At 42.1% G+C, this 40,881-nt stretch carries 17 protein-coding genes and 1 pseudogene; all 18 read left to right on the top strand.

Going from position 1 to position 40,881, the window contains the following annotated elements:
* A pseudogene (locus tag HSISS3_RS11335) lies at window positions 1-1,914 on the top strand (Rib/alpha-like domain-containing protein); the annotation flags it as partial.
* Window positions 1,915-2,369: 455 nt separating this feature from the next.
* Window positions 2,370-8,525 (top strand): YSIRK signal domain/LPXTG anchor domain surface protein, encoded by a 6,156-nt coding sequence (locus HSISS3_RS07955; protein ID WP_021152314.1) that lies wholly within the window; start codon window positions 2,370-2,372, stop codon window positions 8,523-8,525.
* 441 nt (window positions 8,526-8,966) lie between these two features.
* A complete protein-coding gene (locus tag HSISS3_RS07950) occupies window positions 8,967-12,596 on the top strand; it encodes a mucin-binding protein (protein WP_021152313.1) in 3,630 nt (1,209 codons plus the stop codon).
* 188 nt (window positions 12,597-12,784) lie between these two features.
* On the top strand, window positions 12,785-13,993 hold the full coding sequence (locus tag HSISS3_RS07945; protein WP_021152312.1) for an exonuclease SbcCD subunit D: 1,209 nt from the start codon (window positions 12,785-12,787) through the stop codon (window positions 13,991-13,993).
* Entirely contained in the window at window positions 13,990-17,169 is a 3,180-nt protein-coding gene (locus tag HSISS3_RS07940) for an AAA family ATPase (RefSeq protein ID WP_021152311.1), read from the top strand. Before HSISS3_RS07945 ends, HSISS3_RS07940 begins: the two co-directional genes overlap by 4 nt.
* Window positions 17,170-17,544: 375 nt before the next feature.
* The gene (locus HSISS3_RS07935) at window positions 17,545-19,638 is read left to right on the top strand and encodes a glycosyltransferase (protein WP_021152310.1); all 2,094 of its coding nucleotides are present in this window, start codon (window positions 17,545-17,547) and stop codon (window positions 19,636-19,638) included.
* Between the two features lie 134 nt (window positions 19,639-19,772).
* A complete protein-coding gene (gene secY2, locus HSISS3_RS07930) occupies window positions 19,773-20,999 on the top strand; it encodes an accessory Sec system protein translocase subunit SecY2 (protein WP_021152309.1) in 1,227 nt (408 codons plus the stop codon).
* A 101-nt stretch (window positions 21,000-21,100) separates the two neighbouring features.
* Window positions 21,101-22,672: an accessory Sec system protein Asp1 gene (asp1, locus tag HSISS3_RS07925; RefSeq protein ID WP_021152308.1), complete on the top strand. Its 1,572-nt coding sequence runs from the start codon at window positions 21,101-21,103 to the stop codon at window positions 22,670-22,672.
* Window positions 22,659-24,197, top strand: coding sequence for an accessory Sec system protein Asp2 (gene asp2, locus HSISS3_RS07920; protein WP_021152307.1), 1,539 nt, complete (start codon window positions 22,659-22,661; stop codon window positions 24,195-24,197). The genes asp1 and asp2 overlap by 14 nt, the downstream gene beginning before the upstream one ends.
* A 2-nt stretch (window positions 24,198-24,199) precedes the next feature.
* Window positions 24,200-24,646, top strand: coding sequence for an accessory Sec system protein Asp3 (gene asp3 / locus HSISS3_RS07915; protein WP_008535091.1), 447 nt, complete (start codon window positions 24,200-24,202; stop codon window positions 24,644-24,646).
* On the top strand, window positions 24,639-27,014 hold the full coding sequence (gene secA2, locus HSISS3_RS07910) for an accessory Sec system translocase SecA2 (protein WP_021152306.1): 2,376 nt from the start codon (window positions 24,639-24,641) through the stop codon (window positions 27,012-27,014). Before asp3 ends, secA2 begins: the two co-directional genes overlap by 8 nt.
* A 12-nt stretch (window positions 27,015-27,026) precedes the next feature.
* Window positions 27,027-28,535, top strand: coding sequence for an accessory Sec system glycosyltransferase GtfA (gene gtfA / locus HSISS3_RS07905; protein ID WP_021152305.1), 1,509 nt, complete (start codon window positions 27,027-27,029; stop codon window positions 28,533-28,535).
* Window positions 28,532-29,884 (top strand): accessory Sec system glycosylation chaperone GtfB, encoded by a 1,353-nt coding sequence (gene gtfB / locus HSISS3_RS07900; protein ID WP_021147309.1) that lies wholly within the window; start codon window positions 28,532-28,534, stop codon window positions 29,882-29,884. The genes gtfA and gtfB overlap by 4 nt, the downstream gene beginning before the upstream one ends.
* Entirely contained in the window at window positions 29,877-30,056 is a 180-nt protein-coding gene (gene asp4, locus HSISS3_RS07895) for an accessory Sec system protein Asp4 (protein WP_002883547.1), read from the top strand. The genes gtfB and asp4 overlap by 8 nt, the downstream gene beginning before the upstream one ends.
* A 4-nt stretch (window positions 30,057-30,060) precedes the next feature.
* A complete protein-coding gene (locus HSISS3_RS07890; protein WP_021147308.1) occupies window positions 30,061-30,285 on the top strand; it encodes an accessory Sec system protein Asp5 in 225 nt (74 codons plus the stop codon).
* Window positions 30,286-30,318: 33 nt separating this feature from the next.
* Window positions 30,319-31,320, top strand: coding sequence for a sugar transferase (locus HSISS3_RS07885; RefSeq protein WP_021152304.1), 1,002 nt, complete (start codon window positions 30,319-30,321; stop codon window positions 31,318-31,320).
* Between the two features lie 492 nt (window positions 31,321-31,812).
* Window positions 31,813-37,149, top strand: a complete 5,337-nt coding sequence (locus HSISS3_RS11755; RefSeq protein WP_021152303.1) for an accessory Sec-dependent serine-rich glycoprotein adhesin — start codon at window positions 31,813-31,815, stop codon at window positions 37,147-37,149.
* A gap of 436 nt (window positions 37,150-37,585) precedes the next feature.
* Window positions 37,586-40,881 (top strand): accessory Sec-dependent serine-rich glycoprotein adhesin (locus HSISS3_RS07870; protein WP_042772091.1); only part of this gene is annotated, 3,296 nt, incomplete at its 3' end.

Here is a 40,881-nt window from a genome sequence, read left to right as displayed (position 1 = left end):
TCGTACAGATGCGGACAAGAACACACCAACACCTAAGGACCAAACGGTTAATGTTGGTGAAACACCAAAAGCACAAGATTCAATCGGCAATGTTGGTGATCTTCCAGAAGGAACTAAGTTCGAGTACAAGACACCGGTTGACACAACAACAGAAGGCGACAAAGATGCAACAGTCGTTGTGACATACCCAGACGGTTCTAAAGACGAAGTACCAGTTAAGGTAACTGTTAAAGATCCACGTACGGATGCCGATAAGAATACCCCAGTAGCCAAAGATCAAACGGTTAAACCGGGCGACCAACCAAATGCTAAGGATTCAATTGGCAACGTTGGTGACCTTCCAGAAGGCACTAAGTTCGAATACAAGACACCAGTCGACACAACAACAGAAGGTGACAAAGATGCAACAGTTGTTGTCACTTACCCAGACGGTTCTAAGGACGAAGTTCCAGTTAAGGTAATCGTCAAAGATCCACGCACAGACGCCGATAAGAACACACCAACACCTAAGGACCAAACGGTTAATGTTGGTGAAACACCAAAAGCACAAGATTCAATCGGCAATGTTGGTGATCTTCCAGAAGGAACTAAGTTCGAATTCAAGACTCCAGTGGATACAACAACACCGGGCGATAAAGGAACAACAGTTGTAGTGACTTACCCAGATGGTTCAATTGATGAAGTTCCAGTCACTATCAAAGTTGTAGACCCTCGTACAGATGCGGACAAGAACACACCAACACCTAAGGATCAAACGGTTAACGTTGGTGAAACACCAAAAGCACAAGATTCAATCGGCAACGTCGGTGATCTTCCAGAAGGAACTAAGTTCGAGTACAAGACACCGGTTGACACAACAACAGAAGGCGAAAAAGATGCGACAGTTATCGTCACTTACCCAGATGGCTCTAAAGACGAAGTTCCAGTTAAGGTAATCGTTAAAGACCCACGTACAGATGCCGATAAGAATACACCTGTGGCTAAAGATCAAACGGTAAAACCAGGCGATCAACCAAACGCTAAGGATTCAATCGGTAATGTCGGTGATCTACCAGAAGGCACTAAGTTCGAGTACAAGACACCTGTTGACACAACAACAGAAGGTGAAAAGACGCTGTAGTCATTGTCACTTACCCAGATGGTTCTAAAGATGAAGTTCCAGTTAAGGTAACTGTTAAAGATCCACGTACAGATGCCGATAAGAATACACCTGTGGCTAAAGATCAAACGGTAAAACCAGGTGATCAACCAAACGCTAAGGATTCCATTGGCAACGTAGGAGATCTTCCAGAAGGCACTAAGTTCGAGTACAAGACACCAGTTGACACAACAACAGAAGGTGACAAAGACGCTACAGTTATCGTCACTTACCCAGATGGTTCTAAAGATGAAGTTCCTGTCACAGTTAAGGTTGTAGATCCACGTACTGATGCGGACAAGAACACTCCAACAGCTAAGGAACAAACAGTAAACAAGGGCGAAACTCCAGATGCGAAGAACTCAATCGGCAACGTCAGTGACCTTCCAAATGGAACTAAGTTCGAATTCAAGACACCAGTTGATACTACAACTGAAGGTAACAAAGACGCTACTGTTATTGTCACATATCCAGATGGTTCTAAAGACGAAGTTCCAGTTAAGGTGATTGTTAAGGATCCACGTACAGATGCGGATAAGAACACACCAACGGTTGACAATCAAGAAACTAAAGCAACTCCAGCACCAACAGTGCATAAACCTGCTCCTGCATTAGATACAGTTCATGTCGCCTCAAAAGCAACACCAGCTGCAACTGATACTAAGCAAGCTTTGCCTGAGACAGGTGAAAACACTTCATTATTGGCTACTCTATTGGGTGGTTTGATGACAGTGGCTGGACTTGGTTTGGCAGGAAAACGCAAAAAAGAAGACTAAGATAGTTCATAGGTTAGATCCCTCAACATAGTTAGTTAGGCTATTTCGGTTTTCGAAAAAAGAGACTCATCCCATAAGGGGTGGGTCTCTTTTGTGTCTATTACAAGATAGTTTTTGTTTATATTAAAAAATTAGATAAAAACTCAAAAGGTGAAGAGGTTTATTCAAAAAATATTAGTAACTTAGATTATAGGGGGAATTCCCATAAATAGTGATATGCATGAAAATGCTTATATGAAAAGGTTTGATTATTTTCACGAGGATCTAGTTACTAATCATAATTCGTTTTTTATATTGATTAAAAATTAGAGAAAATACTTGCTTAAAGATTAAAAAAAGGATATGATAGACTTCGGAAGAAGGTTAATAAATGTATGGAGTGCGTGTTTTTCAATAACGTCTTCGTTTTTTGACGTGCCTTGGGGTACAAGGATTAACATATAGGAAGATTTTGAATGAAACAAGCAAATCATGTTTTTGAAAAAGTGACAAAATACGCCATTCGTAAATTGTCAGTAGGTGTAGGGCCAGTTGCTATCGGGACATTCTTGTTAGCAGGTGGTCTTTTCGTGTCTAAACCAGTTTCGGCAGACCAGGTTACTTCGGATGCATCGGTACACATAGCCTATGTCACAGAAAATGAATTAACAGCTGAAGAGCAGAAGCAAGTGGTACATGCTATTCCTAAGGAATATCAAAATGAGGACACTTTTTATCTGGTTTATAAACGTAAGGGAGACAGTCAAGCCACTCTTCCTCAGACAGGAAGTTCTGACTGGGCAGCGACAGGTTTGGGATTGGCAACAGCGACTATGGCTGTCTTGCTATTTTCAAAAAAACATCGTAAAAAAATTATTGGCTTGGTCTTGATTGGGGCCGCAGGGCAAAGTCTCCTTGTGCCGATAGAGGTTCTTGCCTTGCAAAACAAGGAGTTGCAGGCCTATAATCAAACTCTTGCGGTTTCAAATAAAGAAGATTTGGCTAAGGGTGTTATTGCCATTGATGGTTATGAGTATGTGGGTTATCTGCGTTACTCTGCTAAGCCGGAGCTTGAACAACCTTTGGAGAATACTTTGCAAGGGCTTGAGTCTTCAATAAAAGAAGATAATACAGTTAGTCAGGGGACAGCTGATAGGGATAGTAAGGGAATCAGTTGGAAAAAAGGTAGTCAGGAGTCAGGTCATGAGGGCGAAGCTCTAGTTCAACCTGCTAACCCAGAGTACACTGGGCCAATTAGCGCTAAAGGTACGCAAGAATCAGGTCATGAAGGCGAGGCAGCTGTTCAACCTGCTAACCCAGAGTACACTGGACCAATTAGCGCTAAAGGTACGCAAAAATCAGGTCATGAAGGCGAGGCAGCTGTTCAACCTGCAAATCCAGATTACACTGGTCCAATCAGTGCCAATGGTACTCAAGAGGTCGGTCATGAAGGCGAAGCGTTGGTTCAACCTGCTAGTCCAGATTACACTGGTCCAATCAGTGCTAATGGTACCCAAGAAGTTGGTCATGAAGGTGAAGCCCTTGTTCAACCTGCCGCTCCAGAGTATACCGGCCCAATCAGTGCTAATGGCACGCAAGAAGTTGGTCATGAAGGTGAGGCAGCTGTTCAACCCGCTAATCCAGAGTACACAGGTTCAATCAGTAGCGATACTACAAGTGCTAACGGTACCCAAGAAGTTGGTCACGAGGGTGAAGCATGGGTTCAACCAGCTAACCCAGATTACACTGGACCGATCAGTGCTAACGGTACCCAAGAAGTTGGTCACGAGGGTGAAGCATGGGTCCAACCAGCTAATCCAGATTACACTGGATCGATCAGTGCTAACGGTACCCAAGAAGTTGGCCATGAAGGCGAAGCAGCTGTTCAACCTGCTAATCCAGACTATACTGGCAAACTGGAAGCTAAGGGTACACAAGAATCAGGTCATGAAGGCGAAGCCCTTGTTCAACCTACAAATCCAGAGTACACAGGCAAACTGGAAGCCAAGGGTACACAAGAATCAGGTCACGAAGGTGAGGCGGCTGTCCAACCCGAGAATCCTGTCCACACTCCAGTTGTTGGAAGTGTCACAGAGACTGAGACGCAAGCCATCGATTATCCTATCGAAGTTATCACTGATGATAGCAAGTATGTGGATGAAGAAGTTGTCGAACAAGAGGGGCAAAAAGGTAGCCAAGAAATCCAGAAGATTTACCAAACCATTGATGGTGTCAAGGTTGGTGAGCCAACTATTGTGTCAGGTAAGGTTATCGAGGTGCCACAACCTAGAAAAATCCGTCGTGGTAGCAAGTCTCTAGACGGAACAACGACTGAAGAATCTATTGTAGAGCTTCCATTTAAGGAAATTATCCAAGAGGATGATAGTCTTGAAAAGGGCACTCTTAAGGTTGTTCAAGAAGGCCAAAAAGGTCAAAATAAAATCACCAAGGTCTATAAGACCTATAAAGGGAATAAGACGTCTGAGGCACCAACTATCACTGAAACCGTGCTCGTTCCTGTTCAAGACCGTATCGTTCATAAAGGGACCAAGGTGTCAGAAAAGCCTGTGCTTACACTGACACAGATTGACAAGGATGATTTGGGTCGAAGTGCTAAACTGAGCTACAACTTGACTAATCCAGGTTCAGCAACCATTACGACTATTAAAGCGGTCCTTAAGCAAGATGGACAAGTTGTCCAAACGCTTGATATTCCTAGCACGACCTTGACTGCTGACCTAACCAACTTAGCTTATTACAAGCCTTATACACTTACAACAACCATGACCTTTAATCGTGGCAATGGTGAGGAAAGTCAGGTCTTGGCAGACCAAACCATCCAACTTGACCTCAAGAAAGTTGAGATTAAAGACCTTGCCCGTACAGATTTGATTAAGTATGACAATCAAACAGAAGTGGATGAGACCCGCCTGACAGCTGTGCCTCAGGATCTCACGAAATACTACTTGAAGATGACTTCGGCAGATCAGAAGACCACTTACTTGGCAGTTAAGTCTATCGAAGAAACAACAGTTGATGGCAAAGCGGTTTATAAGGTGACTGCAGTGGCGGACAATTTGGTGCAACGGGATGCCCAAAATCACTTTGCGCAAACCTATAGCTACTACATTGAGAAACCAAAGCCTAGTCAAGCTAATGTTTACTATGATTTTGGTGAGTTGGTCAATGCCATTCAGGCTAATCCATCAGGTGAGTTTAGACTTGGTCAAAGCATGAGTGCTCGCCACATCGTTCCAAATGGCAAGTCATACATTACCTCAGAATTTACCGGTAAGTTGATTAGTGATGGTGACAAACGCTTTGCCATCTATGATTTAGAGCACCCATTGTTTAATGTCATCAATGGCGGTACTATCAAGAATGTTAACTTTGAAAATGTAGACATCAATCGTCCTGGACAAAATCAAATCGCAACCATTGGATTTAACCTTAAAAACAAAGGTTTGATTGAAGATGTTAAGGTGACTGGTTCAGTGACCGGTAACAATGACGTTGCAGGTATTGTCAATAAGATTGATGAAGATGGTAAGATTGAAAATGTCGCCTTCATCGGTAAGATTAACTCTGTTGGTAATAACTCAACAGTTGGTGGGGTTGCTGGCTCAAACTACATGGGATTTGTTAACAGAGCCTATGTGGATGCGATTATTACGGCCAATAATGCCAATGCCAGTATGCTGGTACCATATGTCACCTACATGCTTAATAGCTGGAAGTCAGGAACCAAGGCTAGAGTAACAAACTCAGTAGCTAAAGGTGTGCTTGATGTTAAAAACACAAGATATGTTGGTGGTATTGTTGCCAAGACTTGGCCTTACGGAGCTGTTCAAGACAACGTGACCTATGCCAAGGTTGTCAAAGGTCAAGAAATCTTTGCTTCTAATGATGTGGATGACGAAGATGGTGGACCTCATATCAAAGACCTCTTTGGCGTTATCGGCTATAGCTCTGCCGAAGATGGCACTGGTAGAGATACCAAGAGTCCGAAAAAACTCAAACATTTGACTAAGGAAGAAGCTGATAAGCGTGTTGAAGGATACAAGATCACAGCTGATACATTTGTCAGCGAACCTTACGAGTTGAATACCCTTAATAATGTTTCTAGTCAAGCTGATTTTGCCAATATTCAAGATTATAAGCCTGAATACAAGCAGGCTTACAAGAATATCGAGAAACTTCAACCATTCTATAACAAGGATTATATTGTCTATCAAGCAAACAAACTGGCTAAAGACCATAACCTGAATACCAAAGATGTGCTCTCAGTGACACCAATGAAAGACAGTAATTTTGTCACAGATTTAAGTGATGCTAACAAGATTATTGTTCACTATGCTGATGGTACCAAAGACTACTTCAAGCTTTCAGATAGTTCCGAAGGATTGAGCAACGTTAAGGAGTACACTGTTACTGATTTGGGTATCACGTACACCCCAAATATCGTTCAAAAAGACCACTCAAGCCTCATCAACGGTATTGTCGATATCCTTAAACCGATTGAGTTGCAGTCTGACCCAATTTACCAAAAACTTGGTCGTACTGGAGGAAACAAGGTCAATGCTATTAAGAATCTTTACTTGGAAGAAAGCTTTGACGCTGTTAAGAATAATTTGACTAGCCTTGTCACTAAGCTGGTTGAGAATGAGGATCATCAACTCAACCAATCACCTGCTGCCCAACAAATGATTCTTGACAAGGTTGAGAAAAATAAGGCTGCCCTCTTGCTAGGTTTGACCTACTTGAATCGCTACTATGGTGTGAAATTTGATGATGTCAATATCAAGGAACTCATGCTCTTTAAACCAGATTTCTATGGTAACAATGTGGATGTTCTTGACCGCTTGATTGAAATTGGCTCTAAGGAAAATAATATCAGTGGTTCAAGAACATACGATGCTTTCGGTGAAGTTCTAGCTAAATATACTAAATCTGGAGATTTAAACGACTTCCTTAACTACAATCGAAAACTCTTTACCACTATTGATAATATGAACGACTGGTTCATTGATGCGACTAAGGATAAGGTCTATGTTGTCGAGAAAGCTTCTCAAAACCAAGGTGTCGGCGAGCACAAGTACCGTGCTTATGATAACTTAACCCGTGGCTTGCATCGAAAGATGATTCTTCCTTTGTTGAATCTTGATAAGACACAGATGTTCTTGATTTCTACTTATGACACCATGTCTTATGGTACAGCCAATAAATACAACACGACCTTGGAGAAATTCAAGCCTGAGATTGATTTGGCTGCTCAACGTCAAATTAACTATCTTGATTTCTGGCAACGATTGGCTACCGATAAGGTTAAGGACAGATTGTTCAAGGATATTGTCATTCCGGTCTGGGAAGGTTACTATGTCTGGGGTCATGGTTGGCCAGGTTGGCCAGATCGCTACGGCCAATTTAAAGACAGTAAAGATATCTATGCGCCAATTCGTGAAATCTATGGCCCAGTCGGCGAATACTATGGAGATAATGGTGCTGTGGCTGGTGCGTATGCGTCTATTTACGACAATGCCTACGATAACCGTGCCAAGGTAACCTTTATCATGTCTAATGTGGTTAGTGAGTACGGAGCCTCTGCCTTCACGCATGAAACGACCCACATCAATGACCGTATTGCCTACTTTGGCGATTATGGTCGTCGTGAAGGAACAGACGTTGAAGCTTATGCCCAAGGTCTTCTTCAATCACCAGCTACTCAGGGTCACCAAGGTGAATACGGAGCACTAGGACTCAATATGGCCTTTGAACGCCCTAATGATGGTAATCAATGGTATGACACAAATCCAAACAAGTTGAATTCACGTGAAGCCATCGACCGTTACATGAAGGGTTACAATGATACCCTCATGCTTCTTGACTCACTTGAAGGGGAAGCGGTCCTTAGTCAAGGCAACCGGGACCTCAATAATGCTTGGTTCAAGAAGGTCGATAAGGAAATGCGTGGTAGCAGCAAAAATCAATACGATAAGGTTCGTCCTTTGAACGATAGTGAAAAGGCTATGACCTTGACCTCTATCGATGACCTTGTGGACAACAACTTCATGACCAATCGTGGACCGGGCAATGGTGTCTATAAACCAGATGATTTCGCTTCTGCCTATGTCAATGTGCCTATGATGTCTGCCATTTATGGCGGAAATACCAGCGAGGGTTCTCCTGGTGCCATGTCCTTCAAGCATAATACCTTTAGACTTTGGGGTTATTATGGTTATGAGAAAGGCTTCCTTGGTTATGCGACTAACAAGTATAAACAAGAAGCCAAAGCAGCCGGTAAGAGCACTCTAGGTGATGACTTTATCATCAGCAAGATTTCAGATGGTCAGTTCACCTCTCTAGAAGCCTTCAAGAAGGCCTACTTCAAAGAAGTAAAAGAAAAAGCGTCGCATGGTATGACACCAGTAACGATTGATGGCACAAGTGTTGCCTCTTACAATGATTTATTGACCTTGTTCAAGGATGCTGTTGCCAAAGATGCAGCAAGTATCAAGACGGATAAGAATGGTAATAAGTCAGTGTCAACAAGTCATACGACTAAACTCAAAGAAGCTGTCTACAAGAAACTCTTGCAAGAAACAGATAGTTTCACAAGCTCTATTTTCAAATAATAGCTCAAATAATCCCTCTTGGAAAACATCCAAGGGGATTTTTGAGTCTTGTCAAAAAATTAGCGGAGAGAGGTATTTCCTATCATTAGATTGGCAATTGGGAAAGCATAAGGCTAGGCTGTCAATGACCTTTCTTGTATCTTTTAATCTCTATCATAAAAAGGACATAAAAGAGTAGTGTTGAGACGGATTTTTAATAAATACGGTCTGCTTATGAAAGTCTTTTGAAAATTATAAAACTGACAAAGTGGTTCATTTTGGAAAGTTGTGGTTAGAACGCTTTGATAAATCAAAGGATTTAGATAAGGGACAAAGATTAATGTTTTCTAAGAAAAATTAAATTAACAAACAATTATTAGTATATATTTGACAATTTAATAATTATGGTATAAAATGGAAGACGTATATAAAGTAATTTGGATATTGAGGAATTTTATTACTATGAGAGATATGTTTAATAAACGCCAACATTTTTCATTACGGAAATACAGCTTTGGTGTAGCCTCTGTTCTTTTGGGAGTTTCAATTTTTTCAAATGCACAGGGCGCACAAGCTGATGAAACGGTAGCACCAGCTACTACAGGTATGGCAACAACTGCTGAACCTGATGTGGTTGTAGAACAGTCAACACCGGCAGCGGCATCAACGGCCCCAACAACAACAGAAAACGCACCAAGCTCAGTGTCAACTGTGGCTTTGGCCAGCGAACAGCCCCAATCAGCAGCACCAGCCAGCCAGGCAGCTTCGACTAGTCAAACAGCAGCTAGCTCAGAAGTAGCGTCACATGCTGCTTCACAAGCTAGCTCTGAGTCTGCAGCAGCGCAAGCAACTTCAGTAGCTACAAGTGCACAAGCCCTTAGCTCACCAGCAGCCACTGAGGCTCCTGCAGCTGGACAAGTCTCAGCTCAAACGACTGGTGCAGTAACTTCAGTTGCAGCAGCAACAGAAGCTACTAGCACAGAATCAAAGGCTGTAAATAGCGCTCTTAAGGTAGCCACAAGTGAGTTGGCTGTGACAAGCAGCGAATTAAACGCAGCCGAAGCTAGTCTTAACTCTGAAAACCTCATCAATGCTATGGGACTTGCGGTCGCAAACCGTGATCTTCGTCCAGTTGATGCACTCACTGTTTTGACCAATGCTGGAGCAGGCTCAACCAACCCTGACTTGACTAACCTTGGCTATAAGTTGAACTATTTGCCAGAACTTCAACAGCACTTTGTTAACATTGACCACATCAACCACCTTAAAGTCGTTCGTGATAGCGATGGTGTCATGAGAGCTTATGACTACATTGACGATGCGACTGGTAGATATGTGGTTGTCGAAAACTATGCCAACCTCGGTATTATCGACTATGTGGATGAAGCTGGAAATAAGATTCCAAACTCTTCAACCTACCGTATTAACAACTCAACTGAAACAATCACAGCAAACGGTAAAACTTACAATAAAATCTATGATGCCGGTATAACAGAACTTCCACCAGTGCCAGCAGGTTACCGTATCAAGTACGCATCTGCTGATAAGTCTAGAGCTAATGCTTATGTGGATGTTTTGAAAGCAGAACGTCAATATGATTATGTTAACGGTATTGCAACGATTCGCTCAAATCGTTCTTGGGCTTATAATCAAAGCCGTGTCGTTGACCTCGTTCAATTTGCCAATGGCGCTCAAGGTTTAGATGCTTCTATTGATGCTAATGGTGGCGGTCAATATTTGGCACCAGGTTACCGTTACCACATTATCGTTGAAAAAGATACTAAAGATGTGACTAAGACAACCAGTCAAACCGTTAGCTACACTGGTGCTGATGCTAAGACACCAGCTGCTAACACTCAAAACGACTTTAGCTTTAGCGGTAAAGAAGATCCTACAACTAACACAACAACTTGGACAGCAACGAGCCATACTTACGGCACAGTTAAGACTCCAGTTGTGACTGGCTACTATGCGGATAAAGCAGTAGCTGGCGGTAAGACAGTTACTCCAGATGCACCAAATGCAACTGATACAGTGACTTACAGGGCCTTTGGTAAATTCATTGCCGTTGATGAAAATGGCAATCCAATTCCAGGTGTCTCAACAACTGCTTATACAAACGATCCAGATGATGCGACTAAGATGATTGCCATCGACAAGACAATTCCAAGTATCGCTGGTTACACTGTTAAAGCCCTTCCAGTGTCTCCATCAAATCCTGGTGAAGATACACGTGTCGTTTACGTAGCTATCGTTAACGATGTGACTAAAGCTACTAAACAAACGGTTACCTTCCAAGGTGCAGGTGACAAGACACCAGCTGCAGATGTAAAATCTGACTATACTTTTGCAGGTAAAGATAACCAAGCAACTGGTAAAGTGACTTGGAATGAAGCTAGCCACACCTATGCTAGCGTTAAAGTTCCTGTTGTAACAGGTTACTTTGCAGATAAAGCCCTAGCAGGTGGTAAGACAGTTACTCCAGATGCTCCAGAAGCAACTGATACCGTAACTTATAAGGCCTTTGGTAAATTCATCATTGTGGATGAAAATGGCAATCCAATTCCAGGAGTTTCAGATACTGCCTACATCAATGATCCTAACGATCCAACTAAGATGATTGCTGTTGACAAGAACTTGCCAACTATCCCAGGATACACTGCTAAGGTTGTACCTGCGACACCAGGTGATTTGTCTAGCGACACTAAGGTTGTCTATGTTAAGAATGATCAAAAAGCAAGTGTTACTTATCGTGATGAAACTGGTGGTTCAACGCTTGAAACTGTTGCTTTGGCTGGTAAATCTGGCGAAGCGGTTGGTTATTCAACAGCTGAACGCATCAAACACTATCAAGAACTTGGCTATGTCCTTGTGACAGATGGATATCCAGCTGGCGCAACATTTGATTTGGACAGTGCGGTAGATCAAGCTTGGACAGTAAGCTTCAAACGTGTTGCACTTGACTTTAATCCAGATGATGCTCACGAACCAGGTACGCCAATCTATCCTAACCAACCAAATGGTCCAAAATGGCCTGATAAAGATGCCTACCTCAAGGATGTGACTTACACTGTTCATTATGCAAGTAAAGACAGCCATGCGAAATTGCCAGCAGATAGCGTTCAAAAGGCACAATGGAAACGTTCATTGACCCTTGATTCTGTAACAGGCGATATTCTTACAACTGGTGAATGGAAGGCCGATAAGACTAAATTTGATCTCGTCCTCACACCTTTGGTTAATGGTTACTTCGCTGATAAAGGCCGTGTAGCTGCTCAAGATGTTACTATGGACAGCAAGGTTGAAACGGTTACTTACACTAAATTTGGTAAGATCATTCCTGTTGACGAAAAAGGTAACCCAATCCCAGGTGCTGAAGGAATCGCTTACACAAATGACCCTAATGACCCAACCAAGGCTGCTATGACGCTTGTTCCTGAGATTAAAGGTTACAAGGCTGATAAGACTGGTGTGACACCAAGCAATCCTGGTGAAGATACTAAGGTTGTTTACAAGTTGGTTAATGCAGAACCTGCTAAACCAGCAGTTAACAAAGAAGTTGGTACAATCGTCGTTATCTACCGTGATGAATATGGTAACCAAATCAAGATGCCACTTGTTATCACTAACTCTGTTGGTGCTGATGTTAACCTTCACGGCGACCGTTACATCTACCGTAATGGTGTGAAATACGAATTGATTCGTCAAGAAGGTAAATCAACAGACAAGATGACTGAAGGTCAAACAGTTGTTACTTACATCTACCGCAAGGTTGAAGATGGTTCAACACCTTCAACTGCTAATGGTGGAAGCTCAACTTCTAAAGCTGTTAAAGCAACTTCAAACGGTGCTAAAGGATCTAAGGGTTCAGGTTCAGCAGCTGATGGTGCTTCAGACGGTAAAGGTTCAGATAAGAAGAAATCTGGAAATAAAGATGGTAAGAAGGCAGATGGTTCTGATAAAGCTAAGGAAGGCGATGAACAATTGCCAGTAACAGGTGACTCAGGTAACAACCTCGAAGCAATGGGTGTTGTTGTCATGGGACTCATGACTGGACTTGCAGCTATGAACCGTCGTAAAAAACAAGACTAAGATTTTAATACCTTATCTTTCATAAATTCCAAAAATAATAATCTCTCTCGAGTAGGAATTGCTCGGGAGAGATTTTTTGGTCTTTGCAGCTAAAAAGCGGAAAAACTATCAAAGCCTGTGAAACTTTTAAGCAGTATTCAGCTTGATAAGGTACAATAGAGTAAGACAAAACGAATGAGGAGACTGTCATGAAGTTTTTACATACGTCAGATTGGCATGTAGGGCGAACGCTCAATGGCTGGTCTTTGTTGGAGGAGCAGGAGTGGGCCTTTCAACAAATTGTGGATTTGGCTATTAGCGAAAAAGTGGATGGGGTCATCATTGCGGGAGACCTCTATGACCGTGCGGTACCGCCTGTGGATGCGATTAAGCTATTTAATAAGACCTTGGCCCGTTTGGTGTTGGAGAAGCAGATTCCTGTCTATGCTATCAGTGGCAACCACGATGGTGCTGAACGTTTGCATTTTGGGCGAGACTTTTTTCAACCTCAGGGCCTTCATTTGAGCACACGTCTGGAAGAGGCTTTTGAGCCTATTGAGCTGGAGGCTTGCCAGATTTTCCTCCTTCCCTTTATCGATCCTATTGATGCCCGTATTTACTATAAAGACGATAAGGATAAGGAAATTCAGGGGATTGGTGATGCCTTGGCCTACATTCTCCAGTATATGGAAAAAGCCTTTGATCCTGACAAGGCCCATATTTTGGTGACGCATTTTGCGGTTTCTAAGAAGAATGATAGCGATGGTCAAAGTCTACGGGAATTGATGTTGTCTGAAACTAGCAATACGGTAGGTGGTCTTTCTAATGTGACCAGTGATCTTTTCAAGGCTTTCGATTATGTGGCCTTGGGGCATATCCATACGCGCTTTGCCAGTCCGAGCCAGTGCGTGCACTATTCAGGCAGTCCGGTCGCCTTTAACGTCAAAGAAGCCAAGCGCAAGGAAGAAAAGGGTGTCTATATTGTTGAGGTGGATGCGTCTGGTGACTTGTCTCAGACCTTCCATCCTCTGGAGGTCAGACGGCCAATTGTGGCCTTGCAGGCGACTTTTGAAACCTTGGTGGCACCCGAATTTTATAAGGAACAGCCTTGTCAAAAAGCTTGGTTTGCCTTTGATATTCACCTGTCCAGTCGTAAGGAATTAGAGGGAGTCAATGTGCGTGCCCGTCTAGAAGAAATTTATGGGACAGATATTGTGGAAATCACCTTCAGTCGTCTTGGTGATGTCAGGGAAGAAAGCTTGACTGTAGATCAGTACTTAAAAGATTTGGAAATGCAGTCGCCGCAGGAAATTGTCTCTGATTTTTACCAGACAGTGACTGGGGGCGATGTCTTGTCTGAGAGACAGACTGCCCTTGTGGAAAGTATTTTTGAGGAGATTGGGAGGAGCCGACAATGAGACCAGTTCAGTTAGAATTGACCAATTTTGGACCTTATCGTAAGGAAGTCATCAATTTCACCCAGTTTGACCATGCTCCCCTCTTTTTGATAGGTGGGGATACGGGGGCTGGTAAGAGTACCCTCTTTGATGCCATGACGGTAGCCTTGTTTGCGACGACCAGTGGTGATCGTAATGTCGAGGAGATGCGGTCAACCTTCGCTGGTCCAGAGGACGACTTGACCAAGGTAACTTTTTACTTCCAACAAGGAAACCATCTTTATCGCATTGAGCGTGTTCTCCAGCAGGAGAGGGTCAAGCGAGGTGGAGGCACTACCATGCAAAAGGCAACGGCTTCTTTAGTCATTGTGGATAAGATTGGTGGTCAGGAAATTGAAAAACTTGGGGATAAAATCAAGGAAGTTGGTGACCAGATTGAGCAGATTTTGGGGCTCAATGCCGAGCAGTTCAAACAGATTATTCTTCTTCCGCAAAATGATTTTAGTCGTTTTTTGAAAGAGGATTCCAAGACCAAGACCCAAATTTTGAAGAAAATCTTTGGAACAGGTATTTTTGACCGTTTTCAAAAGAACTTGGAAGACCGTCTTCGTCAGAGCAATAAGGATATGGATAAGCGCCAGGCTCAGTTAGATGGTCATTTTGCCAGTCAGGTGTGGTCTGAGGAGGAATTAGCCGTCTTGGCCCAAACGCCAGCCTCTGAAAAATTGGCACGTCTTGAAGAACTTCTATCTCAGCGCCAAGAAAGTCTTACGGAGCAGAAAAGCATCTTGAAGGATGCCCATGAGGACTTGACTAAACTGCAAAAAAGCTTGCAAAATGCTCAAGATTTGGCAAAGATTTTTCAAGAATTGGAGCAAGCCAAGGAGCGTTATCGTCTGGAAATTGAAGAAGGTGCTCAAGAACAGGCAGTGGCTAAAGCCCACCTAGAGGAATTGCAGTTTGCTCAAGGCTTACAAGAAACCATTAGTAGCTTGAAGCAGTATCAGAAGCAGTTGTTGCAATTAGAACAAGACCTTGAAATTGCGCAGGAAGCTTTAAGTGTCAAGGAGCAGGCTTTTGAGGACGTTAAGGCTCAGAAAGAGGCGCTCGCAGCTCAATCTGAGGCTTTTCTTCAAAAAGAAGAAAAGCTGGAAGCTTGGAAAGAGGACGTTATTTATGCCCAGAGTCTGGCCCAAGAGCAGGAGAAAATCAAACGATCAAGCTCTAACTACAAGCAGTTGGAAGAAACTTATCAGCAGGCTTCGAAAGAGATTGAGAAGCTTAACCAGTCCTTGTCAGATTTGGAGGCCAATCGTCTTAGTGTAGATAGCTTGCATGAGGCCGAAAAACTCCTTCAGTCTGTGGACTACAATGTGGAAAAACAACTGGCTCAGGACCTGAAAGAAATAGAGGACTTGAATCAGGAGTTGGAAAAGACCGACAAACGTCATCAAAGGCTCTCTTTGGAGATTGACCAAGTCCAAGAAAGCCTCAAGGAATTGGAAGCGAAGTTAGCAACAACCATAGCCTCACGTCGTCAGCTCATGATTGCCCAGTTGCAAGCAGAATTAGAGAATGGTCAGCCTTGTATGGTTTGTGGTGCTCTGGAACATCCTAAGGTTGATGGAGCACAAGCTGATGAAGCGGCTTTGAAGGATCTCATGGACCAGGTGGAGAAGCTTCAAGTTCAAAAAGAAAAGCAAGTCGCTACCTTATCAAACCGTCAGGCTACCTTGAGCGAGGTCGAATTTAAACGTCAAGATTTGCTTGATCAAGTAGCAAAAGCTGAGCAAACACTGGAAGAGCATTACCAAGAACTGAAGGAACAAGTTGAAGGTCAATTTGAATTTGAGTTTGCTGAGAGCTATGAGTCCAGTCATGGACAAAATTTGTTAAAACAAGTTAAGAAGCATTATCAAGAACTCCAAACACGCTATGATAAGGAAGAGACAGATTATGTCCGATATCAAGATGAGATAGGTAAAGCTCAAGAAAAGACGACAGATTTAGCTAAGAGATATCAAGAGGCTAAGGCAGCGCTTGACCAAGCTAGGGAGCGCCTAGAGGACTTGCAGAAAGCTCATCCAGAGCTAGAGTCCGTAGAGGTTTATCAAGACCGTATTGCACATGCCAAGCAGGATTTGGCTCTTTATGAGAAAAAGGTCAAGGAGAATGGTGAAGCCTACAACCAACTTCATGCCGATATTAGAGAAATCAAGGGGCAAGTTGAGACCATAACCACTTCTACAGAAAAAGCCAATAAAGATGTACAGCGTTTATCAGCTGAATTAGGCCAAAGTCTTAAGGCTGAAGGAGCTCTCACCAATGACCTAGAGCAAATCCAGCTTTGGCTTCTTGAGGTGAACAAGCAAGCGATTCCTAAGATCCAGGCTCAATTGACAAGCTACCAAACTCTTAAACAAGAGTTGAAGGCGCAGATTGTCAAGGGTCAAGAGTTTATCAAAGGCCAAGAAAAGCCGGACCTTGGCAATTTAACACAGGCAGTAGAGGCTAGTCAGGAGAGCTACGATAAGCAGTTGGCTCAGGTATCCGTTATGGAAAAAGGTCTTAAGGATGCGATGGCTACCTACCAAGCTGCCAAAACCCTTCAAGACAGCAACCAAGAGGCCTTCAAGGCCCACCAAGAGCTTAGTGACTTGGTCAAGGTGGTCAAGGGAGAAAATACGGCTCTAACTGGACGACTCAATCTTGAAGTCTATGTTATCCGTCAGTATTTCCAACAAATCTTGGACTATGCCAATGCCAACTACATCGGTCTCTTAACGGATAATCGCTATTCCTTTGTCCTGAGTGAGGAAGGACGCAGGGCGCGTGATCACTTTGGTTTGGACATCAACGTCTATGACCAATTGACAGGTAGCGAGCGTTCCGTCAAATCCTTGTCTGGTGGTGAGACCTTTATCGCTGCACTGGCTATTGCCCTATCCCTCTCAGAAGTCGTGCAAAATACCAGCAAGGGTGCCGTTGTTGAAGCCCTCTTCATCGACGAAGGATTCGGGTCACTAGACAAGGAAGCCCTGACCAAGGCTATTGCCGTTTTGGAACAAATCGGTGAAAATCGCATGGTCGGTGTCATCAGCCACGTGGACGACATGAAAGAAGGTATCGCTCAACAACTAGCCATCATTAAGTCGCATGATGGTAGCAGTCGCATTAAGATTGTGGATAAGGGTTAAGGGGAGTAGAGAGATTAAGAGCCTCCACCAAAATTTTTTAACCATTCTAAGAGATAGTTGTCATCTGACCTATCTCTTTTTCTAGTCCCTTGTTAGAAGCGCCCCAACTGTCAGTTTTTTCTGAAAATAAAAGGAAATAATGTTGCAAAAAATTCCTCATATAAAAGTTAATCTATTAGAAAATTAAGTGATTGTATGATATAATCTAATATGGTTAAGTCTCGTTAAAATCAGGGAAAAGGATATAGAAAGTGCTGACAGTCCTTATCTTTTGTGACTGCAGAAACTGCTGTTAACCTCTTAAACGGGTCCTTGTGTATAAGGAGCTGTTTGAGACAGAACACTAATACTAGCTAGAAGAAATAAGACATAAAAATGACAGAAAAAATTTCCGTAATTATACCCGTCTACAATGTAGAAAAGCAGATTCAGACCTGTTTAGACAGCGTTTTGGGTCAAACCTATCAAAATCTTGAAATCATTCTCATCAACTATGGGTCAACAGATAATAGTGATACGATTTGCCGTAGATATGCTGCTCAGGACTCACGTATTCTTTATTTTAAAAAGGATAACGGTGGACTTTCAGATGCCCGTCATATTGGTATCCGCCAAGCTAAGGGTGACTATGTGACTTATGTGGATGCGGAAGATTGGGTTGAGTCAACCTATTTGGAAGACCTCTATAGCAAGCTTTTGGCTTATGAGGCTGATATTGCTGTGGCCAATTATAGTGTCTATAAGGAATCGGAGAATCGCTTTTATTTTCACATCAAAGATGAAGACTATTACGAGCAGGTTTATTCACCGGCTCAGATTATAGACGGCCTCTTTGAAGAAACTAACAACATTAATATCGCCCTGATCTCTGCGACTGGAAAACTCTACAAGCGTTCTTTGTTTAACGACTTGCTTTTCCCTAAAGAACATGTGGGAGAGGACGGCTTTTTCAATCTTAAGGCCTATCTCATGAGTGAGCGCACGATTTACCTTAACAAGGGTCTCTATATTTATCGTGAGAGTCCTGAGATGCCATCGGCGACTTGGATGCAGGACTGGATGATGACCTTGGTTTACGCCATGGAAGAGCGCTTGGCTATTGTGGCTAGTCATGGTTTCCCTATGGAAAAATACATGATTACCTACCGTCAGATGTTGGCTGCTTGCCTGAAAAATGTGGAAGAGCAAGGGCTTACGCATTCTGATGCCTACCGCTCTATCCAGGAAAAATATCAGGTCTTACGCTTAGCGCCTCAACGTTATGAGACCAAAAAGCGTGCTATTGTCCTAGCGGCTAACTATGGCTATGTTGATCAAGTGCTTGCGACCATGAAGTCCATCGTTTTCCACCATCGTAATATCCGTTTTTACTTGATTAATGATGATTTCTCACAAGAATGGTTCAGGGGGCTCAACCGTCATCTGGCTGCTTTTGGTAGTGAGGTGATTAACTGTCGTGTGGACAGTAGTCAGATCAAGCAATACAAGACTAATAGTAACTATGCCAGCTATCTCCGCTATTTTGTAGCTGATTTTGTGTCTGAGGAACAGGCACTGTATCTGGATAGTGATATGGTGGTTACGGGTTCACTGGAGGATCTTTTTACACTTGATTTACAGGGGCGTCCTCTTGCTGCTGTTCGTGATTATGCTATTCAGGTTCAGGACCGTCAGTATATGTTTGATGCCGGGTTTATGGTGATTGATACTGCCTATTGGAAGCAATACAATATGAGACGCCACTTAATTGACATGACCAGTGAGTGGCATGATAAGGTACCATTTGCGGAACAGTCTATTTTGAATATGGTCTTCCGTAATAACTGGTTGCCCTTGTCTTTCGACAATAACTATGCCGTCACCAAGTCAAGTTTGGCTGGTTTCCATTTGCCTAATGGACAATCTTATCCTAAGGTTTTACACTACGCCTCACATCGTAAGCCTTGGCTGCCTTTAGCCTGTCAATCCTATCGTGACGTTTGGTGGTTCTATGCCCAAATGGATTGGTCAGGGGTGGGTGATAATCCTGGCTTGCTACCACTCTTAGAGGATATGATTTATCCGAAGGGGCGTCCATTTACCTGCCTGATTTATACCAATATTGCAGAAATTCCGCATTTGACAGATCTTATCTCTGCGCTTCCTAAGGTTCAGTTTAAGATTGCCTGTCGCCAGCATGTTTCAGATAAACTGGCACAATTAATCACTTATCCCAATGTGACAGTTTACTCAGCCATTGCAGGCTTAAATGGCTTAGACTTGGAGTTGGTTCATACCAGTGACCTCCTTTTGGATATTAACCCTGGAAGAAAGGTAGTGGAAATCCTTGATGCCTTTAGGTTCGAAAATAAACCCATTCTAGGCTTTGAGGATCTCAAGTCAACCAAACATAACCAACAGACCTACTCAAGAGATCGTTGGAAAGAGATGGCTGAGACCATTCGTCAAATGCGTAAAAAGAGCCTTTGATGAGGCTTTTGCTCGTTTGGTTTTGGTATGAATAGGAAATAAAAAACTCAGTGACTTAGACAGAGAGTAATGTCTGTCTCGCCTTTCATAAGGTAAGATTAGCCTGTCCACAGAGGCAGGAAGTAGGAGTAATAGTGAAAAAAATTAGTCAATCGATAATTACCAAGCGTGTCTTATGGACCATCTTTTTCCTCTTCATTTATTGTGTAGGGAATCAATTGGTTCTTCCTTTTGTGGATTTGAAACATGCCAATATTTTTGGAGGAGTCATAGGTTCCTTGGCTTTCTCTAGTGCAATGATGGGAGGAAACCTCAGGTCCATGTCACTTTTCTCAGTGGGCTTGTCGCCTTGGATGTCGGCCATGATTCTTTGGCAGATGTTTTCTTTCTCTAAGAAAATGGGCTTAAAAAACCTCCCTATTGAAATTCAGGACCGTAGGCGAATGTATTTGACTCTAGCAATCGCAGTCGTCCAGTCCTTGGCAGTGTACTTAAACCTGCCTATCGTCTCCGGGGTCAATGTTGGCCTCGCCATTTTTATGAATACGATTCTGTTGATTGCCGGGACCTTTTTCTTGGTCTGGCTATCAGATCTTAACTCCCTCTTTGGGATTGGTGGTTCCATTGTCATCTTGATGGCAAGTATGATGGCTAATTTGCCTTTCCAAGTCATGGAGAGTTTTGATAAGTTAGGTATCGGTTGGGATGTCTTTCTTCCCTTAATCCTGTTCAGTTTGGTCTTCCTCTATATTTCAGGAGTTGTCCAACGGGCCAGATATCGTATTTCAATTAATAAAATCAATATTCATAACCGCTTCAAACAATATTCTTATTTGGATATTATGTTGAATCCAGCTGGGGGGATGCCTTTCATGTATGCCATGTCTCTAGTCAGCATTCCTCAGTACGTCTTTATGCTGATTCAATTTATCCATCCTGAAAACAAGTGGACCAGTGGTGCCATCAAGGCCTTGACTGTCGGGCAACCCATCTGGTTGGCCGTTTATATGGTCATGCTCTTCGTTCTCGGTTTAGCCTTTGCCTTTGTTAATGTTAGTGGTGAACAAATCTCTGAACGGATGCGCAAGTCGGGTGAATACATCTATGGTGTTTATCCAGGTCAAGAAACCAGTGCTTATATCAACCGTTTAGTTCTTAGGCTTGGCTTCATCGGTGCCCTTTACATGCTCTTTATGGCAGGGGTTCCCATGTTAGTTGTCTTGGTCAATCCAGATTATTTGCAACTGAGTATGATTCCAGGAACCTTCTTGATTTTTAGCGGTATGATTTACAATGTTAACGAGGAAATGAAAGCTTTGAAGCTCAACACTTCCTATACCCCACTTTTTGAAAATGTATAAAACACTCACCCCTCATGGGGTTGAGAGGTAGGCTGGTGACTTGTGATCGGTCTACCCCTCAATCTCAAGTATTGTGATGTAAAGACAATAAAGGAGAATTCATGTATTATTTTATTCCAGCTTGGTATGGGCAGACGGATGAATTTTGGAAGACGTCCATTGACCCTTGGTATCTGACACGTCAAAAAATTGAATTTGATGATAGTCTACACCAAGTCCGTATTTTTCAGGATGAGGAGCTGACTCCGCAGCTCTTGCTTTTGGCCTACCAGCCACATTTGCGTTATTTCTTACACCGTCATGATGTCTTGGAAGTTAAGGCCACAGCCATCTTTGACTTGGTTCAGGGAATTAGCGATGAAGCTATGCGAAACCTACAGGTAACCGATTTGGACTGGCCTGAAGGCTCTACTTTTGTCTATACACCGTTTGCTATTGTAGTTCAATGTCAGCACAAGCGTTATGCCGAAATTGAGTTCGGTACTGAGGGCTTTATTGCCATGATTCGCTACTTTGATGAAGAGCAAATCATCCGTGAAGATGTCTATGATGACCGTGGCTTTGTTTCAAGTAGTCTCTATTTTGAAAATGGTCAGCCAATCTATCGCAATTACCTAAATGCTAAGGGAGTTTGGCAGCTTTGTCACTTCTTTGATGGACGTGGGATTGTGGCTAATCCTAGAACAGACGGCCGCTTTAATAAGAGTTACTACGGTGACCTTTCGGAAGTCATTTGGGAATTTTTGGATAAATTTTTGGCAGAAAAAGTGACGAATGATGACCGTTTTGTTATAGCTTCAGACTTGCGTCACAACAAGCCCCTCTTTAATCACTTGCCAGCAGAAAATACCAAGATTTTGACCTGGTTTGCAGAACGAAATCAAGATGACAGTATTGATGCCTATGCAGGCTTCTTGCCGCAAGTGGACTTGTTGATTGCTGACCGCTATGATTACTTGGAGCAACTTCAGGTCGCCTATCCAGAAGAGACCAAGAAGCTTAAACACATGGCTTCCTTTGATACCCGTTTGGCTTTGGGAACCAGTCAACGTGTCAAAGAGTCCAAGATTTTCTATCAGGTTGATTTGAATCAGTTGGATTTAGAGGCTATTTATCAAGTGTTAGCATTCGTAGCCAAGTATCCTAAGACTCGTGTTGAATTTGGGGCCTTTAATGCCAATCCAGAGCAACTTCAAAATTTGGAACATCAAGTTGAAAAAATGATTGACGAACGTTTTAGCTCAGAAGTCTTTGAAGAGGTTGTTGAAAGTAGTGGTGCGGAAAATAGATTGGAAGAAAACAATGAAATCATCAGTCGTTTTTCTTTCCAAGACCTCCGTGACGAGACGGCTCTTATCAAGTCCCTTCAGTTTACACGGCTCATTGTCGACTTGAGTAAGGAGCCTAACCGCTATACCCAAATCGCAGGAATCAGTGCCGGTATTCCACAGATTAACCGAGTGGCGTCTGAGTATGTGACCCATCAAGAAAATGGTTATATCTTGAAGCACTTGTCTGATTTTGAAAAGGGAGCTTATTACTATTTGGGACAGTTGAACAACTGGAACCGTTCGCTTATCTACTCTATTGAGAAAATTAAGGAAAATACAGGAGACCGTTTGGTGCAAAAATGGGAAAATTGGTTGAAGGAGGAGCAGCATGGCCAAGGATAAACGCTTGAAAATACTACAAGTTGGATCAGCTAACTGGTCAGAAAATCAGGAAATTCCTGAAAACATGAATTGGTATTTTAGTCCTCTTGGTCAGCTTGAGACCTTGCAAGAAACCATTGAAGCTGATGAAATCAAGACTTTCACAGCAGTTCTTGTAGATAGCCCTGAAGGGCTCGAGGAATTGATGGCTATTAGAGAATGTTTGATTCCTCATACTGTTTTCTTTGACCAAACCATAAAAGTATCAGACGAGAGCCTTCTTCAGTTTCTGAAGGAAATTTGTGCTGTTCCGACGGATTTTTCAAATCAAGGCCAGCTGATTATTACCCTTTCCAAAGCGCTCTTTTCAGGTCAATATGGGGATAAATTGTTTCCATTTAGGATTCAAGCCAACCCCAATTTCACGGGACAAGTGACTTATCATGGTTATGAGAGTGTGATTTTGTCAGGTGATTATGGTCAGGAGTATACGCCGGTTTTAGATTGGACCTATAATATCAGAGCTAGCAAGGAAAATCCTATTGAACTTTGGTTGGAATTTGACAAAGATGAGACCTGCGAGTGCCGTTTAATTCTCAATCTTGTGCCAGAAGGTTCAGTTGTAGATATCTTCAAGACCTACATCGTTTCAGAAGAAGAAATGCGCAAGGGAGCTATTGTCCTTGATGAGGATAGAACTTTCCTTTTGTCAGCGAGTCTGGAGATGAAGGGACAGGGTAAGATTACCATTGGTGGGCTCCACCAACGCTTGACTCGCTTCCAGTTTGGGAAGTTTGTCCTTGGCGGTGGTATTCTCCATGATCACAAACGTCAGGAAGTCAACTATTTCTTTTATCCTGGTGACTTCAAGCCACCTTTGTCTGTTTACTTTTCTGGTTTCCGTCCTGCCGAAGGTTTCGAAGGTTTTGGGATGATGAAAGCTTTGGGAACTCCCTTTTTGCTCTTTTCAGACCCTCGACTCCTAGGGGGAGCCTTCTACATGGGAACGGAAGAATTTGAAAATAGTATCAAGAACACTATTCAACATTACTTGGATTATCTAGGCTTTGATAATGATCAACTCATCCTCTCTGGGATGTCTATGGGAACTTTTCCATCAATGTACTACGGTGCAGACTTTGAACCTCATGCCATTATCATGTCTAAACCTCTAGCTAATGTTGGTACGATCGGTAACCGTGCCCGACTCCTGGCGCCAGAGGTCTTTCCAACAGGGATTGATGTCTTGCATTTGCAGACAGGACGCTTGGATAATGACGGTGTTGAGGCCCTTAATCAGAAGTTCTGGGATAAGTTTAAAAAAGCAGATTTTTCAAACACGACCTTTGGTCTTTCCTACATGAAGGACGAGGATATGGATCCGACGGCTTACGAGGATATCACCAAGTCTCTCTATTACTCGGGGTCTAAGATTCTTAGCAAGGGAACATCAGGTCGACACAACGATGATTCTGCTACGGCGACAACTTGGTTTGTCAATTTTTACCGTATGATTTTAGAAAATGATTTTGGAAGAAAGGAGTAAGAATGTTCAGAAACAAGAAATCAGAAATTCTGTGGGGCTTAAATCTTAGGACTTATATGTATGGTTCAACAGTTGTTAAACGCCAAGATGGTTCTGTGCAATTTTACAATCCTTTGGTGCCATCAGGAACTGACATTAAGTCCTGGGTGGCTATCCAAAACTATCAATCGGATCGTACTCAGCCTGACCTCCCATTATTGAAAAAAGGGCACAGCTATGACTTGACGGCTAATCTCGAGGCTATACCAACAGGCTCAGTCTTTTTGAAAGTTAGCTTTTTGGACCGTTATGATAATGAAATCAAGCAGCTTATTGAAAAAAGTACTCAGATGACCTTTGTCTACCCACACGAAGCTTATACCTATAGTATTTCGCTTTTGAGTGCTGGGGTCAAAGAGCTGGATTTCTACAGCTTAAAACTGGAAGAAACAGGAGAAGAACATGTTTAAACAACTGAATCCTATTCTCCCTGTTAAGGAGATACTCAAGGAAATCAATGACATAGCTGATGAAATGGCTGGTTTGAGCAACCTAGAGTTGAAAAATAAAACGCAGGAATTTCAGGAGCGTTTGGCCCAAGGAGAAAGCTTGGATGACCTTCTTCCAGAAGCTTTTGCGGTTGTTCGTGAAGCGGATAAGCGCGTGCTAGGCATGTTCCCCTATGATGTTCAGGTCATGGGAGGCATTGTCATGCACCAAGGTCATATAGCCGAGATGAATACAGGTGAAGGTAAGACCCTAACGGCTACCATGCCGGTCTACCTGAATGCCTTGTCAGGCCAAGGAGCCATCCTGGTTACGACCAATGAATACTTGGCTATCCGTGACGCTGAAGAAATGGGGCAAGTTTACGAATTTCTAGGTTTGACGATTGGTGTTCCCTGTGTAGAAGGCAGTAATGAGATGGATCCATCTGAAAAGCGTGCCATCTACCAATCGGACATCGTTTATACGACCAATGCCAGCCTAGGCTTTGACTATCTGATTGATAACCTTGCTTCTAACCAAGACGGGAAATACATGCGTCCCTTTAACTATGCCATTGTAGATGAGGTGGACTCGGTCCTTCTTGATAGTGCCCAGACGCCCTTGATTATTTCTGGTGCGCCTCGTGTTCAGTCCAACTACTATGGGATGATGGACACCCTGATGACTACCTTGGTCGAGGGTGAAGACTATGTCTTTAAAGAGGAAAAAAGTGAAGTTTGGTTGACGACTAAGGGGGCTAAGGCTGCCGAAAGTTATCTGGGTATCGGCAACCTCTACGATGAGGAAAATAGTACCTTTGCCCGCCACCTACTCTTTTCACTTCGTGCCCACTTGCTCTATAAAAAGGACAAGGACTACATTATTCGAGATGGCAAGAAGGGGCCAGAAGTGGTGCTCCTTGACAAATCAACAGGTCGTCTCTTGGAATTAACCAAGCTCCAAGGTGGACTCCACCAAGCTATCGAAGCCAAGGAATTAGTGGCCCTGTCACAAGAAACCAGAGCTATGGCTTCCATCACCTATCAAAGTCTCTTTAAAAAATTCCAGAAAATTTCAGGGATGACAGGGACTGGTAAGGTAGCCGAAAAAGAATTCTTAGACACCTATGGAATGAAGGTCATTCAAATCCCAACCAACCGTAAGAAACAACGTATCGACTATCCCGATAAGATTTATGCGACCCTACCAGAGAAGGTCTTTGCCTCTTTAGAGTATGTCAAGCACTACCATGAAAAAGGCAACCCCATCTTGATTTTCGTTGGGTCGGTGGAAATGTCAGAGCTTTATTCTTCCCTGCTTTTGCGTGAAGGAATTGCTCATAATCTCTTGAATGCCAACAATGCACCACGTGAAGCGGAAATGATTGCCGAATCAGGACAAATGGGTGCCGTGACGGTAGCGACCTCAATGGCTGGACGTGGAACGGATATCAAGCTTGGTAAGGGTGTAGCTGAACTCGGAGGTTTGGTAGTTATCGGTACCGAACGTATGGAAAGTCAACGTATTGACCTGCAAATTCGTGGCCGTTCTGGGCGTCAAGGGGACCCTGGTATGTCTAAGTTCTTCGTCTCACTTGAAGACGATGTGATTAAGAAATACGGTCCATCATGGGTTCACCGTACTTACAAAGAATATGCCATTAGTGACCACATTGAGCCTAAGGAATTGACCGGTCGTAAGTACCGTAAATTGGTTCAAAAAGCCCAAGAAGCCAGTGAAAGTTCTGGTCGTACTTCACGTCGTCAGACGCTTGAATTCGCAGAAAGTATGAACATCCAACGTGAGATGATTTATGCCCAACGTGACCGCCTCATCTTCCACAATCAAGGCTTGGATACTGTTATCGATGAGGTACTTGACGACTTTATCGACCAAGCTGTGGCTGATGAAGATTTCTCAAAAGCAGAAAATCTCTATCACTTTATCTTGCGTAATATCAGCTTCCGCATCAATGAGATTCCTAAAGATTTGGATCTTAACAATCGTGAAGAAGTCTTGGAACTCATTTATCAGTTTGCCTATCGTGAGCTAGAAGCCAAGAAGCAGGAGTTGAAAACCAAGGAACTCAATGAGTATTTCCAACGTTTAGCCATGCTTAAGGCTGTGGATGACAACTGGGTAGAGCAGGTAGACTATCTGCAACAACTCCAAATGGCTATTGGTAGTCAACAATTGAGTCAAAAGAACCCTATTGTCGAGTATTATCAAGAGGCCTACAAGGGCTTTGAGGCTATGAAACGTCAAATCAGAAAGGATATGGTTCGTAATCTCCTCCTCAGTCAGGTGCAAGTCACTAAAAAAGGAGATATCATCAGCCATTTCCCATAAAATAAGGAAATTATGACAGTATATAACATTAATTTAGGTATCGGTTGGGCCAGCAGTGGTGTCGAATATGCTCAGGCCTATCGTGCCAAGATTTTCCAGGAAATGGGACAAGAAGCCAAATTTGTCTTTATGGATCTCATTCTTGGGGATAACATTGAGCATATGACCAGCAAGATTGGTTTTTCAGATGACCAAATCATCTGGCTCTATAACTATTTTACAGATGTCAAAATCGCACCATCTACCATCAAACTAGCTGAAATCGAGGCTATCTTACCTGCCAATCCTAAACGCAAGGAAGTTTCTGGTTCAGTGATTCGTTACCATTATCCACAGGATGACCTAGTGGTAGCTTGCCATCTTCGTGCGACAGATGGAGTTTCTGTGGAAACCGTCAGCTATTTTGTCAATGACAAGCTCTTGCGTAAGGATTTTTACTCTTATACCCGTTATTGTAGTGAGTATTATGCGCCTAAGGATAATCAAGCCAAGGTTTACCAACGCCGTTTTTATAATGAAGATGGCTCGAACGCCTATGACATGATTGTTGGAGACAATAATCAGGACATTTATCGTTTTCCGGATCAGGTCCTCTATGGCAAGCAAGAATTCCTTCGCTATTTCTTCAAACGTCTGGCTCTAACCAAGGATGACGTGGTTATCTTGGACCGTGAAACTGGTATTGGGCAGCTGGTCTTTGAAGAAGCACAAGCTGCTCGTCTAGGGGTAGTCGTTCACGCTGAACATTTCAGTGTCAATCAAACTGATGACGACTACATTCTCTGGAATAACTATTACGAGTACCAATTTACCAATGCGGACAAGGTTGATTTCTTTATCGTGGCGACAGACCGTCAGAAGGAAATTCTTGAGAGGCAGTTTCGTCACTACACCAACCATGATCCAAAGATTTACACCATTCCAGTGGGGAGCTTGCCTGAATTAGTTGGGCAGGACAAGGCACGTAAGCCATTTTCAATGATTACGGCCTCACGTTTGGCTCAGGAAAAACACATTGACTGGTTGGTTCGTGCAGTTATCGAGGTTCATAAGACCTTACCAGACATCACCTTTGATATTTATGGTAGTGGTGGGATGGATGCCAAGTTGCGTGAGATTATTGCTGAAGGGCAAGCAGGAGACTACATTCGTCTCATGGGACACGCTGATTTGACCGACATTTATAGCCAATACGAGGTTTATTTGACAGCTTCAACCAGCGAAGGTTTTGGCCTTACCCTCATGGAGGCCGTTGGTTCAGGTCTTCCCATGATTGGATTTGATGTGCCTTACGGAAATCAAACCTTTATCGAAGATGGTTCCAACGGCTATCTCCTTCCTGTCGCTGAAAATCATGTTGTGGATGTCATTACTAAATCCTATAAGGATGCCATTGTCCGTCTCTATGAAGAAGGTAATATTGAGGCCATGCGTCAAAAATCTTATGACCTTGCCCAAGGTTTCTTGACTAGCCAGGTCAAGGCTGCTTGGAAACAGTTACTTGAGGAGGTGCGCTCATGATTTTCTTATGTGATAATTATCATCAAGCCAGTAAAGACTTGGCTTATACCCTTCAGGTAGCAGGATGTGATGCCACAACTGTTGTCATCAATCCAGATGGTTTTCTTCCCAAAGGAACCCTGTCACCTTTCACCTACTATGTAGAAGACCAAGAGGAAACTGGCAAACCTCGCTTTTTCAACCAGGTTCCTGTACCAGCTTTTTGGGAAATCTCAGGTAACAATCAAGTGGCACAGGTGTCAAATCTCACTGAAGAACGTGCCCGTATTACCTTCCCTGAAGGAAGCAAGGCCCGTATCGTTAAAAGTGTTGAATGGTTGGACAAGTCAGGAAAGGTTCGTCAAGTAGACCACTACAACAAGTATGGTTTCTGTTTTGCCAAAACCACTCATGATGAGAATGGTCAGCCAGTCTTTACTAGCTACCAAACCAAAGAAGGTGACGAGCGCATCTTGGAAAATCATGCTACTGGTGACATCCTCTTGACCCTGCCTGGTCAAAGTCTACGTCGTTTCGCCAACCGTACCGAATTTGTCAAGGCCTTTTTGGCTCAGGTCTTTGGTGACATTGACCATATTATCTTTAACAGCTTAGCAACACCTTTCATCGTCTCATGGACTATGGAAAATACAGGGGCAACTGATATTCTGATCTGGCAAGAGCCTCTGGGAGATATCCTCCCAGGTAACATGAATGGTATCTTAGAGGATAATTCAGCTAGGGCTAACGCCATTATCATTCCTGATAAGGCCACCTATGAAAAAGCCTTGACCCTGGTACCTAAAGAAAAACACCATAAATTACTTTCTTTAGGCTATGCCTATGACTTCAAGGAAAATCATGGCAAATCACACAATGCCTTTATCGCAACCAACTCAGATCAAATCGAACATCTGGAAGCCTTAGTAGAGGCATTACCTGATGTGACCTTCCAAATTGCGGCTGTTACTGAGATGTCAGCCAGGTTGCTTTCAATGATGCGTTACTCAAATGTAGTGCTCCATCCTAACGCCAGTCACAAGCAACTGGACAAGCTCTACCAAGAGTCAAATCTCTATTTGGATATCAACCATCATAACGAGTTGTATAAGGCTACACGAACAGCTTTTGAGCACCAGTTATTGATTTTGGCCTTTTCAGAAACAGTTCATGGACGTGACTACACGGCACCTGAACATATCTATGCTGGTCAGGAATATCAAGCAATGGTTACTAAGATTAAGCAAGTTCTTGAACAAGACCAAGCCATGCAAGAGGCCATGCAGGCTCAAAAAGCTCAGGCCAACACCCTGATAGCCTCTGACTTGACCAATCGCTTACAAGGACTTTTAGGAGGAAATCATGTCTAAAAAAGATTTATTCTACGGTGATGTTGAAGGCCGTATGGAAGAACTCAAGCAAAAGCCTATTACGAAAGAAAAAGAAACCAGAGGAGAAAAGATTAACAAGAGCTTTTCAATCATGCTCGGACTTGTGATTATTATCGGTTTAATCTTTACTCTGATTGGTTTGTTGAGGTAGACTTATGATGTTAGTATTAATGGTTCTAGCACTGATTCTTTCGTTTGCCCTTATCGTCCTAGTTACCATCCAACCCCGTCAAACACAGATTTTTTCAACAGATGCTACGAGTAATATTGGTAAACCAAGCTATTGGTCTAGTCAGCCTATTCGCAAATTTTTGACCTTAGCTATTAGTATAGCCTTATTTATCCTCTTACTTATATTTATGATTGTGTCTTATAAGTAAAGAGCTTGATTATACAATAGAAAGAAGAAGCGCATGCGTGTACATTTTACGAATTTATTTGGGCAGTCCCCACGTAGTGTGGCCTTGATTGCCCAAAATGATACGATGAAGATTGCCAAGGAGCTTGGTGCCAATGAATTAGCAATCTATTTCTACGATAATAGCCAGGAGCCAAGTGGTGAATTAAATTCCCGCCTTGATGGAATTGTGGCAGGAGTGAGCTATGGTGATATTGTCTTCTTCCAGTCGCCATCGTGGAATAGTGTCGATTGGGACACTAGCCTCCTTCATAAATTTAGGGCAGTGAAAACCAAACTTGTGATGTTCATCCATGATGTTCCACCTATAATGTTTCCTAGTAATTATTATCTCATGCCTAATTACATTGAGATGTATAATCTTTGTGATGTCGTCGTTGTTCCATCGGAACAGATGCGTGATCGACTCATTGAGGAAGGGTTAACGGTCAAAAAGATTATTATTCAGGAACTTTGGGATTTGCCTCATAACCTTGACTTGCACAAACCAAGCTTCCAAAAGAAGCTCATCTTTGCTGGTAACCCAACTCGTTTTCCCCACATTCTCAACTGGCAGCAGGAGACACCTCTTCATGTCTATGCGGAAAAAGAAGAAGACAAGGATTATTCCCAAATTCAACTTGAAGGTTGGCGTAATAAACAGGAGCTCCTGTTTGACCTTTCTAAAGGAGGTTTTGGTCTTGTCTGGGGGAATTCAGAAAAATCTGAAGATGAGCTCGATTACTATAAGTTGAATATTTCCTATAAACTCTCTACCTATTTAGCTGCAGGCTTGCCAGTTGTGGTGCCTGACTATCTTTCAAATGCTGACTATGTCAGAGAACATGGCCTAGGCTTTGTCGTTTCGAGTCTGGAAGAAGCAGACCGTTGTGTACAAGAATGTACAGAAGAGCAGTATGCCCAGATGGTTGCTAACGCACAATACACTGCCTACCTCATTAGCAATGGTTATTTCATCAAGAAGCTTTTTATTGATGCTATAATGGCCCTTGGTTAATAGTCTAAAAAGAATTATCGGAAGGTAATTCTTTTTTTGTAGATTTTTGAGCATATAAATTGACTTTTTAGAAAATATTTAAACCAATTTTACTTTAAGCTAAAAGATTTAAGGAAGCAGGGTATCTGATTAGGAAGAAGGTTAAAAAAAGTGTGTCAGAAACACCAAATATGTCATAATAAGTGGTCTAAAATTGATTGAAATTGTTTGAAAATTTATCTTAAGCTAAATTGTAAAATAATTTAGAAGCGCAATAAGACTGGAAATAAAATGAGAAAATGTAAAGAAAATAGCGTAAAATCAAGGTTTTAAGGCTGATTTGTTCTAAATTCGAAAGAATATAGCATAAATGACAGAAAATTCAGAATTGCGAAAACCTTACATATTTTAGAGAAAATGAGATAAAGTGCAACAATTTTTAGTTAACTTGTGTTATATTATAAAATTTAATTTCCAGATTAGGAAATGATTCATATCTATTTGGAGGTAAATATGTTTTTTAGACGCCAAGAAGGAGAATATCGCGAAACAGACCGTGTGACTCGCTTCAAACTTATTAAATCGGGTAAAAACTGGCTTCGTGCCGCTACATCAAACTTTGGACTTTTCAAAGTTGTTAAAGGTGGCGCAGACGCACCGTCAGTTTCAGTTCAAAATGTAGAAGAAAAAACTTCTCTTCTTTCAGGTCAAGCCCTCCTTAAAGGGATTGCAGCAGCGGGTGCTGTGGCAGGTGGTGCAGTAGCTACTTACACAGCTCAAGCCGAAGAAACAAGTGCTCCAGCTTTGGAAAGCCAAGCAACTACAGCTCATGATGTTTTGGCAAACTCTGAATCTGTAGCTTTGAGCGCTGCGCCTGTATCAGAAGCAGTAGCTTCAGAAGCTCCAGCAGTAGCATCAACAAGCCAAGAGTCTACAAGCTCTTCAGCTGACGCTCAAGCAAGTACAGATGCTTCAGTATCATTGTCACAATCTGTATCAACAGAATTGTCACAAGCTATCTCTGAATCTGTATCACTTAGCAAGCACAACTCAACTTCTGATAGCCAATCACACACAGAAAGCACAACTGCTTCAAACTCTGCTTCACATTCTGAATCTGCAAGTTCAACAGTAGCGACTGCATCAGAAACAGCGACTCAAGAAGATGAAAAAACAATCTTGGATCAAAACGTTTCAGAAGCAGAATTGCTCGTTAATATTGCTAAAGACTACCAAGCAAAATTGACAGACACAGCTGCTAAAGCTGAAATTCAAACAGCTATCACAACAGTTCAAGAAGAAGTCACTAAATCAACAACATTGCTTGCTGCATCAGCAACAAACGCTGCTTATGCAGAACAACGTGAACGTCTTGGTAACGCTGTTGATAATATGTTGACTAAGATCACAGACAACGGTTTCACTGGTAACTCAGTAGTTAACGGTGTTGCAGCAGTTACTGCACAGTTGGATGCTATTGCTACATCAAACACAAATCCATCTGGTGTTACTGTAACACCAGGAATGTCAGATCCAAACGGTGCGAGCCTTACAGATCGTACACAGACGATCCCTTCAGGATACGCAGCTGACCCAACTTCAGGTCGTTTGACATTTGGTATTTGGAATCTTTCTTCATACAACCAACTTTACAACAAAAACTACTACATTACATTGTCTGTAGACAAGACAAAAAGTGCATCAAATCCAAATGTATTCGTTCGTTTGGTTGATAAAACAACTGGTAGTGAAGTTGCGAATACAACATTAAGTAATGCTGTTGCTGGCAAAGAAATCAATCTTGGTGACCTTTCAAGTCAGAAGTACTATCCATACCTTGTTTATAATGCTTCTACTGATGGAAGTCCGTCTAGTGTTGATATCATTATCAAGCACAATGAAGATTTGAATCCTAGTGGTTTTGATTACAAGACAGAGCAAGTCTATGACTACCTTACACCTGCTAACCAAGGTGAAAAGAAACCGAACGTTGAAATTGCTGTACCATCAACTAAGATGAACCAAACAACTCACTACAAGGTAGTGGATACTACATCTTCAACTTATAATGCAAACCGTCAAGCCTCAGATACAACAACTCAAAGCTACAAACCAACTGGTAATGAAACAGAGCTTGCTTCATATACTCAAACAGGTATCCAAGGTCAAAACTATACTGCATCAAATCCTCGTACATTTGATGGTTATGTTTTGTATCAACAAGCTGATTCTTCAACTATGTCTGGTGAATTAGGTAACACCGTAGGTGCTAAATATGCCGAACTTAAGGGTAGCCGTCAACATTACTATGTAAAACGGATTCGTGAAGTAGTTGCTAACGATGGTTCAACAGTTACTAAGATTTATGTATTGGATCCATCTGCTGTTTCTACTTATAATGAATCAGTAATGGCAAATAACACTGATACAACTGGATATACACTTGTTTACACTTCTCCAGTGATTAAACCAGGTGACAAGTATATTCCTGCAGCAACAAATATGGATGCTGATAAACGTCTCGTTTCAAGCAAGAACGGTGACTACCAATTGTCTGTTTCTCCATGGCACAATCCAGATAAACCAAATGAAGGTTTAGTATATATTACAGGTTGGTATACAGCTGGTCATTACAACGATGCAAATTATATGTTCATTGATGAACCTAAGGGAACTGCAAGTGCTGTACCTGGTGGTAATACGCAAAACACTATCGGTGGACGTACGAAGTATGCTATCAATCAAGCAACAGGTCAGATTATCACTGATTCTTCAGGTAATCCAGTGAAATCTACAAGTGGATTTGGTGTCCAATACTCAATTCTATCAGCAAATGAAAAACCATCTGGTGATACGGTTCACTACTACCGTAAGTTTACTGATTCTGAGTCAGCATCACAATCACAATCGCAATCTAACTCACAATCATTATCTGAATCAGAAGTAGCGTCTAATTCACTATCTAGATCAGAAAGCCAATCAGCTTCTGAATCATTGAGTCAATCAGAAGTTGAATCAACAAGTAAATCAGTATCTGAGTCAACAAGCGCTTCAACGTCTGAATCAGCTTCGGTATCAGGAAGCCAATCAGCATCGTTGAGTACTTCAGCATCTGAGTCAGCTTCAGTATCAGCAAGTCAATCAGCATCGTTGAGTACTTCAGCATCTGAATCAGCTTCAGTATCAGCAAGCCAATCATCATCGTTGAGTACTTCAGCATCTGAATCAGCTTCAGTATCAGCAAGTCAATCATCATCGTTGAGTACTTCAGCATCTGAATCAGCTTCAGTATCAGCAAGTCAATCATCATCGTTGAGTACTTCAGCATCTGAGTCAGCTTCAGTATCAGCAAGTCAATCATCATCGTTGAGTACTTCAGTATCTGAATCAGCTTCAGTATCAGCAAGTCAATCATCATCGTTGAGTGCTTCAGCATCTGAATCAGCTTCAGTATCAGCAAGTCAATCATCATCGTTGAGTACTTCAGCATCTGAATCTGTCTCTGTTTCAGTTTCTATCTCAGAATCAATTTCAATTGTTACAAATAACTCAGAATCAGCAAGCGTATCAGCTTCAGCATCTGCATCAGAATCAGTAAGTACATCTGAGTCAGCATCTGCATCAGAATCAGCAAGCACATCAGCTTCAGTTTCTGCATCAGAATCAGCAAGCACTTCAGAATCAACTTCTGTATCTGAATCAGTATCAGCTTCTGAATCATACTCTGCATCTGCTAGTCTTTCAGTTTCAGCTTCTACATCAACTTCAGTTTCAGAATCACTTTCTAGCTCAGAATCTACATCTGTATCAGTTTCTCAATCATTGTCTGAAAGTGAAACTCCTAAAGTTGGTGAAGTCATCATTACTTACATCCGTGAAAATGATGGTAAAGAAATTCAAAAACCACGTCAAGACACACCAAACTCACCATATGACACACCATATAACACAACTGAGGAAGGTGAAAAACCTAACACAATTAAGACTCCAGATGGTAAGACATACAAGATCGTACCAAAAGGTGACTACCCAGTAGGTAAAGTTGACGGTGACGGGCACCTTGAATCATCAGATCCAATTAAAGGTAAAGTTGATAAACCTAAATCAACAATCACTTACGTTTATAAAGAAGTGAAGGGTAATGTATACGTACACTATGTTGATGTTAATGGTAACAAGATTAAAGACGATGTGACTGATGAAAAAGATCAACCAGTTGATAAAGACTACGACACAGTTATTGACAACCGTCCAAAAGAAATCGAATTCCAAGGTAAGACATACGAATTGGTACCAGCTGGTAACTACCCAGTAGGTAAGGTTGACGAACAAGGTCACTGGAATGGTGATGATGCTACAACAGGTAAAGTCATCGAAGGTGATAAGAACGTTACTTACGTATACCAACTCAAAGAACAACCAGCACAACCTAAGGGTAATGTATACGTTCACTATGTAGATACTGAAGGTAATATCATTAAAGATTCAGTAACTGATGAATTGGCACAACCAGTTGGTAAAGACTACGACACAGTTGTAGACAACCGTCCAAAAGAAATCGAATTCCAAGGTAAGACATACGAATTGGTACCAGCCGGTAACTACAAAGTAGGTCAAGTAGACGAACAAGGTCACTGGACAGGTGATGATGCTACAACAGGTAAAGTTGTCGAAGGTGATAAGAACGTTACTTACGTTTATAAACTTAAAGAAGATCCAACGAAACCTAAAGAAGGTGACGTCATCATCACTTACGTAAACGAAAAAGGTAAGGAAATCAAGAAACCTCGTCAAGACACACCAAACTCACCATATGACACTCCATATAACACAACTGAGAAAGGTGAAAAACCTAAGACTATCAAGACTCCAGATGGTAAGACATACAAGATCGTACCAAAAGGTGATTACCCAGTAGGTAAAGTTGATAAGGATGGACACCTTGAATCTTCTGACCCAACTAAAGGTAAAGTTGAGAAACCTCGTTCAATCGTCACTTATGTTTATAAAGAAGTGAAAGGTGACGTTTACGTTCACTATAAAGATACTGAAGGTAACACAATCAAGACTGACGTTACTGATGAAAAAGATCAACCAGTCGACAAAGACTACGATACAGTTGTAGATAACCGTCCAAAAGAAATCAAATACAATGGTAAGACATATGAATTGGTTCCAGCTGGTAACTACACTGTAGGTAAGGTTGATGGACAAGGTCACCTTGAGTCATCAGACGCTACAACAGGTAAAGTTGTTGAAGGACGTAAAGATGTTACTTACATCTACAAACTCAAAGAACAACCAGCACAACCTAAGGGTAATGTATATGTTCACTACGTAGATGAAAATGGTAACACAATCAAACAATCTGTTACAGATGAATCTAAGCAACCAGTAGGTAAACATTATGATACAGTAATCGATAACCGTCCTAAGACAATCGTTACTGCAGATGGTAAAGTCTATGAATTGGTACCACAAGGTAACTATCCAGTAGGTAAAGTTGATGGTGATGGTCACTTGACTACAACTGACCCAGTAACTGGTAAAGTCATCGAAGGTGATAAGAACGTAACTTACGTTTACAAACTTGTCGATACAACTCCAGAAAAACCAGTGACACCAACTCCTGGTAAACCTGAACAACCAACTCCAGCTAAACCAGTTAATCCAGCTCCTAAAGCTCCAGCTAAAACAACTCCTGTAACTCCAGCTAAACCAGCTTCAGAAATGACACAATTGCCAAATACTGGTGAAGAGTCTAACGTAGCTGCTACAGCAGCTCTAGGTTTGCTTGCAACTGCATCTGGCTTGGCTCTTGCGGCAAAACGCAAAAAAACTGAGGAATAATATTTCCTCGACTTACCTCCCTAAAACTTTTGAGTGACTAGTCCTAATAAAACACTAACTACTCTTAAGAAAGAATAAGCCGATTAGCTTCGTTCTAAAAAGACACATTCCAAATTGGAGTGTGTCTTTTTGTGATTATGAGATTAACCTAAAGGATTAGAATTTGTCTGCTATTTAGAGTAATCAAGCCTATCTTGAAAGGCAATACTGTTAAAGAAGGGAAACATTTCTATAGAATTTCAAGAAATCTTTAAATTTCATTTTATAAACTAGAAAATGACTGAAGATAGTGTGAAATCAATGTCTTTAAGGTATTAATAGGATGAAACGTTTGCAATTTTATTTAAGGAATATATGACAAAAAATTAGAACTTACAACAATTTTGTGATAAAATTTAGCTACGTGTTTTACACTAACATCTAGAATGGAGCAAATATGTTTTTTAGAAGAAACGAAGGGGAATATCGCGAAACAGATCGTGTGACTCGTTTTAAATTAATCAAATCAGGGAAGCAATGGCTTCGTGCGGCGACATCAAACTTTGGACTTTTTAAGGTTGTTAAAGGTGGAACAGATGCACCGTCAGTTTCAGCGCAAAGTGTTGAGGAGAAAACACCTCTTATCTCAGGTCAAGCCCTACTTAAAGGGATTGCAGCAGCAGGTGCGGTGGCAGGTGGTGCAGTAGCCACTTACACTGCTCAAGCCGAAGAAACTGCAACGCCAGCTTTAGAGAGTCAATTAACTGGGAATCATGATGTCACAGCCAATTCTGAGTCTGTTGTCTTGAGTGCAGCTCCAACATCAGAAGCTTCGGTAGCACCATCAACTAGTCAAGAGTCTACAAGCTCTTCAGTTGACGCTCAAGCAAGCACAGATGCCTCAGTCTCATTGTCACAATCTGTATCAACAGAATTATCACAATCTATTTCTGAATCTGTATCACTTAGCAAAGAGAGTTCAACCTCCGCTAGTCAGTCACATACTGAAAGCGCAAGTGGTTCAGCTTCTCATTCAGAATCAGCAACTTCAACAGTAGCGACTGCATCAGAAACAGCAACTCAAGAAGATGAAAAAACAATTTTGGATCAAAACGTTTCAGAAGCAGAATTGCTCGTTAATATTGCTAAAGACTATCAAGCAAAATTGACAGACACAGCTGCTAAAGCTGAAATCCAAACAGCTATCACAACAGTTCAAGAAGAAGTCACTAAATCAACAACATTGCTTGCTGCATCAGCAACAAACGCTGCTTATGCAGAACAACGTGAACGTCTTGGTAATGCCGTTGAAGGGCTGATGACCAAGATTACAAACGCAGGTTTTACTGGTAATTCAGTAGTTAACGGTGTTGCAGCAGTTACTGCACAGTTGGATGCTGTGGCTAGAGGTGCTTATGACACTAATGCGTCACTTGGTGAGGCTACCTATAAGCAAAAAGCAAACCTTATTGTTACGAATAAAAACCAAGCAAGTTATTTCAAAACCACTGGAACAGCAAGTCTCAATAATGGAACGGTGACCTTGACTCAAAATACCGGTGGACAAGTAGGTGCTTATACCCTTAAAACCAAGGTGGATATGAATGAAAGTTTCACCTTAACAGGTAAAATCAACCTTGGTGATGCCTACGAGGGTAATAGTTCTGCTGGACACTATGGTGGTGACGGTATTGCGGCGATCTTTTCGACGGGTAAAATCGGTGAAATCGGTAATGCCAATGGAAATGGTTCTGGTGCCAGTCTTGGTATGGGAGGAACAAACCTTACACGTTCCTTTGGATTTAAATTGGATACTTGGCATAATACGTCTCAGCCTAATAGCAGTCAGTATGCTAACGCAGATCCTGCAAAAGTTAGAAACTCAGCTTTTGGGGCCTTTGTTACTACGTCAAATACTGGGGTAGCTACAACAGATACAATTAGTGCTGAAAAATTACAGACACTTCCAACCGATAATACGCTTAAAGATTATGTTGTTTCATATAACGGTTCGACCAAAGTTATGACAGTAACTTATGCCGGTCAAACTTGGTCTAAGAATATTCAAAGCTATTTGAATGCAAGTCGTGCTACAACTGGTCAAAGGTCTGGGCAAGAAGAGTTGGCCTTTGCCCTCTTTGCCTCAACGGGTTCAGGAACAAACTTACAACAATTTAATCTTGAAAGATTTGACTATTCTGCAAGAGGGGCCTATGTAACGGTAAAATTTATTGATGCAGATACTGGTGAGGAAATTCCAGGTAAAGATGAAGTCTTGATTCAACAAGAAGCTGGAACAACGGTGAATCTGTCATCCTATCTTAGCATTGATGGTTATGAGTTAAGAGCAACTAATGTTGCGACAGCAAAAGGTTTTGTTTCAGATAATACAGTTAGAGTCCTTGAAGGTAGTCAAGGAATCACCTATTCATTCCATAAGATTAAACAAAACGAAAGCCTATCAACTTCTACATCGCTCTCTGAAAGCAAACGTGAGAGCATTGTTAAGTCTGAATCGGAATCTTTAAGGGAATCCGAATCCGCTTCAACGAGTGAACGTAAATCAGAATCATTGAGAAAGTCTGAGTTAGCATCAGTATCTTCCTCCGAATCCAATTCGCTTTCAGCGTCAGAAAGTGCGTCAGTATCTGAATCTCAATCCGAGTCCAATTCGCTTTCAGCGTCAGAGAGTGCTTCAGTGTCTGAATCACAGTCAGAATCAAATTCGCTATCAGCGTCAGAAAGTGCGTCAGTAAGTGAATCACAGTCAGAATCTAACTCGCTATCAGCGTCAGAGAGTGCATCAGTGTCTGAATCACAGTCTTTGTCAAATTCCCTTTCATCGTCAGAGAGTGCATCAGTGTCTGAATCACAGTCTTTGTCAAATTCACTCTCAGCGTCAGAAAGTGCGTCGGTATCTGAATCACAGTCAGAATCCAATTCACTTTCAGCGTCAGAAAGTGCGTCGGTATCTGAGTCACAGTCAGAATCCAATTCTCTTTCAGCGTCAGAAAGTGCCTCAGTGTCTGAGTCTCAATCTCTATCCAATTCGCTTTCAGCGTCGGAGAGTGCATCAGTAAGTGAGTCACAGTCGGAATCTAACTCTCTTTCAGCGTCAGAAAGTGCCTCAGTGTCTGAGTCACAATCTGAGTCAAACTCCCTTTCAGCGTCAGAAAGTGCTTCAGTGTCTGAGTCACAGTCTCTATCCAATTCGCTTTCAGCGTCAGAAAGTGCTTCAGTGTCTGAGTCACAGTCTCTATCCAATTCGCTTTCATCGTCAGAGAGTGCGTCAGTAAGTGAGTCACAATCCGAATCCAACTCCCTTTCATCGTCAGAGAGTGCTTCGGTGTCTGAGTCACAGTCTCTATCCAATTCGCTTTCATCGTCAGAGAGTGCTTCAGTAAGTGAATCCCAATCTGAGTCAAATTCTATTTCGGCTTCAGAAAGTGCTTCGGTAAGTGAATCCCAATCTGAGTCCAATTCACTTTCAGCATCAGAAAGTGCTTCAGTGTCAGAGTCACAGTCTTTATCCAATTCGCTTTCAGCATCAGAAAGTGCCTCAGTAAGTGAATCCCAATCTGAGTCAAATTCTATTTCGGCTTCAGAAAGTGCTTCAGTAAGTGAATCACAATCTGAGTCCAATTCACTTTCAGCATCAGAAAGTGCTTCAGTGTCAGAGTCACAATCCGAGTCCAACTCTCTTTCAGCATCAGAAAGTGCTTCAGTAAGTGAATCACAATCTGAGTCAAATTC

Source organism: Streptococcus sp. HSISS3 (assembly GCF_000448605.1).
Lineage (GTDB): Bacteria > Bacillota > Bacilli > Lactobacillales > Streptococcaceae > Streptococcus > Streptococcus raffinosi.
This window is presented reverse-complemented; position numbering and strand designations above follow the sequence as displayed.

What these genes read in the sequence shown, in the direction of transcription:
- HSISS3_RS07955 (WP_021152314.1), top strand. Translation starts at nt 2,370, where the DNA reads ATGAAACAAGCAAATCATGTTTTTGAAAAAGTGACAAAATACGCCATT.
- HSISS3_RS07950 (WP_021152313.1), top strand. Translation starts at nt 8,967, where the DNA reads ATGAGAGATATGTTTAATAAACGCCAACATTTTTCATTACGGAAATAC.
- HSISS3_RS07945 (WP_021152312.1), top strand. Translation starts at nt 12,785, where the DNA reads ATGAAGTTTTTACATACGTCAGATTGGCATGTAGGGCGAACGCTCAAT.
- HSISS3_RS07940 (WP_021152311.1), top strand. Translation starts at nt 13,990, where the DNA reads ATGAGACCAGTTCAGTTAGAATTGACCAATTTTGGACCTTATCGTAAG.
- HSISS3_RS07935 (WP_021152310.1), top strand. Translation starts at nt 17,545, where the DNA reads ATGACAGAAAAAATTTCCGTAATTATACCCGTCTACAATGTAGAAAAG.
- asp1 (WP_021152308.1), top strand. Translation starts at nt 21,101, where the DNA reads ATGTATTATTTTATTCCAGCTTGGTATGGGCAGACGGATGAATTTTGG.
- asp2 (WP_021152307.1), top strand. Translation starts at nt 22,659, where the DNA reads ATGGCCAAGGATAAACGCTTGAAAATACTACAAGTTGGATCAGCTAAC.
- asp3 (WP_008535091.1), top strand. Translation starts at nt 24,200, where the DNA reads ATGTTCAGAAACAAGAAATCAGAAATTCTGTGGGGCTTAAATCTTAGG.
- secA2 (WP_021152306.1), top strand. Translation starts at nt 24,639, where the DNA reads ATGTTTAAACAACTGAATCCTATTCTCCCTGTTAAGGAGATACTCAAG.
- gtfA (WP_021152305.1), top strand. Translation starts at nt 27,027, where the DNA reads ATGACAGTATATAACATTAATTTAGGTATCGGTTGGGCCAGCAGTGGT.
- gtfB (WP_021147309.1), top strand. Translation starts at nt 28,532, where the DNA reads ATGATTTTCTTATGTGATAATTATCATCAAGCCAGTAAAGACTTGGCT.
- asp4 (WP_002883547.1), top strand. Translation starts at nt 29,877, where the DNA reads ATGTCTAAAAAAGATTTATTCTACGGTGATGTTGAAGGCCGTATGGAA.
- HSISS3_RS07890 (WP_021147308.1), top strand. Translation starts at nt 30,061, where the DNA reads ATGATGTTAGTATTAATGGTTCTAGCACTGATTCTTTCGTTTGCCCTT.
- HSISS3_RS07885 (WP_021152304.1), top strand. Translation starts at nt 30,319, where the DNA reads ATGCGTGTACATTTTACGAATTTATTTGGGCAGTCCCCACGTAGTGTG.
- HSISS3_RS11755 (WP_021152303.1), top strand. Translation starts at nt 31,813, where the DNA reads ATGTTTTTTAGACGCCAAGAAGGAGAATATCGCGAAACAGACCGTGTG.